55 protein-coding genes, 1 other RNA gene and 2 pseudogenes (1 of these 58 cut by a window edge) are annotated in these 55,983 nt (G+C 69.4%); 28 read left to right on the top strand and 30 right to left on the bottom strand.

Annotation, left to right across the window (positions count from 1 at the left end):
* Positions 1-50: 50 nt before the first annotated feature.
* Positions 51-734 (bottom strand): envelope integrity protein Cei, encoded by a 684-nt coding sequence (gene cei / locus LCL61_RS01745; protein WP_340685209.1) that lies wholly within the window; start codon positions 732-734, stop codon positions 51-53.
* Positions 735-1,188: 454 nt separating this feature from the next.
* On the opposite strand from cei, the gene LCL61_RS01750 reads away from it, so the two are divergent.
* On the top strand, positions 1,189-1,497 hold the full coding sequence (locus LCL61_RS01750) for a DUF4193 domain-containing protein (protein ID WP_005164528.1): 309 nt from the start codon (positions 1,189-1,191) through the stop codon (positions 1,495-1,497).
* A 94-nt stretch (positions 1,498-1,591) separates the two neighbouring features.
* On the opposite strand, the gene LCL61_RS01755 is transcribed toward LCL61_RS01750, so the two are convergent.
* The gene (locus LCL61_RS01755) at positions 1,592-2,086 is read right to left on the bottom strand and encodes a DUF3093 domain-containing protein (RefSeq protein WP_340685210.1); all 495 of its coding nucleotides are present in this window, start codon (positions 2,084-2,086) and stop codon (positions 1,592-1,594) included.
* A 24-nt stretch (positions 2,087-2,110) separates the two neighbouring features.
* Between LCL61_RS01755 and dut the strand changes: the two genes are divergently transcribed.
* Together dut and LCL61_RS01765 are read left to right on the top strand one after the other, a co-directional pair.
* Entirely contained in the window at positions 2,111-2,593 is a 483-nt protein-coding gene (gene dut / locus LCL61_RS01760) for a dUTP diphosphatase (protein WP_340685211.1), read from the top strand.
* Positions 2,593-3,255, top strand: coding sequence for a DUF3710 domain-containing protein (locus LCL61_RS01765; protein WP_340685212.1), 663 nt, complete (start codon positions 2,593-2,595; stop codon positions 3,253-3,255). Before dut ends, LCL61_RS01765 begins: the two co-directional genes overlap by 1 nt.
* Positions 3,256-3,459: 204 nt before the next feature.
* Here LCL61_RS01765 and LCL61_RS01770 read toward each other — a convergent pair whose 3' ends face one another.
* Positions 3,460-4,173, bottom strand: a complete 714-nt coding sequence (locus LCL61_RS01770) for an alpha/beta hydrolase (protein ID WP_340685213.1) — start codon at positions 4,171-4,173, stop codon at positions 3,460-3,462.
* Positions 4,174-4,276: 103 nt separating this feature from the next.
* On the opposite strand from LCL61_RS01770, the gene LCL61_RS01775 reads away from it, so the two are divergent.
* Both LCL61_RS01775 and LCL61_RS01780 read left to right on the top strand, forming a co-directional pair.
* The gene (locus LCL61_RS01775; protein WP_034316985.1) at positions 4,277-4,657 is read left to right on the top strand and encodes an OB-fold nucleic acid binding domain-containing protein; all 381 of its coding nucleotides are present in this window, start codon (positions 4,277-4,279) and stop codon (positions 4,655-4,657) included.
* Positions 4,658-4,666: 9 nt separating this feature from the next.
* On the top strand, positions 4,667-5,395 hold the full coding sequence (locus LCL61_RS01780; RefSeq protein ID WP_340685214.1) for a DUF3159 domain-containing protein: 729 nt from the start codon (positions 4,667-4,669) through the stop codon (positions 5,393-5,395).
* Positions 5,396-5,406: 11 nt separating this feature from the next.
* On the opposite strand, the gene LCL61_RS01785 is transcribed toward LCL61_RS01780, so the two are convergent.
* Positions 5,407-6,063: a potassium channel family protein gene (locus tag LCL61_RS01785; RefSeq protein WP_016332961.1), complete on the bottom strand. Its 657-nt coding sequence runs from the start codon at positions 6,061-6,063 to the stop codon at positions 5,407-5,409.
* On the bottom strand, positions 6,063-6,728 hold the full coding sequence (locus LCL61_RS01790) for a TrkA family potassium uptake protein (protein WP_340685215.1): 666 nt from the start codon (positions 6,726-6,728) through the stop codon (positions 6,063-6,065). The genes LCL61_RS01785 and LCL61_RS01790 overlap by 1 nt, the downstream gene beginning before the upstream one ends.
* Before the next feature lie 152 nt (positions 6,729-6,880).
* Between LCL61_RS01790 and LCL61_RS01795 the strand changes: the two genes are divergently transcribed.
* From LCL61_RS01795 to LCL61_RS01805, 3 genes are all read left to right on the top strand, one after another.
* Positions 6,881-8,908: an APC family permease gene (locus tag LCL61_RS01795; protein ID WP_340685216.1), complete on the top strand. Its 2,028-nt coding sequence runs from the start codon at positions 6,881-6,883 to the stop codon at positions 8,906-8,908.
* Positions 8,905-10,110: a class I SAM-dependent RNA methyltransferase gene (locus LCL61_RS01800; RefSeq protein ID WP_340685217.1), complete on the top strand. Its 1,206-nt coding sequence runs from the start codon at positions 8,905-8,907 to the stop codon at positions 10,108-10,110. The genes LCL61_RS01795 and LCL61_RS01800 overlap by 4 nt, the downstream gene beginning before the upstream one ends.
* 252 nt (positions 10,111-10,362) lie before the next feature.
* Entirely contained in the window at positions 10,363-10,707 is a 345-nt protein-coding gene (locus LCL61_RS01805; RefSeq protein ID WP_340685218.1) for a hypothetical protein, read from the top strand.
* A 122-nt stretch (positions 10,708-10,829) separates the two neighbouring features.
* Here LCL61_RS01805 and LCL61_RS01810 read toward each other — a convergent pair whose 3' ends face one another.
* From LCL61_RS01810 to LCL61_RS01825, 4 genes are all read right to left on the bottom strand, one after another.
* Positions 10,830-11,372 (bottom strand): DUF1062 domain-containing protein, encoded by a 543-nt coding sequence (locus LCL61_RS01810; protein ID WP_340685219.1) that lies wholly within the window; start codon positions 11,370-11,372, stop codon positions 10,830-10,832.
* A 230-nt stretch (positions 11,373-11,602) separates the two neighbouring features.
* Positions 11,603-13,156: a GMC family oxidoreductase gene (locus LCL61_RS01815; protein WP_340685220.1), complete on the bottom strand. Its 1,554-nt coding sequence runs from the start codon at positions 13,154-13,156 to the stop codon at positions 11,603-11,605.
* A complete protein-coding gene (locus LCL61_RS01820; protein WP_340685221.1) occupies positions 13,153-14,664 on the bottom strand; it encodes an APC family permease in 1,512 nt (503 codons plus the stop codon). The genes LCL61_RS01815 and LCL61_RS01820 overlap by 4 nt, the downstream gene beginning before the upstream one ends.
* Before the next feature lie 16 nt (positions 14,665-14,680).
* Entirely contained in the window at positions 14,681-16,168 is a 1,488-nt protein-coding gene (locus tag LCL61_RS01825; RefSeq protein ID WP_340685222.1) for an aldehyde dehydrogenase family protein, read from the bottom strand.
* 216 nt (positions 16,169-16,384) lie between these two features.
* Between LCL61_RS01825 and dxs the strand changes: the two genes are divergently transcribed.
* The gene (gene dxs / locus LCL61_RS01830) at positions 16,385-18,289 is read left to right on the top strand and encodes a 1-deoxy-D-xylulose-5-phosphate synthase (protein WP_340685223.1); all 1,905 of its coding nucleotides are present in this window, start codon (positions 16,385-16,387) and stop codon (positions 18,287-18,289) included.
* 253 nt (positions 18,290-18,542) lie between these two features.
* On the opposite strand, the gene LCL61_RS01835 is transcribed toward dxs, so the two are convergent.
* Both LCL61_RS01835 and LCL61_RS01840 read right to left on the bottom strand, forming a co-directional pair.
* Positions 18,543-18,734: a hypothetical protein gene (locus tag LCL61_RS01835; protein WP_340688466.1), complete on the bottom strand. Its 192-nt coding sequence runs from the start codon at positions 18,732-18,734 to the stop codon at positions 18,543-18,545.
* A gap of 117 nt (positions 18,735-18,851) precedes the next feature.
* Positions 18,852-19,379 (bottom strand): TetR family transcriptional regulator, encoded by a 528-nt coding sequence (locus LCL61_RS01840; protein WP_340685224.1) that lies wholly within the window; start codon positions 19,377-19,379, stop codon positions 18,852-18,854.
* A gap of 90 nt (positions 19,380-19,469) precedes the next feature.
* Here LCL61_RS01840 and LCL61_RS01845 point away from each other — a divergent pair, with 90 nt between their 5' ends.
* Entirely contained in the window at positions 19,470-20,285 is an 816-nt protein-coding gene (locus tag LCL61_RS01845) for an oxidoreductase (protein WP_340685225.1), read from the top strand.
* Positions 20,286-20,379: 94 nt separating this feature from the next.
* Entirely contained in the window at positions 20,380-22,119 is a 1,740-nt protein-coding gene (locus LCL61_RS01850) for a hypothetical protein (protein ID WP_340685226.1), read from the top strand.
* Here the strand turns inward: LCL61_RS01850 and LCL61_RS01855 are convergent.
* Genes LCL61_RS01855 through LCL61_RS01875 form a run of 5 tightly spaced genes read right to left on the bottom strand, consistent with a single transcriptional unit; the run spans position 22,098 to position 29,052 of the window.
* Positions 22,098-23,549: a purine-cytosine permease family protein gene (locus LCL61_RS01855; RefSeq protein WP_340685227.1), complete on the bottom strand. Its 1,452-nt coding sequence runs from the start codon at positions 23,547-23,549 to the stop codon at positions 22,098-22,100. The genes LCL61_RS01850 and LCL61_RS01855 overlap by 22 nt on opposite strands.
* A gap of 21 nt (positions 23,550-23,570) precedes the next feature.
* Positions 23,571-24,977, bottom strand: a complete 1,407-nt coding sequence (locus LCL61_RS01860) for an aminobutyraldehyde dehydrogenase (protein ID WP_340685228.1) — start codon at positions 24,975-24,977, stop codon at positions 23,571-23,573.
* Complete coding sequence (locus LCL61_RS01865; RefSeq protein ID WP_340685229.1) at positions 24,974-26,629, bottom strand: thiamine pyrophosphate-binding protein; 1,656 nt, start codon at positions 26,627-26,629, stop codon at positions 24,974-24,976. The genes LCL61_RS01860 and LCL61_RS01865 overlap by 4 nt, the downstream gene beginning before the upstream one ends.
* Positions 26,626-27,579: an agmatinase gene (gene speB / locus LCL61_RS01870; protein WP_340685230.1), complete on the bottom strand. Its 954-nt coding sequence runs from the start codon at positions 27,577-27,579 to the stop codon at positions 26,626-26,628. The genes LCL61_RS01865 and speB overlap by 4 nt, the downstream gene beginning before the upstream one ends.
* 21 nt (positions 27,580-27,600) lie before the next feature.
* The gene (locus LCL61_RS01875; protein ID WP_340685231.1) at positions 27,601-29,052 is read right to left on the bottom strand and encodes a sodium:solute symporter; all 1,452 of its coding nucleotides are present in this window, start codon (positions 29,050-29,052) and stop codon (positions 27,601-27,603) included.
* Between the two features lie 111 nt (positions 29,053-29,163).
* On the opposite strand from LCL61_RS01875, the gene LCL61_RS01880 reads away from it, so the two are divergent.
* Genes LCL61_RS01880 through LCL61_RS01895 form a run of 4 tightly spaced genes read left to right on the top strand, consistent with a single transcriptional unit; the run spans position 29,164 to position 33,347 of the window.
* Positions 29,164-30,645 carry a PucR family transcriptional regulator gene (locus LCL61_RS01880; protein ID WP_340685232.1) on the top strand — a complete coding sequence of 494 codons (1,482 nt, stop codon included), beginning with the start codon at positions 29,164-29,166 and terminating at the stop codon, positions 30,643-30,645.
* A 49-nt stretch (positions 30,646-30,694) separates the two neighbouring features.
* Positions 30,695-31,372, top strand: a complete 678-nt coding sequence (locus tag LCL61_RS01885) for a response regulator transcription factor (RefSeq protein WP_007033550.1) — start codon at positions 30,695-30,697, stop codon at positions 31,370-31,372.
* The gene (locus LCL61_RS01890; RefSeq protein WP_340685233.1) at positions 31,369-32,496 is read left to right on the top strand and encodes a HAMP domain-containing sensor histidine kinase; all 1,128 of its coding nucleotides are present in this window, start codon (positions 31,369-31,371) and stop codon (positions 32,494-32,496) included. The genes LCL61_RS01885 and LCL61_RS01890 overlap by 4 nt, the downstream gene beginning before the upstream one ends.
* Positions 32,497-32,522: 26 nt before the next feature.
* Positions 32,523-33,347: an aldo/keto reductase gene (locus tag LCL61_RS01895; protein ID WP_340685234.1), complete on the top strand. Its 825-nt coding sequence runs from the start codon at positions 32,523-32,525 to the stop codon at positions 33,345-33,347.
* A 238-nt stretch (positions 33,348-33,585) separates the two neighbouring features.
* Here the strand turns inward: LCL61_RS01895 and LCL61_RS01900 are convergent, their stop codons facing one another.
* On the bottom strand, positions 33,586-35,109 hold the full coding sequence (locus LCL61_RS01900) for a 3-hydroxyacyl-CoA dehydrogenase (protein WP_340688467.1): 1,524 nt from the start codon (positions 35,107-35,109) through the stop codon (positions 33,586-33,588).
* Positions 35,110-35,278: 169 nt separating this feature from the next.
* On the opposite strand from LCL61_RS01900, the gene LCL61_RS01905 reads away from it, so the two are divergent.
* Together LCL61_RS01905 and LCL61_RS01910 are read left to right on the top strand one after the other, a co-directional pair.
* Positions 35,279-35,473: a hypothetical protein gene (locus LCL61_RS01905; protein WP_340685235.1), complete on the top strand. Its 195-nt coding sequence runs from the start codon at positions 35,279-35,281 to the stop codon at positions 35,471-35,473.
* Positions 35,474-35,482: 9 nt separating this feature from the next.
* On the top strand, positions 35,483-36,106 hold the full coding sequence (locus LCL61_RS01910; protein ID WP_034314557.1) for a TetR/AcrR family transcriptional regulator: 624 nt from the start codon (positions 35,483-35,485) through the stop codon (positions 36,104-36,106).
* Here LCL61_RS01910 and LCL61_RS01915 read toward each other — a convergent pair.
* Entirely contained in the window at positions 36,090-36,779 is a 690-nt protein-coding gene (locus LCL61_RS01915; protein WP_340685236.1) for a TetR/AcrR family transcriptional regulator, read from the bottom strand. The two genes, LCL61_RS01910 and LCL61_RS01915, sit on opposite strands and share 17 nt — an antisense overlap.
* Before the next feature lie 117 nt (positions 36,780-36,896).
* On the opposite strand from LCL61_RS01915, the gene LCL61_RS01920 reads away from it, so the two are divergent.
* Positions 36,897-37,346, top strand: coding sequence for a nitroreductase family deazaflavin-dependent oxidoreductase (locus LCL61_RS01920; RefSeq protein ID WP_340685237.1), 450 nt, complete (start codon positions 36,897-36,899; stop codon positions 37,344-37,346).
* Between the two features lie 208 nt (positions 37,347-37,554).
* Here LCL61_RS01920 and LCL61_RS01925 read toward each other — a convergent pair whose 3' ends face one another.
* The 3 genes from LCL61_RS01925 to LCL61_RS01935 form a co-directional block, all read right to left on the bottom strand.
* The gene (locus LCL61_RS01925; protein WP_034314563.1) at positions 37,555-37,761 is read right to left on the bottom strand and encodes a hypothetical protein; all 207 of its coding nucleotides are present in this window, start codon (positions 37,759-37,761) and stop codon (positions 37,555-37,557) included.
* A 67-nt stretch (positions 37,762-37,828) separates the two neighbouring features.
* On the bottom strand, positions 37,829-38,485 hold the full coding sequence (locus LCL61_RS01930) for a response regulator (RefSeq protein WP_126737249.1): 657 nt from the start codon (positions 38,483-38,485) through the stop codon (positions 37,829-37,831).
* Positions 38,482-39,651 (bottom strand): sensor histidine kinase, encoded by a 1,170-nt coding sequence (locus LCL61_RS01935; RefSeq protein WP_340685238.1) that lies wholly within the window; start codon positions 39,649-39,651, stop codon positions 38,482-38,484. The genes LCL61_RS01930 and LCL61_RS01935 overlap by 4 nt, the downstream gene beginning before the upstream one ends.
* Before the next feature lie 52 nt (positions 39,652-39,703).
* On the opposite strand from LCL61_RS01935, the gene LCL61_RS01940 reads away from it, so the two are divergent.
* Positions 39,704-40,765 (top strand): hypothetical protein, encoded by a 1,062-nt coding sequence (locus LCL61_RS01940; protein ID WP_340685239.1) that lies wholly within the window; start codon positions 39,704-39,706, stop codon positions 40,763-40,765.
* Here the strand turns inward: LCL61_RS01940 and LCL61_RS01945 are convergent.
* Positions 40,759-41,304 carry a hypothetical protein gene (locus LCL61_RS01945; RefSeq protein ID WP_340685240.1) on the bottom strand — a complete coding sequence of 182 codons (546 nt, stop codon included), beginning with the start codon at positions 41,302-41,304 and terminating at the stop codon, positions 40,759-40,761. The two genes, LCL61_RS01940 and LCL61_RS01945, sit on opposite strands and share 7 nt — an antisense overlap.
* Before the next feature lie 235 nt (positions 41,305-41,539).
* On the opposite strand from LCL61_RS01945, the gene LCL61_RS01950 reads away from it, so the two are divergent.
* Both LCL61_RS01950 and LCL61_RS01955 read left to right on the top strand, forming a co-directional pair.
* On the top strand, positions 41,540-42,289 hold the full coding sequence (locus LCL61_RS01950) for a response regulator transcription factor (RefSeq protein ID WP_340685241.1): 750 nt from the start codon (positions 41,540-41,542) through the stop codon (positions 42,287-42,289).
* Complete coding sequence (locus LCL61_RS01955; RefSeq protein WP_340685242.1) at positions 42,267-43,748, top strand: sensor histidine kinase; 1,482 nt, start codon at positions 42,267-42,269, stop codon at positions 43,746-43,748. The genes LCL61_RS01950 and LCL61_RS01955 overlap by 23 nt, the downstream gene beginning before the upstream one ends.
* On the opposite strand, the gene LCL61_RS01960 is transcribed toward LCL61_RS01955, so the two are convergent.
* Positions 43,726-44,616 carry a serine/threonine dehydratase gene (locus tag LCL61_RS01960; protein ID WP_340685243.1) on the bottom strand — a complete coding sequence of 297 codons (891 nt, stop codon included), beginning with the start codon at positions 44,614-44,616 and terminating at the stop codon, positions 43,726-43,728. The genes LCL61_RS01955 and LCL61_RS01960 overlap by 23 nt on opposite strands.
* Before the next feature lie 46 nt (positions 44,617-44,662).
* On the opposite strand from LCL61_RS01960, the gene ffs reads away from it, so the two are divergent.
* An RNA gene (ffs, locus tag LCL61_RS01965) (signal recognition particle sRNA small type) lies at positions 44,663-44,757 on the top strand.
* Between the two features lie 8 nt (positions 44,758-44,765).
* On the opposite strand, the gene LCL61_RS01970 is transcribed toward ffs, so the two are convergent.
* Positions 44,766-45,599 (bottom strand): fused MFS/spermidine synthase, encoded by an 834-nt coding sequence (locus LCL61_RS01970; protein ID WP_340685244.1) that lies wholly within the window; start codon positions 45,597-45,599, stop codon positions 44,766-44,768.
* Between the two features lie 30 nt (positions 45,600-45,629).
* On the opposite strand from LCL61_RS01970, the gene LCL61_RS01975 reads away from it, so the two are divergent.
* Positions 45,630-47,648 (top strand): DNA polymerase III subunit gamma and tau, encoded by a 2,019-nt coding sequence (locus tag LCL61_RS01975; protein WP_340685245.1) that lies wholly within the window; start codon positions 45,630-45,632, stop codon positions 47,646-47,648.
* A 58-nt stretch (positions 47,649-47,706) separates the two neighbouring features.
* Here the strand turns inward: LCL61_RS01975 and LCL61_RS01980 are convergent, their stop codons facing one another.
* A complete protein-coding gene (locus LCL61_RS01980) occupies positions 47,707-48,468 on the bottom strand; it encodes an endonuclease/exonuclease/phosphatase family protein (RefSeq protein WP_340685246.1) in 762 nt (253 codons plus the stop codon).
* Entirely contained in the window at positions 48,465-49,445 is a 981-nt protein-coding gene (locus LCL61_RS01985; RefSeq protein ID WP_340685247.1) for a helix-turn-helix transcriptional regulator, read from the bottom strand. The genes LCL61_RS01980 and LCL61_RS01985 overlap by 4 nt, the downstream gene beginning before the upstream one ends.
* Before the next feature lie 250 nt (positions 49,446-49,695).
* Between LCL61_RS01985 and LCL61_RS01990 the strand changes: the two are divergent.
* Positions 49,696-49,851: pseudogene (locus LCL61_RS01990) on the top strand (helix-turn-helix domain-containing protein); the annotation flags it as partial.
* Positions 49,852-50,023: 172 nt separating this feature from the next.
* A complete protein-coding gene (locus LCL61_RS01995; RefSeq protein ID WP_340685248.1) occupies positions 50,024-50,887 on the top strand; it encodes a hypothetical protein in 864 nt (287 codons plus the stop codon).
* Between the two features lie 698 nt (positions 50,888-51,585).
* Here LCL61_RS01995 and LCL61_RS02000 read toward each other — a convergent pair.
* Positions 51,586-52,452 (bottom strand): N-acetylmuramoyl-L-alanine amidase, encoded by an 867-nt coding sequence (locus LCL61_RS02000; protein WP_425341976.1) that lies wholly within the window; start codon positions 52,450-52,452, stop codon positions 51,586-51,588.
* A 68-nt stretch (positions 52,453-52,520) separates the two neighbouring features.
* On the opposite strand from LCL61_RS02000, the gene LCL61_RS02005 reads away from it, so the two are divergent.
* Both LCL61_RS02005 and recR read left to right on the top strand, forming a co-directional pair.
* Positions 52,521-52,877, top strand: coding sequence for a YbaB/EbfC family nucleoid-associated protein (locus LCL61_RS02005; RefSeq protein ID WP_007035126.1), 357 nt, complete (start codon positions 52,521-52,523; stop codon positions 52,875-52,877).
* 1 nt (position 52,878) lies between these two features.
* A complete protein-coding gene (gene recR / locus LCL61_RS02010) occupies positions 52,879-53,475 on the top strand; it encodes a recombination mediator RecR (protein WP_005166260.1) in 597 nt (198 codons plus the stop codon).
* A gap of 192 nt (positions 53,476-53,667) precedes the next feature.
* On the opposite strand, the gene LCL61_RS02015 is transcribed toward recR, so the two are convergent.
* The gene (locus LCL61_RS02015; protein WP_425341977.1) at positions 53,668-54,120 is read right to left on the bottom strand and encodes a winged helix-turn-helix transcriptional regulator; all 453 of its coding nucleotides are present in this window, start codon (positions 54,118-54,120) and stop codon (positions 53,668-53,670) included.
* 152 nt (positions 54,121-54,272) lie between these two features.
* On the opposite strand from LCL61_RS02015, the gene LCL61_RS02020 reads away from it, so the two are divergent.
* Entirely contained in the window at positions 54,273-55,001 is a 729-nt protein-coding gene (locus tag LCL61_RS02020) for an SDR family NAD(P)-dependent oxidoreductase (RefSeq protein WP_340685249.1), read from the top strand.
* A 52-nt stretch (positions 55,002-55,053) separates the two neighbouring features.
* Here LCL61_RS02020 and LCL61_RS42530 read toward each other — a convergent pair.
* Positions 55,054-55,233 (bottom strand): annotated as a pseudogene (locus LCL61_RS42530) (IS256 family transposase); the annotation flags it as partial.
* Between the two features lie 389 nt (positions 55,234-55,622).
* Positions 55,623-55,983, bottom strand: the 3' end of a protein-coding gene (locus tag LCL61_RS02030) for a UDP-N-acetylglucosamine 2-epimerase (RefSeq protein WP_257483280.1). It continues 752 nt past the right edge of the window; the window shows 361 of its 1,113 coding nt (coding positions 753-1,113); its start codon lies off the right edge, out of view; the stop codon is at positions 55,623-55,625.

A 55,983-nucleotide genomic window follows, 5' to 3' on the forward strand; every position in this document is an offset into this window, starting at 1 on the left:
TCATTGCGAATTCGCAATGAAAGCGTCCTTCATAGCACTTGAGCGAGTTGTCAGCAGGGAGCTTCGCGGGCGGCCTTCAGCAGCGCCTGGTCGATCACCGGGGCGCCGCCGCCCGCGGACTGCTCACCGCCGCCGCTGCCCTGCTGCGCCTTCGACCACTTCGTGAGCTGGTCGAGGACCTGTCGGGCCTCCGCCTTCGGGCGGATGTCGCCGAGCAGAGTGCCGGTGGTGAGCGTGACCGAAGCGTCCTTGCGGTTGTCCTTGACCAGTTCGGCGCACGGGACCACCAGGCTCAGCGTGCGGGCCGCGGCGGCGCCGTTCTCGCCGAAGCGGATCTGGCCGCGGCACTTGGCTTCGGTGTTCTTGTAGGCCGGGTCGACGTCCGGTTCGACGATCTGGGAGAAGCCGAGTTCCCTGAGCGTGCTGGTGACGATGCCGCCCTGGCCGCGGACCTGGGATCCATTGAGCACCTGGACGGCGACCTTGTCCGGCGGCACCGGCGCGCGGTCGTCGAGCCCGTTGTGCGCCAGCGGCGTGTAGGTGACACCTTCCTGCGGTACGGGCGGCGGATCGCAGCGAACCCTGGCATCGATGTCGGACTTGCTCGCGACGACGTTCACCCAGACGATCACCGCGCCGAGCGCCATCACCCCGATGACGATGAGCGCGGGCAGCGGCTTGCGCTTGCGATACGGCCTCGCCCCGCGGTCCCCGATGCCGTTCCCCGACGCCACCTGCCAGTCCCTTCCCCAAAGCCCGGATCCCCGGACGGTGCTTCATCTCACCATCGTGTCCGATCAGCCTATGCGTTGCGGCGAAGGCGATCGGCGCGGGCCTCCGGATAGCACCACGCGATGGCCACTCCGGGCAAGCAGCCGGGCCCAAGGGGTGAGGTACCCGACGCGGGGGCAACCCATTCGGACGACAAGCGTCTTGACAGCAAGGTTCCCCCTGTTGGGTGACGTAATCCCGGCAATGTCTGACTCGTTGCAGAGCCGGTATCAGCGTGAGCTACCCTTCGCGGGCTCAGGCGGCAGTAAGAGGCACAAAAGAGAGACCTCGCTCACTGCCCAGCCGGGCACAAACAGGGGCGCTGGAACGTTAACCAGCGGCACGAAGGACTCACGAGCCGCGGGCTCGCGGGTCCGGGCCATCTGACATCGAAAGCATCGCAGGGGTGAGGGACTAATGGCGACCGACTACGACGCTCCGCGCCGCAGCGAAGCCGACGAGCTGGCCGAAGACTCGTTGGAAGAGCTGAAGGCAAGGCGTAACGAAAACCAGTCCGGCGTCGTGGACGTCGACGAGGACGCGACCGCCGAGAACTTCGAGCTGCCGGGCGCGGACCTCTCCGGACTTTCCGGTGAGGACCTGACCGTCAAGGTCGTGCCCAAGCAGGCCGACGAGTTCACCTGCTCCGTCTGCTTCCTGGTGCACCACCGCAGCAGGCTGGCCGAGGAGAGTGGCGGACGGCTCATCTGCCGCGACTGCGCCTGAGCCTACGGGCACAGGGGACGGCGCGACAGGGGTTTCGGGGTTTGAAACAGGAATAAAGGGGGTCGGCCCCGGTGGCCGGCCCCCTTTCCTGTGCTCAGGATTTCTCGGCGGGGTGGCGGAGCAGTGCGGCCACCTTCTCCGGATGCCGGGTGCTGAACAGCCAGTACGGCGTCGGGTCGTCGGGGTCGGTGAGCCAGACCCGCACGACCGGGCCGACCCAGCCCCGGTGCAGCACGAAGGCCGCCGGATCGGCGTCGCGGCCGAGCGCCTTGCGCTTCGCTTCCTTGTCGATGACGTCGACGTCGCCGACGAACTTGAGCGGCAGGTGCGCGTCGCGCAGCCACAGCTCCGGCTCGGCGCCGCCGGTCACCCGGACGCGAGACCGGCCGAGCGAGATCATCAGCGCGATCACCGCGGGGATCAGGACCACGTACGGCAGCCACCCGCGCAGCCCGGGATAGCCCATGTCGATCTCAGCCGCCAGCAGCCCGCCGCCCAGCAGCGGCAACGGCCAGCCCCACCACGGGACGTAGAGCCGCTCTGAATGCTTGACGGCGCCGCCTTCGGCCGTGTTCACGCTTTCACCCACGCCTTCAGGGTAGTCTCGCCGCCCGTGTCCACCGTTCAGGTACTGCTTTCCCGGATCGATCCTTCGGTCCCCCTTCCCGCCTACGCGCGCCCCGGTGACGCGGGCGCCGACCTCGTCACCACCTCGGATCTCGTGCTCGCGCCCGGTGAACGCGGCGTGGTCGGCACGGGTATCGCGATCGCGCTGCCGCCCGGATACGCGGGCTTCGTCCACCCGCGCTCGGGTCTCGCCGCCCGCGTCGGCCTCTCGGTCGTCAACACCCCGGGCACGATCGACTCCGGGTACCGCGGTGAGATCCGCGTCTGCCTGATCAACCATGATCTCTCCGAGAAGGTCGTGCTCACCCGCGGCGACCGGATCGCGCAACTGGTCGTGCAACGGGTCGAACAGGCCGAGTTCGTCGAGGTCGCCGAACTCGAGCCGTCCGAGCGCGGCGAGGGAGGGTATGGCTCCACGGGCGGACACGCCACACTGGGAGCCGGAGCCAGGGAAGGAACGGAGAACTAGTGGGGATTTTCGGACGCAAGCGCGCGAAGCCGAGCGGACGGCACGCCGCGCCCGAGGTCGAGGAGCGTCCCGACAGCGCTGCCGCCGAGGACGCCGACGAGGAGATCGAGGCGCAGCTGTCGGAGACCTCCGACGGTCCCTTCGACCTCGCCGACGCACCCGAGGACGGCATCCCGCGGATCGACCTCGGTTCGGTGAAGGTGCCGGTGCCCGACGGTTCCCAGGTCCAGGTCGAGATGGACCCGGAGAGCGGCGGTGTCCGCGCGGTGCACGTCGTCACCGAGCAGGGCCAGATCACCGTCAGCGGTTACGCGGCGCCTCGGTCCGGCGGCCTGTGGAAGGACGTCAGCACCGAGCTCACCGAGCAGTTGCGTGCCGACGGCGCCAAGGTCTCGGTCGGCATGGGGGAGTGGGGGCTGGAGCTGTCCGCGATCGTCGGTGACGTCGCGCTGCGGTTCGTCGGGGTCGACGGCCCGCGCTGGATGCTCCGCGGCGTCATCGCCGGGCCGCAGTCGCAGGCGTCGCAGGCGCCCGCCGTACTGCGGGAGATCGTGCGGCACACCATCGTCGACCGCGGTGACGCGCCGATGCCGGTCCGCACCCCGCTGACCATCACGCTGCCCGACGCCGTCGCGCAGCACATCGCCGAGCAGAGTGGTTAGATCGCGCGCTGACGTAAACGTGCCGAAGGGGCGCCGTTCGTACCCGACTCACGTTGGGTGCGGAGGGCGCCCCTTCATCACGTTTCCGTGGGCCTTCGGCCCGAAAGAGGGCGCGCGACGGGTGAAGTCTCCGTCGGGCGCGGAGCGCCCTTGGGGAGACCGTGAGGTGCTGTCCGCCCGGGTCGGGAAATCTGGGCGGCGTGGCTAGTGGGTCCGGGCTTTCAACCAGGCCAGCACGGTCGCCCGGCCCAGTGACTCCCGGTCCGCGCCGAGGGCGGTGAGCGTCGACTCGCCGACCTCGGCGCGCGGCAGGGCCTCCGCCCAGGCGCGGGCGACCTCCGCCGGATGGATCGGGTCGTCCACGCAGGCGCCGATCCCCGCGGGCACGTCGAGGCCCTTCAGGTCCTCCAGAGACGGGGCGGGATGGCCCGCCGCCGTCCGCAGGCTCGCCGCCAGTCCGTCGCCGTGCCGCCGCCACGCGCGGCCGAGTTCCGCCGAAAGCCACACCGGGACGCCGTCAGAGGATTTCGCCAGCGCGCCGTCGACCCCGTTTTCGGCCACCAGATCCGCTGACAGCCGCGCGGCGAGCGACGCGGGTGCTCGTCCGGCCGGGCCGTTCCAGGCCGGGAGCGCGGCCAGCAGGCCGGTGCAGTGGGCCGGATTCCGCGCCGCCCACTCCACCGACAGGTGCGCGCCGAACGAGATGCCGCCGACGAGCAGCGGACCGTGCTCGGCGGCCAGCCTGTCCAGCTCCTCGAGATAGCCGTCGGCGAGCCGGTCGCCGGGAGGCGGCGGCGGGGCGATCAACCGGATGCCGAGCGCCCGCAGCGGACCGGCGAACACGGCGCGCACGAACACTTCGTCGGACCCGGTGCCGGGGAGTACTACTGCCGTCGTAGGCGGAATAGCGGAGGTCACGTTGCGATCTTCTCCCAAACCCGTTGTCCTGGTCCGAGCACAGTTACGCTGGATTACGCACGGGCCGTTCAAGTCGGGGGCCCCGGAGCACAGGAGCACCGTTATGTCCGCCAAAGACGGCGGCTACTTCAGCCGGCTGGTCCGCAAGCTGACCAGCGACGTCGAGGATCTCGACGCCGACGATCTGTCCGAAAAATCCGAGGCCGGCGGAGCGCAGCGAGCGTGCGACTGCCGGTCGGGTCAAGAGGTGACGGTGCTCGGGAGACTCCGCAGCGTGGAGCTCTGCCCGACCAACGAGGCCGCGACGCTGCAGGCCGAGCTGTTCGACGGCACGCAGGGTGTGACGCTAATCTGGCTCGGACGCCGCCGGATCCCCGGGATCGAACCCGGGCGAACCATCAAGGTGCGCGGCCGGATGGCCGAACGTGATGGTCAGAAGGTGCTGTACAACCCCTATTACGAACTTCAGAGCCCTGTGAGTTGATCCCGCATCGTGACTGAACCCGTCGGCGGCGAAGAGAAGACCGAAGACAAGAAGCCCCAGCCCAGCCTGTTGGAACAGATGGGCGGGCTGTCCGGACTGTTCTATTCCTCGCTGCCGGTCATCGTGTTCGTGATCGCGAACGCGATCTTCGGGCTCACGGTGGGGATCTGGGCCGCGGTGGGCAGCGCGGTGGCGATCACCGTGCTGCGGATCGTGCGCAAGGAGCCCCTGCAGCCCGCGATCTCCGGGTTCTTCGGGGTGGCGATCGCGGCGTTCATCGCCTACCGGACCGGATCGGCCAAGGGTTTCTTCCTGTTCGGCATCTGGACGAGCCTGGTCTACTGCGGCGTCTTCGTACTGTCGATCGTCGTCCGCTGGCCGCTCGCCGGCGTGGTGTGGAACGCGCTCAACGGCAGCGGCCACGCCTGGCGCAAGGACAAGAAGTCGCTGATCGCGTATTCGATCGCGACCGGCGTCATGGCGCTGATCTTCGGCGCCCGGTTCGTCGTGCAGCGCTGGTTGTACGACGAGGACTACACCGGCTGGCTGGCCTTCGCGAAGATCGCGATGGGCTACCCGCTGTACGCGCTCGGTCTGCTCACGGTCGTCTGGGCGGTGCGGCGGTCGGACAAGCACCTCAAGGCGCTGGCCGAAGAGGCCCCGCGCGAAGAGACCGACGAAGAGGTCGAGGCGCGCCTGCGCGCGAAGTACGCGCAGGCGCCCGCCGTCGACAACTGATATCCCCGCTTTTAGTATCCCAGCGCGGTCCGGATCTCCGGTTCCACGTCCGAGGTCGCCACGAAGAGCAGCTCGTCGCCCGGCTCCAGCGGGTCCTCGGGCTGCGGCACGATCACGCGGTCCCCGCGCAGGATCGTCACCAGCGCCGCGTCACGCGGCAGGTTGATCTCGCTGACCGCCTTGCCCGCCAGCGGGGTCTCCTCCGGCAGGGTGAGTTCGACGAGGTTCGCCTGGCTCTGCCGGAACGTCATCAGCCGCACCAGATCGCCGACGCTCACCGCCTCCTCGACCATCGCCGCGAGCATCCGCGGGGTCGACACGGCGACGTCGACGCCCCAGGCGTCGTTGAACAGCCACTCGTTGGCCGGGTTGTTCACCCGTGCCACCACCCGGCGCACCGCGAACTCGGTCTTCGCCAGCAGAGAGACCACGAGGTTCGCCTTGTCGTCGCCCGTCGCGGCGATCACGACGTCGCACTCCTCGATCCCGGACTCCTCCAGGATCGACACCTCGCACGCGTCGCCCAGCACCCAATCCGCCTGCTCGACGGTGTGCGGCTCGAACTGGTCGGCCTCACGTTCGATGAGCATCACCTGGTGGCGCCCGTCGATCAGCTCCGCGGCGATCGACCGGCCCACCGCGCCGGCCCCGGCAATCGCGACCCGCATCAGTTCTCCTCTTCCGGTTCGCGAGCGGCGACGGTGGTCACGTCGCTGACAGTGCCCGATTTCGCGGCGACGTACACGACGTCGTCGGCCTGGATCACGGCCTTGGTGTCGGGCAGCACGGCGGTGCCGAACCGCATCATGAACGCGACCCGCGCGCCGGTGGTGTCCTGCAGTTCGCGCACGCTGCGCCCGACCCAGCCCTCGTGCAGCGGGAGTTGCAGGAGCGCCACGCTGCCGGACGGGTCCCGCCACACCGAGGCGACGCCGTCGGGGAGCAGGGTGCGCAGGAACCGGTCGGTCGTCCACGGCACGGTCGCCACGGTCGGGATGCCGAGCCGTTCGTAGACCGCCGCGCGCTTGTGGTCGTAGATCCTGGCGACGACCTTGTCGATGCCGAAGTTCTCCCTGGCCACCCGCGCCGAGATGATGTTGGAGTTGTCGCCGCTGGACACCGCCGCGAAGGCCCCCGCGCGTTCGATCCCGGCCTCGATCAGCACCTGCCGGTCGAAGCCGACGCCGACCACCTGCTGACCGTGGAAATCACTGCCGAGCCGCCGGAACGCCTGCTGGGTCTTGTCGATGATGGCGACCTCGTGCCCCAGCCGCTCCAGCGCCGCGGCAAGGGATGCGCCGACCCGGCCGCATCCCATGATCACCACGTGCACGCACTGCCTCCTTAATCAGCGAACGTTTCACCCGTCCGCAGGTACCCAGACACACCAGGGCCGAACCTACCGTGAGCGCCGCCCGTTACTCCACCGTCCTCCCCGCCGCCACCCTCAACGGAGACGCTGCGCGCCGCAGCTAGTCTTTCCCGGTGTCGAAGTTCCCGACCGTAGTGAAGCGGCTCGTCCTCGGACGTCCATTCCGGAGTGACCGCCTCTCGCATACGCTGCTGCCGAAGCGCATCGCGCTGCCGATTTTCGCGTCCGACGCGTTGTCGAGCGTCGCCTACGCGCCTGAGGAGATCTTTCTGACCCTCAGTGTCGCCGGTTTGTCCGCGTACGCGTTCGCGCCGTGGATCGGCGTCGCCGTCGCGCTCGTCATGCTGGTCGTGGTCGCGTCCTACCGGCAGAACGTGCACGCCTATCCCAGCGGCGGCGGTGACTACGAGGTCGCCAATACCAATCTCGGCGGCAAGTTCGGGCTCACCGTCGCCAGCGCGCTGCTGGTCGACTACGTGCTCACCGTGGCGGTGTCGACGTCGTCCGGTGTGGCGAACATCGGTTCCGCCATTCCCTGGGTGGCGCAGCACAAGGTGATCGCCGCGGTCATCATCGTGGTCGTGCTGACCGCGCTGAATCTGCGCGGAGTGCGCGAATCGGGCAAAGCGTTCGCGATCCCGACCTACGGGTTCATCATCGGCATCCTCGGCATGGTGATCTGGGGCCTGATCGAGGCGGCCTCCGGCGCCGACATGCGGGCGGAGAGCGCGGATTTCCAGCTGCACGAAGAAGCCTCTTTGACCGGTTTCGCCTTTTTCTTCCTGTTGCTGCGCACGTTCTCCTCCGGTGCGGCGGCGCTGACCGGGGTCGAGGCGATCAGCAACGGTGTCCCGGCGTTCCAGAAACCGAAATCGAAGAACGCGGCGACCACGCTGCTGATGATGGGGGTGCTCGCGGTGACGATGCTGGTCGGCATCATCACGCTGGCGATCATCACCGACGTCAAATTCGCCGAGCACCCGGAGACGCAGCTCACCGGCACGCCGGCGGGCTACGAGCAGAAGACGATCGTCGCGCAGATCGCGCAGGCGGTGTTCGCCGACTTCACCCCCGCGTTCTACTACATCTCCTTCGCCACCGGCATCATCCTGCTGCTGGCCGCGAACACGGCGTTCAACGGTTTCCCGGTGCTCGGCTCGATCCTCGCGCAGGACCGTTACCTGCCACGTCAGCTGCACACCCGAGGTGACCGGCTGGCCTTCTCCAACGGCATCCTGTTCCTGTCGGCGTTCGCCCTGGTGCTGATCATCGCGTTCGACGCCGAGGTCACGAAGCTCATCCAGCTCTACATCGTGGGCGTGTTCGTCTCCTTCACGATCAGCCAAGCGGGCATGATCCGGCACTGGAACCGGTTGCTGGCGAGGGAAACCGATCCGGTGGTGCGGCGGCGGATGCGGCGTTCGCAGACGGTCAACGCGATCGGCCTCACCATGACCGGCACCGTGCTGATCATCGTGCTGGTCACGAAGTTCCTGCTCGGCGCGTGGATCGCGATCGCGGCGATGGTGGCGATCTACGTCCTGATGACCGCGATCCGGAAGCATTACGACCGGGTCGCGGAGGAATTGCGCGAGATGGACCGCAAGCCGACCGTATTGCCTTCGCGCAACCACGCGATCGTGCTGATTTCGAAACTGCACCTGCCGACTCTGCGCGCGCTCTCCTACGCCAAGGCCGTGCGGCCGGACGTCCTCGAAGCCGTCACGGTGAACGTCGACGACGTCGAGACCCGCAAACTCGTCCAGGAATGGGACGACCACAATTTCAAGGTTCCGCTGAAGGTGATCGAATCGCCGTATCGCGAGATCACGAAGCCGGTGCTCGACTACGTGAAGCGCGTCCGCGGCGACAACCCGCGCAACGTGGTGACCGTGTTCATCCCCGAGTACGTGGTCGGGCATTGGTGGGAGCAGGTCCTGCACAACCAGAGCGCGCTGCGCCTCAAGGGACGGCTGCTGTTCCAGCCCGGCGTCATGGTGACGAGCGTGCCATGGCAGCTCGAATCGTCGGAAAAGGCGATCAAACGCGACCGCAAGGCCCGTCCGGCGGCCGGAGACGTGCGGCGCGGGTTCTCCCCGGTCGTCAAGCAACCCGAAACGAAAAAGGACAAAGCAGAATGAGTGTGGACGCGTCGACCGGCACCTGGCTCGGACGAACGATCGAGCTGGAGGTCGGCGCGGTCGCGCACGGCGGGCACTGCGTCGCGCGGGCGGAGGGGCGAGTCGTCTTCGTGCGGCACGCGCTGCCCGGCGAGCGGGTCCTGGCATCGGTCACCGAGGACAAGGGCGGGTCGTTCTGCCGCGCCGACGCCGTCGAGGTCCTTGAGGCGTCGCCGGAACGCGTCGAGCCGCCGTGCCCGCTCGCGGCGCCGGGGGAGTGCGGCGGCTGCGACTGGCAGCACGCCACGCCCGGCCATCAGCGTGAGCTCAAGGCCGCCGTGGTCATGGAGCAGCTGAAGAGGCTGGCCGGAATCGACCGCGAGGTCGTCGTCGAAGCTCTCGACGGTGGCCCGCTGGACTGGCGCGGCCGCGTCCGGCTCGTCGCGGGCAAGGACGGCAGGGCGGGTTTCCGGGCGCATCACAGTCATCGCGTGATCGCGATCGACGACTGCCCGATCACCGTCCCCGGCGCGCTCGACGACGTCGTGTCGCGGAAGTGGCGCCCCGGCAGCGAAATCGAGGTCACCAAGGACGACGAGGGACAGGTGCACCTTCGCGACCTCTCGACGGTCCACGGGAAGACCCGTTCGCGGCAGCTGGCCGGTGGTATCGCCGTGCAGCACGCCGCGGGCCGCGACTGGCGCCTGGACGCCCACGGCTTCTGGCAGGTCCACCCGGCCGCCGCGGACGCGCTCGCCGCCGTCGTCGCGGAATGGGCGGAGGCGCCGCGTGACGGCGTGGCGTGGGACCTGTACGCCGGTGTCGGCCTCTTCGCGTCGGTGCTCGCCGAGCAGGTCGGCCCGCGCGGGCGCGTCCTGGCCGTCGAGTCCGGCCGCCGTGCCGTCGCCGACGGCGAGGAGAACCTGGCCGACCTCCCGCAGGTCCGCTGGCGCTCCGGCCGGGTCGAGCACCTGCTGGCCGACGCCCCGAAACCGGTCGACGTCGTCGTCCTCGACCCGCCGCGCAAGGGTGCGGGCAAAGCCGTCGTCGATTCCATCGCGGAGGGTTCGCCCGACCGGATCGTCTATGTGGCGTGCGACCCCGCTGCCTTGGCGCGAGACATCGCGCTGTTCGCCGAGCACGGATACGGGCTGGTGGATCTGCGCGCTTTCGACGCTTTCCCGATGACGCATCACGTCGAATGCGTTGCGTTGCTGCAATAATTCGGTATTTGTAATCCGTCGGAATGGATCGGCTTCGTTCTGCTTGTCCTGGTGTCGGCGTGCTCGCTAACTTGAGCCTCGTGTTCACGAGGTAATGCGGATACTTCGGGCACTTCGACTTCGACGCGAACGGATTCCGAATCATGGGTTATCTAACTTCGGTATGTGGTGATTGCGACGGGAAAGGCTGTGCCGGCTGCGACGGTCACGGCACGATCACCATTGTGGAGGACTGACCGAGTGGAACCGTTGATGCTTCCTCCCGGTGTCACCGCTCAGGAAGTCAGCTACCGCAATGGCCGGAAACAAGTCATCTACACGGCGCCTTATCCGTCCGAAGGGCCGGTGCTCGTGCGGGATGGGATGGGCAGGCAGGCATGGATGTTCATGTACGCCCACTTCGTTTTCACCTGGGTGGAAGGAGCGGTCCGCGTCCAGGTCAGTCACGGAACCCTGAGCGGGCCGAAAATGCCTCTGTGGTCCGGAATCGGAATCCCCGCCTATTGGTCGGCGCCGGCGCTGGCCGAGTTCGGCAAGGCGTGGGCGCTGGAGCAGATGACCGGTAGCCGAGGCACCCCGGCCGTTGTTTCCGTTTGAGACCGCGCGACCGGGCTCCGCCGCGAGTTGTCCGCCCAATCACGCGAGTTCGCCATTCAATCACGTGTGTCGTCCGTCCAATCACGCGCAACCGCCAGTTCGGCGCAGGTGCTCGTGAGTGGTCAGCGCTTCAGCGTAAAAGCGAAGTCCCCGGACACTTTGCCGGTCAACCGCACCCCCGAGACCACCTTCCCCGCATCGATCAGCCTCTCGACCTCGCCCCGCGAAAGACCGCACCCTTCGGCGATCAGCCGCACCGGCCGGATCGGGATCCGGGCCGCGAAGCGAACCGAGACGTCGCGAAAGTCCGGCTCACCCGAGGGGCCGGTGTCGAGGCGCCAGGCGCCCTCCCAATCGAAGATGATGCGGTTCCGGCGCCGCACAGCGGGATTCTGGAGCAGTTCCGCCGCCAGGACGAGGTCGTTCTCGTGTAGCCGGTCCAGCAGGTCAGGCCGCACGGAACGCACGTTCACGCGCTCCAGGATCGTGAGCTTCGCGGTGTCCTCGCATCCGGCGCAGAGCACGAGAAGCCAGACATCGAGGAGTTTGTGGCGGGCGTTGACGCGGAATTTGCCGTTCGCCCGGAAGCGTCCGGACGGGCAAGAGCGGCAACGGCGGAGGACGACAGGCAGGCAGGTGGGAACGACCACCCAGTTTTCGAGCATAGGAAGTACACCCGTTCCAGTGAGAAATCCGCAGCAAAAGGAAGCGCGGCGCCAAAGCGCGACGCGCGACGAAATCAGCGCTCGGGAGGTCTCACAGGGTGTACAACGGCAGGCCCTCGGCTCGACGACGTGGTCCGGCAGCACGGTAATGGCCCGGGAGAGGCCGCTCCACCGGTTTTCCGGGCACGACAGAGGCCCCCTCCAACACGGAGGGGGCCTTCAGCGTGAAGCTAGGAGCGCGCGTCCTCCTTCAGCATGTCCGCGCACCGCTCACCGATCGCCATCGTCGTGATGCACGGGTTCACCGCGACCAGGAACGGCATCGCCGAACCGTCGGCGACCCGCAGGCCTTCGACGCCCCGCACTCGCAGTCGCGCGTCCAGCACGGCCATCGGGTCGTCGTCACCGCCCATTTTCGCGGTGCACGAGGGGTGATAGACCGTGTTGTGCGTCTTGCGCAGGTAGTCCGCGATCTCGTCGTCGGTTTTGACGTCCTTGCCAGGCGCCAGTTCCGTGCCCGCCCATTCGTCCAGCGCGGGCTGCTCGGCGATCTTGCGGGCCAGCTTGATGCCGTAGGTCATCACGCGCATGTCGTGCTCGTCGGTGAAGTACCGCGGGTCCACCTTCGGCTTGTCCCGGTAGTCGCGGCTGCGCAGCCGCACCGTCCCGGTCGACCGTGAGCGGGTGACGTTCGGGGTCAGGCAGAAGCCGTTCTCCGTGGTCGGATACCCCTGCCGGAGGGTGTTCATGTCGAACGGCACCGAGCCGTAGTGGAACATCAGGTCCGGCCGGTCGAGACCTTCCTCGGTGGTGGTGAAGATGCCGATCTCCCACCATTGCGTGGACTCGGTCGTCATCGGCTGCAGCGCGTCCCACTGGATGACGCCTTCGGGGTGATCCTGCAGGTTCTCGCCGACGCCGGGGGAGTCCACCAGAACCTCCACCCCGACCTCGCGCAGGTGTTCGGCGGGGCCGATCCCCGACAGCATCAGGAGTTTCGGGGTGTCGATCGCGCCGGAGGACAGGATGACCTCACGCCGTGCGCGCAGCGGAACGCCGTGGATCAAGTCGTCGGCCAGGTATTCCGCGCCGGTGCAGCGTTTGCCGTCGAACAGCAGCCGCCGGACGCGGGCGCCGGTGATGACCTCCAGGTTCGGCCGCCTGCCGATGATCGGGTGTAGATACGACACCGACGCCGACGAGCGAGTGCCGTCCTCACGCGCGTTGATCTGGAACCAGTTCGCCCCGTGTGTCACGGTCTTGCCCGAGTTGAACTCCGTCCTCGGGATGCCCGCCTGCTCACAGGCCTGCAGCAGCGCGACGCCGGTCGGGTCGTTCGGCGGCACCGAGCGGATGGTCACCGGACCGGAGCGGCCGTGGTGGTCGCCGGGGCCGTCGTTGGTCTCAAGACGCTTGTACAGGGGGAAAATGTCCTTCGAAGACCACCCGGGCAGGCCGAGCGACGCCCATTCGTCGAGATCTTCGGCCGGTGCCCAGAAGGCGATGCACGAGTTGTGCGACGAGCAGCCGCCGAGCACCCGCGCGCGGGCGTGGCGCAGGAAGGAGTTGCCGGACTCCTGCGGTTCGACCAGGTAGTCCCAGTCGTAGCCGGATTCCAGCAGTGCCATCCACTTCGTCAGTTCCAGTACTGCCGGATCGTCCACATCGGACGGTCCGGCTTCCAGGAGCGCCACGGTGACATCCGGGTCTTCCGAGAGTCTCGCCGCGACCACCGAACCCGCCGTCCCGCCGCCGACGACGATGTAGTCGAACTCTCCGGTCACTGTGCTGCCTCCTCGGGACGTGCTTCCGCGGCGTGATCGGCCAGGACGCCGCTCTTGTGCCGCAGGACGAACCAGTAATACGCGAAACCGGCGACCGCCACCGCGCCGACGAACAGCACGGCCCCCCATTCGAGGTACCAGTGATACGGCTCGGTCGCGTTGTAGACCGCACGCCGCGGCCACGCCAGGTTCACCACGATCGCGCCGCCCCACAGCACGCCGAGGATGTTGACCGGCAGCCCCAGTTTGCCGAGCGAAAAGTACTTGGTGCCCTCCGCCTTCGGCGGCGGCCACTGCCCGCGCAGCCGCTTGACCAGCATCGGAACGGTGACCAGCAGGTACGCCAGGTAGATCATGATGATGCCGATACTGGTGATCACCGTGAAGATCTGCGGCTGGCCGACGTTGACCACCAGGATCAGCACCGCGATCACGCCGGACACGATCGCGGGGATCACGGGCGTCTTCGTCTTCGGCGACACCCTCGCCAGATGCTTCCCGGCGGGCAGGTTGTTGTCGCGGCCCATCGCGAACATCATCCGGATCGCCGCCGACTGCACGGCCAGATTGCACACCGTGATGGCGATGACGACCGCCAGCAGGAAGACCGTGCCGATCGTGCTCCCGAGGACGTCGAGCACGATGAACTGCAGGCCGCCCGTGGCGATCTCCGGGTTGTTGATGTCGCCCACGGCCATCAGCGCGAGGATGAGGATCAGCCCGCCGATGACGAACGACGCGATCAGCGCGCGCAGGATCGCCTTGGGCGCGTTCTTGCGCGGGTCGTGCGACTCCTCGCCGAGCGAGCTGGCGGTGTCGAAGCCGTACATGACGTAGGTCGACGCGAGCGAGGCGACCAGGAACGCCCCGAAGTAACCCCACGGCTGGTCGGCGCCGGTGTCGTTGGTCTGCATGACCACCTCGGGGCCCCGCGTGATGTTCACCGCGAGCGCGACGATCAGCAGGACCGCGGCGATCAGTTCGATGAACACCCCGGCGCTGTTGATCCGCGCCATCAGCTTGACGCCCCAGGCGTTCACCAGCGTGGTGAACAGGATCAGGACGGTGCCGAGGATGACCGCGTTCACCGCGCTGTCGCCGGAGAAGGAGAAGAACGACGAGATCTGGGGGAGGGTGATCTGGTAGGCCAGCGCGACCGCGGCGATGCTGACGATCGACGCGGTCAGCATCATCCACCCGGCCAGCCACGCGACGTGCGGGCTGCCGAGCCGTTTCGACCAGTTGTAGATCGAGCCGGCGACCGGATAGTGCGCGGCCAGTTCGGCGAACGACAGCGCGACCATCAGCTGGCCGACGAACACCATCGGCCACGACCACCAGTACGCGGGGCCGCCGAAACTGAAACCGAAGTAGAACAGCTGGAAGGTGCCCGTGAGGATCGAGATGTAGCTGATCCCGGCGGCGAAGGTGTGGAAGTTGCCGAGGGTTCTTTCGAGTTCCTGTTTGTAGCCGAAACCGGCCAGGCCGTCATCGGAAGGAGTGCTCATCGGCAGTTTCCCGTCTTCAGTTGGATGCGGCAGGCTCCCCGGAGAACCAGTGTTGTGGAGCGGGCCGGAGGTTCTGGTAAATGTGCTTCGCCTCCGTGTACTCGGCGAGTCCGGTCGGGCCGAGTTCGCGCCCGAAACCGGACTGCTTGTAGCCGCCCCACTCCGCCTGCGGCAGATAGGGGTGGAAGTCGTTGATCCAGATCGTGCCGTGCCGCAGCCGGTTCGCGACCCGCTGCGCGCGGGAGGCGTCCGAGGTGAACACCGCGCCGGCGAGGCCGTAGTGGGTGTCGTTGGCGATGCGGACGGCGTCGTCCTCGTCGGTGAAGGTCTCGACGGTGAGCACCGGGCCGAACGATTCGTCGACGACGGCGCTGCTGCCCTGCTTCACGTTGTCCAGGATGGTCGGCAGGTAGTAATGCCCCTTCGCGAGCTCGCGATCGTCGGGGCGTTTGCCGCCGGTGCGCAGGACGGCGCCCTCTTCCAGTGCCGCGGCGACGTAGCGTTCGATCTTTTCCAGATGGGCGGCCGAGATCAGCGGACCGGTTTCAGCCTTCGGGTCGAAAGGTCCACCCAGTCGGATCAGTTCGGCGCGGCGGACGAGTTCGTCGACGAACCTGTCATGCCATTCCTCTTGGACGATCAGCCGCGCGCCCGCCGAGCAGACCTGCCCGGAGTGCAGGAACACCGCGGTCAGCGCGTAATCGACGGCGGTCTCGAAGTCCGAGTCGGCGAACACGACGTTCGGGTTCTTGCCGCCCAGTTCCAGCGCGACCTTCTTGATGGTGGCGGCCGCGGAAGCGGCGATGATCTTGCCGGTCGCGAGGCCGCCGGTGAACGACACGAGGTCGACGTCCGGATGCTCGGACAGCGGTGCCCCGGCCTGCGCGCCGGCGCCGAGCACCAGGTTCGCGACGCCGCCGGGGAGCCCGGCCTCGGTCAGCAGCTTCATCAGCATGATCGAGGTGTGCGGGGTCAGTTCGCTGGGCTTGAGGACGAACGTGTTGCCCGCCGCGAGCGCGGGGGCGACCTTCCAGATGGTCTGCAGGAGCGGGTAGTTCCACGGCGTGATCAGCCCGCAGACGCCGACGGGCTCGTGCACGATCCGGCTGAACGCGTCCGGGTTGCCGGTGTCGACCACACGGCCGGCGTCGTTCGCGGCGAGCTTGCCGAAGTAGCGCAGGCACGCGGCGATGTCGGCCATGTCGTATTCGCTCTCGACCAGCCGTTTCCCGGTGTCGAGGGACTCGGCGCGGGCGAAGGCCGCGGCGTCCCGGTCGAGCAGGTCGGCGGCCTTCAACAGCAGGTCACCGCGCTGTGGGGCGGGCGTCTGCGGCCACGGGCCGGTGTCGAACGCCTTCCTCGCGGCGGCGATGGCCGCTTCGGTGTCTTCACGGGTGCCTTCGGCGACTTCCGCGACCAGCGACCCGTCCGCGGGGCAGCGGATTTCCCGGCGACCACCGCCGACCGCGTCGACCCACTCGCCACCGATGAAAAAGTCCGCCATCAAGCCCTCCGAACCGGCTCCTGCTCAACCGTCGATCAGCGATTATCGCGGCCACCCGACGTGACCGCTACTTGGCAAAAGAGACCATGTTCACACCTTCGGGTGGCGAGTGGTGATTTTCTGACATGTGACCCGTGACGCGGCGGACGGAAGACTCTCAGGCGCCCTCCGTAGACTGGTCGGAACGGCGGAAGAGGAACCAGGCGAGGTGGGAGAGTGACGTTGCTCGAGTCCGTGCACGGACCGGCCGACTTGAAGCGGATGAACCAGGAACAGCTCGGTGAGCTGGCCGCGGAGATCCGGGACTTCCTCGTCGAAAAGGTGCGGCTCGCCGGTGGTCACCTCGGCCCGAACCTGGGTGTCGTCGAGCTGACCATGGCGCTGCACCGGGTCTTCGACTCGCCGGACGACGCCATCGTGTGGGACGTCGGTCACCAGGCGTACGTGCACAAGATCGTCACCGGTCGTCATGACGGCTTCGACAAGCTGCGCCAGCTCGGCGGCCTCACCGGCTACCCGGCGCGCTGCGAGAGCGAGCACGACCTCGTCGAGAACAGCCACGCGTCGACCGCCTTGTCCTATGTGGACGGTCTGGCGAAGGCGTTCGAACTCGGCGGGGGCGGCAGGCACGCGATCGCCGTGGTCGGCGACGGCGCGCTGACCGGCGGCATGTGCTGGGAGGCGCTCAACAACATCGCCGCGAACCCGCGCCGCCCGGTCGTCATCGTCATCAACGACAACGGCCGCTCCTACTCGCCGACCATCGGCGGCGTCGCGGACCACCTCGCGTCGCTGCGGCTCAAGCCGGGCTACGAGCGCGTCCTGGACCGCGGCAAGGAGCTGCTGCGCCACACTCCCGTCGTCGGCAAGCCGATCTACGCGGCGCTGCACGCGGCGAAGGCGGGACTGAAGGACGCGCTGAGCCCGCAGATGATGTTCTCCGACCTCGGCCTCAAATACCTCGGCCCGGTCGACGGGCACGACCTCGTCGCGCTGGAGAAGGCGTTCCAGAGCGCCCGCGACTTCGGCGGCGCGGTCATCGTCCACGTGGTCACCGAGAAGGGGCACGGTTACGAGCCCGCGGTGACCAACCAGGCCGACCAGATGCACCAGACCGACCCGATCGACCCGGAAACCGGGCTGCCGCCGGTCAAGGGCCCGAGCTGGACCGGGGTCTTCGCCGACGAGCTGGTGAAGATCGGCGCCGACCGTGAAGACGTCGTCGCGATCACCGCGGCCATGCTGCGCTCGACCGGGCTGCACAAGTTCGCCGAGGCGTACCCCGACCGCTGGTACGACGTCGGGATCGCCGAGCAGCACGCGGTGACCTCGGCCGCCGGGCTCGCGATGGGTGGCAAGCACCCCGTCGTCGCCGTCTACTCGACCTTCCTGAACCGCGCGTTCGACCAGGTCCTGATGGACGTCGCGCTGCACCGCCAGCCGGTGACGCTGGTGCTGGACCGGGCGGGCATCACCGGCCCGGACGGCCCCAGCCACCACGGCATGTGGGACCTTTCGCTGCTGGGCATGGTGCCCGGGATGCGGGTCGCCGCTCCGCGTGACGCCGGAACGCTGCGTGAGGAACTGCGCGAGGCCGTCGCCGTCGAGGACGGGCCGACGGCGCTGCGGTTCTCCAAGGGCGGCGTGATCGACTCGGTGCCCGCCGTGGAACGCGTCGGCACCGTGGACGTGCTGCGCAAGCCCGCCGGTGAAGCCGACGTCCTGCTGGTCGCCGTGGGCGCGTTCGCGATGCTCGGGCTCGCCGCCGCGGACCGGCTGGCCGACCAGGGCATCGGCGTGACCGTGGTGGACCCGCGCTGGGTCGTCCCGGCGCCCGCCGAGCTGGTGGCGCTGGCCGAGCAGCACAAGCTCGTCGTGACCGTCGAGGACAGCGGGCGGCACGGTGGCTTCGGCTCCGCGCTGGCCGCGCTGTTCCGCGACGCCGAATGCGATGTGCCGCTGCGCGATCTCGCGGTGCCGCAGGTGTTCCATGACCACGGTTCGCGTGAGGAGGTGCTGGCCCGCGTCGGGCTCACCGCGCAGGATGTGGCGCGGCGGGTGACCGAGTGGTCGGCGAAGCTGGCGAGCCGGACGCCGGCGCCGGAAGACACGCACCGCTGACGTCCGTGGCGCGGGCTGAGTCCGCGACCTCGTGTCAGACAGTGCCTCGCCGCTGCGGGCGTGTGTGGATTTTTGGTCGTCAGATGACCGGAAATCCACACGGTCCGGCGAGACAGTCCCGGTCACGACCGGATCCGGACGGGGTGTGTGGAAATTGGGACACTCAACGTCCCTATTTCCACACACCCTCATCGCGGGCGTCCGGTCAGGCACGGTGCGGCAAGCATGGGTTCGCAAGGCCATCACGCACGAGTCAGGCCCGCCAGACGGTGCCTCGCCGCTCGTACTCCAGCACCACCTCGGCCCGCTGAGCCGCCTTCGCGCCCAAGAAGCGCTCCACGAGCCACAGCGAAACCTCGAGTCCCGCGGTGATCCCGCCGCCGGTGATCAGATCGCCGTCGTCGACGACACGCGCGCCGATCACCTTCGTGCCCTGTGCGGCCAGATCCGCCTTCGCGCCGTGGTGCGTCGTCGCGTGGCGGCCCTTCGGGCAGGGCTCACGACGCGGCGAGGCGCCGCGGAAAACCGGCGCCGCATACCCAGTGGTCGCGCGAAATGCGGCTCAGGTTCCCACGATCCGGCTGACCGCGCGGACGACGAGGTCGCGGGTCGCGGTGGGGGAGGAGAATCCGAGGATCGACAGGTGCACGACGAGGCTCAGCAGTTCCTCGGCGTCGAAGTGGTCCGGCACGGTGCCCGAACGTTGCGCCTCCCGGATCGCGGCGACCTTGTCCGCGTGTGCCCTGACCTCGGCCTCCGGCATCGCGTCGAAGCCGTTCTCCAGGCGAAGCCAGCCCATGAGCCGGAGGAGCTGGGGATGTTCGAGGTAGCGGTCGAACAGCTTTCCCGCGTAGCCGGGGAGGTCTTCGGGCGTGATCGTGAGGGTCCGGATGGCGAGGTCCACCTGCTCCTGCACGACCTTCTCGAAAAGCTCTTCCTTGCTGCAGAAGTAGGCGTAGATCAGCGCCTTGTTCGCGCCCGCGTTCTTCGCGATGCGATCCACCCTGGCGCCCGCGATGCCGTACGTCGCGAACTCGACCGTCGCCGCGTCCAGCAGTTTCCGCTTGGTCGCTTCCTTGTCCCTGACCATGTGACCCAGTCTAACTAACTGGTTGGTTGACAGCCAGTCCCGCCCGTGGCAGCCTGAATTGGCAACCAACCGGTTAGTTAGGAGGGCGACATGAAGGTCGCACTGGTCACGGGCGCTTCCGCGGGCATCGGCGAAGCCACGGCGCTCGCGCTGCACGAAGCGGGCTACACGGTCTACGGCGCCGCGAGGCGCGTCGAGCGGATGGCGGGGCTGGCCGAACGCGGTATCAAGATCCTCGAAATGGACGTCACCGACGACGCGTCGATGGTCGCGGGGATCGAGCGGATCATCGAGGAGTCCGGCCGCATCGATGTCCTGGTCAACAACGCGGGGTACGGCTCGTACGGCGCCTTCGAGGATGTCCCGCTCTCGGAAGGGAAGTATCAGTTCGAGGTCAACGTGTTCGGGCTCGCGAGGCTCGTCCAGCTGACCACACCGCATATGCGCGCCCAAGGCGCCGGCAAGATCGTGAACGTCTCGTCGATCGGAGGCAAGATCTACGAACCGCTCGGCGGCTGGTACCACTCGACCAAATTCGCGGTCGAAGGCCTCAGCGACTCACTGCGGCTGGAGCTCAAACCCTTCGGCATCGACGTCGTGGTGGTCGAACCCGGCGCCATCAAGACCGAATGGGGCGGCATCGCCATCGAGAACCTGATGAAGACCTCGGGTGACACCGCCTACGCGCCGCAGGCCAAGGCCTTGGCGAAGTTCTTCGACCAGGCCGCACGCGGTTCCCACCCCAAGGTGATCGCCGACGTCATCCTGAAGGCCGCCCGAGCCCGGCGCCCGAAGACCCGCTACGCCGCCGGTTTCGGGGCGAAGCCGATCCTGCTCGTGCGCCGGGTACTCCCGGACCGCGCCTTCGACGCGCTGTTCCTCGGGGCGCTGCGCCGCTTCGCCTAGGCCGGGCTCCGGCGCGGCCTGGCCGCCCCATAAGGTAGCCCCCGGTTTGATGTGCCGTCGCCATCGGCCGAGAAGGGGACGACCAGTGTCGACTATGGGGCTACTCAAGGCAGAATCCGGGGAATCCGGTGCGACCCAGGCTTGGTACCGCAGGCCACGGGTGTGGACGTGGATTCTTTTCGGCCTTGCGGCTGTGGTGTACGCCGAGCTGGCCTGGCGCCGCCGGTGGATGAGCGACGACGGCCTCATCGTGCTGCGGACGGTCCGGAACCTCCTCGAGGGCAACGGCCCGGTGTTCAACGCGGGTGAGCGGGTCGAGGCGAACACCAGCACGCTGTGGACGTTCATCGTCGGCGGGCTCGGGGCGCTCGGGATCAAGCTGGAGTGGGCCGCCGTGGGCTCCGGCCTGGTACTGGCCGTCGCGGGTCTGTGGTTCGCCATGGACGGCGCCCGGCGGTTCTACCGACCCACAGGGGCGGGCCTGGTGGTCCCGGCGGGCGCGCTGCTGGTCTGCGTGCTGCCGCCGTTCCGGGATTTCGCCACCTCCGGCCTGGAAACCGGGCTCATCACGTTCTGGCTGGGTCTCACGTGGTGGCTCGTCGTCCGGCTCGCCCTCGGCGGGGACGCGGTGCGTGCCTGGCCCGTCGCGCTGGTGATCGGGCTCGGACCGCTCGTGCGCCCGGATCTCGCCGTCTTCAGCGCGATCGCCTTCGTCGCGACGCTGTTCGTCGCGTGGCGCGGCTGGTGGCGCCTGCTCGGCTTCCTCGCGGTCGCCGGCGCGCTGCCCGTGGCGTACCAGATCTTCCGGATGGGCTACTACGGGCTGATCACGCCGAACACCGCGCTGGCCAAGGAAGCGTCGTTCGCGCATTGGGGCCGTGGCTGGCGGTACCTGGCAGACCTCGTGGGGCCCTATCACCTCTGGATACCGATTCTGCTGCTGGTGGCCGGATTCGTGCTGCTGCTGGTTCGGGTCCGGCGAGACCGGGCGCTCTGGGTGCTCACGGCGTTCCCGCTGCTCTCCGCCATGGTGCTCGCGCTGTACGTCATCCGGCTCGGTGGTGACTTCATGCACGGCCGGATGCTGCTGCCGGCGCTGTTCGCCGCCCTGCTCCCGGTCATGGCCGTGCCGTTCACGCGATGGACCGCCGTCTCGCTGGCCGGGGTCGGCGTCTGGGCGATCGTCACCCTGGGCTGGCTGCGTGTGCCGTACGAGGACGCACCCAAGGCGTACAACAAGGCCACCGGGATCGCGGACGAACGCGGTTACTGGTCCGCGGTCACCCGGCGCGAGCACCCGGTGACCATCGAGGACTACTCGCAGTCGCCCGACCTCGACCTTCCGTCGGCGATCACGGCCGTCCGGAGCCTGCCCGGCCCCTCCGTGCTGGTGTACCGGGCCGGGGCCTGGCATCAGTACGCTTCCGACAAGCCGTACAGCACGGTCTTCTCCGGCAGCATCGGCGCCTTCGGGCTGGTCATGCCGCTCGACGTCCGTGTGCACGACGGATACGGCCTCGTGAACTCGATCGCTTCCCATACCGTGCTCGTCTCGGCCAGCCGCAGCGGGCACGAGAAGGACATCAGTCCGGTGTGGGCGATCGGCGAGGCCGGCACGGCGGAAGTCGACACGGGCGGTGACGCCAATGGATTCGCGCCCGAAGACATTCTCGCGGCACGGAAGGCCGTCCAGTGTCCCGAAGTGCGCGAGATGCTGGACTCGGTCCGGGCACCGCTCACCGCGGGACGTTTCTGGGACAACCTGACCGGCGCGTTCGGCCGTAGCGCCCTGCGGTACCCGGCGGATCCGCGTCAGGCCACCGACTGCGGCTGAGCTTCCCGGACCGGTCCGGGCGCCGGACCATAGACCTCCCGCGGCTCGGGGAAGAGCTTCACCAGCACGGGGTACGCGATCGCCGCCGTGCACAGCGTCACCACCATGCTGATGTCGACGCCGCCCGCGATGTCCTTGAGCGGCCCGGCGATCATCGGGGTGTTGGCGGTCAGCAGGCCCAGCGTCGTCGCCGGGATCCACGCGGCCATCGCGCGCCAGTTCACCCCGCGGGTGAACCAGTAGCGGCCGCCCTTGCGGCCCTGGTTGAACACCTGGAGGTCGTCCGGGTCGTAGAACCCGCGCCGCAGCACGAAACCGATCATCATGATCACCATCCACGGCGAGGTGCACAGCACGATCAGCGTGGCGAAGGCGTTGATGCTGGAGACCATGTCCAGCACGAAATTGCCGACGAAGATGAACACCACACTGAGCGAGCCGATCAGCAGCGTCGCCTGTACCCGGCTCAGCTTCACGAAGATCGAGCTGAAGTCCAGCCCGGTCCCGTAGAGCGACGTCGTGCCGGTGGACAGGCCGCCGATCAGCGCGACCACGATCAGCGGGATCGCGTACCAGAGCGGGGAGATCGCGGTCAGGCCGGTGATGTAGTCGGCCGGATCGGCGACCAGGGTCGCGGTGGCGATGCCGAACCCGAACGGCAGCAGGGTCGCCACCTGCGCCAGGAACGGCGCGGCCAGCAGGGAACGGCGGCTGTGCCGCGCCGGGATGTAGCGCGTCCAGTCGCCGAGGAAGGCGCCGAACGAGATCGGGTTCGCCATCGTGGTGAGCGCGGCGAGGATCCAGGTCGGCCAGAAGTCCCCGAGCGCGTAAGTGCCGGTGCCGGCGAACCCGGGGTCGAAAGTGCTGCCGTAGGCCACGATCCCGAGCAGCATGATCGCCGTGCCCAGCACCACGGCGACCCGGTTCACGAGCAGCATGAACCGGTAGCCGTAGATGCACACCACGAGCGTGGCGATCGCGATGACGCCGTATGCCACGCCGCGGAGCACTTCGCCGCCGTCGAAGCCGAAAAGCCGTTGTGCCGCACCGGCGACGGCGTCGCCGCTCACCCAGACCGAGATGGCGAAGAACGTGATCGCCGTGAGCAGGGAGAGGAAGGATCCGACACAACGGCCGACGACGCCGAAGTGCGCGCCGGAGGAGACGGCGTTGTTGGTCCGGGTGAGCGGGCCGAACAACGACATCGGCGAGAGCACCAGCGCGCCGACGACCACACCCGCGACGGTGGCCGCGACCGCCGCCCAGAAGCTCAGGCCGAAGGCGATCGGGAGGGTCCCGAGGATGATGGTGGCGAAGGTGTTCGCACCGCCGAACGCCATCCGGAACAGGTCGCGCGGACGCGACGTCTGTTCCTCCGGCGGGATCGGCGCGATGCCGTGCTGCTCGACTTCGGTGACCTTGTCACCCATGGGGACCTCCGGCTAAGAGCTTCAGGCGAAGCGGGTCATGACATGCTTGACGCGGGTGTACTCGGCGAAGGAGTAGGACGAGAGGTCCTTCCCGTGGCCCGAGTGCCCGAAGCCGCCATGGGGCATTTCCGAGACCAGCGGCCCGTGGGTGTTGACCCAGACGCAGCCGAAGTCGAGTTCGCCCGAAACGCGGGTCGCGCGTGACAGGTCATTGGTCCAGATCGACGACGCGAGCCCGTACGGGACGCCGTTGGCCAGGCGCACCGCCTCGCTCTCGTCCACAAAGGACTGGACGGTGATCACCGGGCCGAAGATCTCCTCCTGCACGATCTCGTCGTCCTGCTTCAGGCTCGAGATCACGGTGGGGGAGAAGAAGAAACCGCGGTCACCGGCGGGGGTGCCGCCGGTCTCCACGCGGGCGTGCGACGGCAGCCGGTCGACGAGACCGCGCACCCGGCCGAACTGTGCCTCGCTGTTGAGCGGGCCGAAGTCCTCGCCGGGCGTCTGCGCGGCGGCGGCCTTGGTCAGCTCCGCGACGAACTCGTCGTGGATCGCCGCGTCCACCAGCACCCGGCTGCCCGCCGTGCAGTCCTGCCCGGCGTTGTAGAACGCCGCGCCGACGATGCCCTCGGCCGCTTCGGCGAGGTTCACGTCGCCGAAGACCAGCAGCGGCGCGTTGCCACCGAGTTCGAGGTGCGTGCGCTTGAGGTCGGCCGCCGCGACGGTCGCGACGTCGATACCGGCGCGGGTCGAGCCGGTGATCGACACCAGTTCGGTGATCGGGTGTTTCACCAGCGCGCGGCCGGTGTCGCGGTCGCCGCACAGCACGTTGAAGGCGCCTTGCGGCAGGAACTCCGCCGCGACCTTCGCCAGCAGCACGGCCGTCGACGGCGTCGTCTCCGCGGGCTTCAGCACGACGGTGTTGCCCGCGGCCAGCGCCGGGGCGATCTTCCAGACCCCCATCATCAGCGGGTAGTTCCAGGGCGCGATCTGCGCGCAGACGCCGACCGGCTCGCGACGGATCGCGGAGGTGTGCCCTGGCAGGTACTCACCGGACGCGGTGCCTTCGAGCTGCCGCGCCGCACCCGCGAAGAACCGCAGCGCGCTGACGCACTCCGGGATCTCCTCGTCCAGCACGACGGCGCGGATCTTGCCGGTCTCCCGGATTTCGAGCTCGGCGAACTCCTCCGCGCGGGACTCCAGCGCGTCGGCGATCTTCAGCAGTGCGAGCTGGCGCTGAGCGGGGGTGCTCTTGCGCCACACCTCGAACGCCCGTTCCGCGGCGGCCAGCGCGGCGTCCACATCGGACTGCTCGGAGAGGACGCTGGTGCCGAAGACCTCGCCGGTGGCGGGATCCACCAGGTCGAGCGTCCGCGAGCCCGACGCCGCTACCTCGGCGCCGTCGACGAAATTCAGGACCTGAGTCATTTCTTCTCCAGGTGGGTCGGCTCGAACATCTTCAGCAGGGCGGGGAGGACGACCATCGACGGACCGGGGGTGCCGAGGGCTTCGGCAAGGTCCTTCCCGACGCTGTCCAAAGAGGACACCGTGGCCGGGACGCCGAAGGACTGTGCCAGCGCGGCGAAATCGGGCCGCGCGAGCTCGGTGGCCGTGGACCGGCCGAACGCGCCGGTCAGGTACTCGCGCAGGATGCCGTAGCCGCCGTCGTCGATGACGAGCCACGTGACGTCCAGCCCGTGCTGGACCGCCGTGGCGAGTTCCGCGATGCCGTACATCGCGCCACCGTCACCGGAGACCGCGAGTGTCGGGCCGCCGGTCGCCGCCGCGCCGCCGAGCGCACCGGGCAGGCCATAACCGAGCCCGCCCGCGCCCTGCGCGGTGTGGATCGGCGCACCCTCGGGATTCCACGCCGACCAGGCCCAGTAGGCCGCGATCGTCATGTCCCAGTACGTCTGTGTGCCTTCGGGGACCGCGGCACGGATGTCGTCGATCAGCTTGCGCTCGGTTTCGAGTGCCTGGCCGTCGAGGCGTTCGCGCACCTTGGCCAGCAGATCCGCGACCGCCTTCTCGGCGACGCCGTCACTCTGGCGGAAGGGCACCTGCTCCAGAAGTCCTTGCAGGGCAAGCCGGACGTCGGCGTGGATGCCCAGCGCCGGGTAGTTCGACTCCAGCTTCCCGAGATCGGCCTCGACCTGGATCACCCGGCCGCGCGGGGCGAATTCGCGGTAGTTGCTGGACAGCTCGCCGAGCCCGGAACCCAGTACCAGCAACACATCCGCGGCCGAGAGGAACTCCGTGCTGTGCCAGTCTTCGAGCCATGACTGGCCGGACAGCTCGTGGTCCCAGCCGAAGACGCCCTTGCCGCCGAACGTCGAGAGCACCGGCGCGCGCAGGGCCTCCGCGAGCGCCTTCAGTTCCGCCTGCGCGCCCGAGCGCAGCGCGCCACCACCGGCGAGGATCACCGGATTCTTCGCCGCGCCCAGGAGATTCGCGGCTTCGGTGACGAGCTCCGGCAACGGTTCGAGCGGTGCGGGCCGTGCCGTCACCGACGTGATCCGCGGCAGATCCGCCGGCGCCAGCAGGATGTCCTGCGGGATCTCGACCCACACCGGTCCGAACGGCGCCGTCGCCGCCGATTCCCAGGCTTCGCGCAGGGCCGTCGGGATCTGGCTGACGGTGCGCACCACGTGCACCGACTTCACCACATCACGGAAACTGGCCTGCTGATCGGGAAGTTCGTGCAGGTACCCGTGCCGCCCGCCGCCGAGCCCGGCGACCGGGATCTGGCTGGAGATCCCGAGCACCGGGACCGACGCCGCCCGGGATTCCTGCAAGGAAGCCAAAGTCAGCAACGCGCCGGGACCGGTGGACACGATCATCGGCGTCACCGGGACCGGGCCTTCGGGATCCGCCGCGAGCCGGGCGCGGGCGTGCCCGTCGGCCGCGAACGCCAGGTTGTTCTCCACCCGCGAGCTGATGACGCGCAGATCGTCCGTGCGCCGCAGCGCTTCGAACAGCCCGAGCGCGTGCTGGCCCGGCAGGCCGAAGACGGTGTCCGCGCCGAGCGCGTGCAGGGTTTCGACGACTACGTCGCCGCCTATCCGTTCAGTGCTGGTCATGCGCCCTTCCCCAAACTGAGCAGGCTCACCAGGTCGTAGGCGACGTGGGAAGCCGCGATGGCGGTGATCTCGGCATGATCGTAAGGCGGGGCCAGTTCCACCACATCGGCTCCGATGAGGTTGCAGTCCCGCAGCCCGCGCAGGATCTCCAGCAGTTCGCGGCTGGTCATACCGCCCGCTTCGGGGGTCCCGGTGCCCGGCGCGTGTGCCGGGTCGAGCACGTCGATGTCGACCGAGATGTAGAGCGGGCGGCCGCCGATGCGCTGGCGCAGCGCGTCGACGGTCTCGGCGACCCCGCGGCGCATGACGTCGCCGGAGGTGACGATGCCGAATCCGAGGCGGCGGTCCTCCTCCAGATCCCGCTTGCCGTACAGCGGGCCGCGCGTGCCGACGTGGGACAGCGCTTCAGTGTCGAGGAGGCCTTCCTCGGACGCCCGCCGGAACGGGGTGCCGTGGGTGTACGGCTCGCCGAAGTAGGTGTCCCAGGTGTCGAGGTGCGCGTCGAAGTGCAGCAGCGCCACCGGTCCGTGCTTCTTCGCCGCCGCCCGCAGCAGCGGCAGCGCGATCGTGTGGTCGCCGCCGACGGTCACCAGCCGCGTCCCGCCCGCGGTCAGCGCCTCGGCCTCGCTCTGCAGCGTCTCGATCGCCTCGCCGATGTTGAACGGGTTGAGCGCGATGTCGCCGGCGTCGACCACCTGCGTCGCGGCGAACGGGGAAACGTCGAGTTCCGGGTGGTACGGGCGAAGGAGCCGGCTGGCCTCGCGGAGCGCGGCGGGGCCGAAGCGCGCGCCGGGACGGTAGGACACCCCGGCGTCGAACGGCACCCCGACGACGGCGACGTCGGCATGCTCGACCTGATCGATCCGCGGCAGCCTCGCGAAGGTCGCGAAACCGGCGAACCGGGGCACCCTCGAAGAGTCGACGGGTCCGATCGGGGTCTGCTCAGGCACTGTGTCTCCTTCGAATGGTTTTCAGGACTGCGAAGCGGCGAGTTTCGCCTCTTCTTCTTCGGCGGCCGCGCTGCCGTTCAGGCGGCGGGTCCACACGGTGAGGATCTCGTCCGAGGTACGCGGGGTGAGGAAGCTGACCAGCAGGTACACCGCGAGGCTGGACCCGAGGCCCCAGTAGATCGGGCTGTTGGCCTCGACGCCGTCGACGAACATGAACGTGATGACCACGACGGTGCCGACCACCATCGACGCGAGCGCGCCCTGCCGGGTGCCGCGTTTCCAGGCCAGCCCGCCGATGATCGCGACCAGCAGGCCGCCGACGAGGATGTCGTAGGCGATGGTCAGCGCGTTGACGACGTCGTCCACGACCATCGCGATGCCGATCGCGGCGATGCCGAGGACCAGAGTGGTGACCCGGTTCCTGGTGACCTCGTTGACGGCCTTTTTGAGGCCCAGCTTGGAAAGCAGGTCCGAGGTGCTGACCGTCGAGCAGGCGATGAGCGCGCCGCTCGCGGTCGACATCATCGCCGAGAGCGCCGCCGCGAGCACCAGCCCGCGGACCCCGGCGGGCAGCTGGTCCTCGACGATGGTCGCGAACGCGTCCTGCGCGCTGGCGAGGTTCGGGTACAGCGTCTTGGCCGCGGTGCCGATCAGCGCGCCGGCGAGACCGTAGACCAGGCAGTAGACGCCGGAGATGACGCCGCCGCCGGTCGCGATGCCCGGTGTCCTCGCGGTGAACACGCGCTGCCAGATGTCCTGGCCGATCAGCAGCCCGAAGCTGTAGATGAGGAAGTAGGTGAAGATCGTGTCGCCGCCGATGGCGGTCAGTTCGAAGTAGCTCTCGTCCAGCCGCGCGGCCATCCCGTCGAAACCGCCCGCCGAGACGATCGAGACGGGCAGCAGGATCAGCAGGATGCCGATGGTCTTGATGACGAACTGGACGATGTCGGTCAGCGTGATCGACCACATGCCGCCCAGCACCGAGTAGAGCACCACGATCGACCCGCCGATGGCGATCCCCGCCCAGCTCGGGACGTTGAACAGAACCTTGAAGATGGTGGCGAACGCCAGCGTCGAGGTGACGGTCAGCATCAGCGTGTAGCCCCACATGACGACACCGGAGATGGTGCTGGTGGAGCCGCCGTAGCGCAGGTCGAGCATTTCGCCGACGGTGTAGACCCGCAGTTTCACCAGCCGCCGCGCGAACAGCGTGTGGAGGACCAGGATGCCGACGCCGATCGCGATCACGAGCCAGGCGCCGGAGATGCCGTAGGTGTAGCCGAGCTTCACCCCGCCGACCGTCGAAGCGCCGCCGAGGACGACCGCGGACATCGTGCCCGAGTACATGAACCAGCCGAGACGGCGGCCCGCGACGAGATAGTCGGATTTGGTCTTGGCGAGCCTCAGCCCGAACCAGCCGACCCCGATCATGCCCGCTATGTAGAGCGCGATCACCGCGTAGTCACCGGCCACGGTGTCCTCCTTGACTTGGGGCTGTTCGCTTCGTTCGGGTCACCGTAGGTTCGTTCGCGGCTTGAACGACATGGGATGATCCATCCCAACTCCGGCACTTATGAGGATGAAATGACCCGAGCCCACGATCCGTTCGCCTCGGATGTGAATGTCCCGTTACGGGCCGTGGTCGGCAACCCGGAACTGGCGGTCGACCCGGTCGTGGAGACCCTGCGGCCGGGGGCGCTCGACGCCCCGGTGCGCTGGGCGCACGTCAGCGAGCTGCTGGACCCCGCGCCGTACCTCCTCGGGGCGGAACTCCTGCTCACCGCCGGGGTGAACCTGCCGGTGGAACCCGCCGAGATCGACCGCTACGTCCGGCGGCTCGCCGAAAGCGGGATCTCCGCGCTGGGGTTCGGGCTCACTCCGGGCGCCTACGAGACGCTGCCGCCGCCACTGCGGACGGCGTGTGCCCGGCACGGGCTCCCGCTGCTGGTCGTCCAGCCGCGGACACCGTTCCTCGCGATCAGCCGGGCAGTGTCGGTCGCGCTGGCGGAGGCGGGGCAGCGGGAACAGCGGCGGATCGCGGTCGCGCGCGAGGCGCTGACCAGGGCGGCCGGTGACGGACTCGGTGAACTGGCCGGCGCGCTGGCCGGGCGGCTCGGGGCCTGGGTGGCGCTGGTCGGCGTCGGCGACGTCCTGGCCGCGGACCACAGGGCACCGTCGCCGCTGCCCGCGGAAGTCCGGGAGCTCCTCGCCACGCTCCGGACGGGCCGGGGGATCCGCAGCGCGACCACGGAACTGGCCGACGGCACCCACGTCGTCGCGCAGCCGGTGTACCCGCAGGCGACGGCGTCGCATCTGGTCGTGGTCGGCCGCGTCGCGCGGTTCGACGGCGCGGACCGCTCGATCCTGTCGGTCGGGGCGGCGCTGCTCGGGCTGGTGGGCCGCGCGGGTTCGGACGCGGCCGGTCTGGGCGCCACCGCCACGGCGTTGCTGCTGGGCGAGACCGACGTGCTCGGCGGGGACGAACGCCGCCTGGTCGCGGGGATCGCTTACCGCCGCGGGCCGAACGAGGTCGCCGCCCGCTACGACTGGCTGCGCGCCCGGCTCGACACCCCGCTCGTGCGATTGCGCCCGGGGCCACGATTCACCGCGATCGTCCGCGAGGCGCCGGAGATCGGCGACCTCGACCGGCTCCGCGCCGACGGCTGGCTCGCGGTCGTGGGTTCGCCCGTCCCACCCGGACGGCTTCCCGAAGCGGCGGGCGAAATCGAGTTACTGCTGACGCGGGCAGCCGCGCTGGAACGGCCCATCGTGGCGGAAGGTACTGCGGGGCTGGACGCCCTGATCGATCCGGGCGCCGCGGCCGGGTTCGCCGCCCAGGTGCTGGCGCCGTTGCGCGAACTCGACCGGAAGGGTGACCGCGAACTGGTCGGCACCCTGCGGACCTGGCTCGCGCACCACGGCGGCTGGGACCGCACGGCCGCCGAACTCGGCGTGCACCGCAACAGCGTCCGGCACCGGATCGGGCAGATCGAACGGGCGCTGGGGGTGGATCTGGCGGATCCGGAGACCCGGATGCGGCTGTGGTTCGCCCTGCGCTGGGCGTGAGCATTACTCCAATAAGGTCACTCTCAGGAATGTGTGGCAACGTAGGGTCGTGCGAATTCTGGTAGTCGAAGACGAAGAACCCCTCGCCGACGCGATCGCACGCGGCCTGCGGCGCGAGGGCATGGCGGTGGACATCGCGCTCACCGGTGACGACGGGCACGAGAAGGCCGCCGTCACCCGGTACGACGTCGTGCTGCTCGACCGCGACCTGCCCGGGATGTCCGGTGACGACCTGTGCCGCGAGATCGTCGCGTCCGGCGAGCTGACCCGTGTCCTGATGCTCACCGCGAGCAGTTCCGTTTCGGACCGCGTCGACGGGCTTTCCCTCGGTGCCGACGACTATCTCGCCAAGCCGTTCGCCTTCCCCGAACTCGTCGCGCGCGTGCGGGCGCTCGGCCGCCGCGCGACCCCGGCCGCGCCGCCGCTGCTGACTTCGGGCGACGTCGAACTGGACCCGGCGAGGCGGACCGTCCGCCGCGCGAGCGGTCCGGTCGAGCTGACCCGCAAGGAGTTCGGCGTTCTGGAGGTGCTGCTGTCGGCCGCCGGTTCGGTGGTCAGCAGCGAAGAACTGCTCGAACGCGTGTGGGACGAGAACGCCGACCCGTTCACCACCACCGTCCGGGTCACCGTGATGACACTGCGCAAGAAGCTCGGCGAGCCGGGCATCATCGAGACCGTCGTCGGCTCCGGCTACCGGGTGCCGGAGCAGGGGACCGCACGCGGGTGAACCTGTCCGGTGCCCGCAGCCTGCGCGCGCGGGTCACGCTGCTCGCGACCGGGCTGGTGGCACTGGTCAGCCTCCTGTTGCTCTGGCTGACCTGGAACCTGGTCGGCGACGCGGTTTCCGCCGTCCCGCAGCTGCCTCCGGGCACCACGGTGCGCGTCGACGGCGTCGACGTCGACGCTTCCGCGGTCACCGAGCATCTGCGGGTGTACGCCAGGAACCGGGTGCTGCTCTTCGGCGCGGTCGCGTTCTGTTTCGTCGTGCTGGCGGCGGGGATCCTCGCATGGACGTTCACCGCGCGGGTCCTTCAGCCGTTGCGCGAGATCACCGGCACCGCGCGGCGCCTGTCGATCGAATCGATGGGAGAGCGGATCGGCGAGGTCCGCACGAAGGACGAACTCGCCGAACTGGCCGAGACCTTCGACGACATGCTCGACCGGCTGCAGGCCGCGTTCGACGCGCAACGGCATTTCGTCGCGAACGCCAGCCACGAACTGCGGACACCGCTCGCGGTCATCCGCACCGAACTCGACGTCACCCTGGCCGACGAGCACGCGGACGAAGCCGAATTACGCCGGATGGCGGGTGTGGTCCGCGACGCGACCGAGCGGGCCGAGCGGCTGGTCGGTTCGCTGCTGCTGCTCGCGCGCACCGACGGCGCGGGACTGGTGGCCAGGGAACCGGCCGATCTGGCGGTGATCGTCGCGAGCGCGTGGCGAGCGGTGCGCGCCGAAGCCGAAAAGCGCGGCATCCGCACCGAATTCGCGACCCCCGGCGCGCCGACGTTCGGCGATCCCGCGCTGCTGGAACGGATCGCGGGCAACCTGCTGGAGAACGCCGTGCGGCACAACGTCGACGGCGGCTGGCTGGACGTCGTCACGCAGGCGGGTCCACAGTGGTCGGTGCTGCGCGTGCGGTCGTCCGGCGGTTTGCTCGACCCGGCCGCGGTTCCCGAACTGTTCGAACCGTTCCGCCGCGCCGGCGTCGCCAGGACCGCCCGCACCGGTGCCGGGCTGGGGCTTTCGATCGTGCGGGCCGCGGTCCAGGCGCACGGCGGCACGGTGTCCGCGGAACCCGTTGTGGGCGGCGGTCTTTCAGTGACCGTGCACCTGCCCGCTCTGCCTTGACCCCCGGTTGGGGTTACGGTTCAAGCATGGTCCCCAGCATTCGGCTGAACAACGGAACGTCCCTCCCGCAACTCGGGTTCGGGGTGTACAAGATCGGCGACGACGAGGTCGTGGACGCGGTCCGCACCGCCATCGGGGCGGGCTACCGCGCCATCGACACGGCGACCCTGTACGCCAACGAACGCGGAGTCGGCGAGGCCGTCCGCACCAGCGGGCTGCCCCGCGAGGAACTGTTCGTCACCACGAAACTGTGGAACACCGAGCACGGCTACGACTCGGCGTTGCGTGCCTTCGACACGAGCCTGAGCGAACTCGGTCTCGAGTATGTCGATCTGTACCTGATCCACTGGCCGCTGCCCGCGCAGGACAAGTACGTGGAAACGTGGCGGGCGCTGGAAAAGATCGCCTCCGACGGCCGGGCGAAGGCGATCGGCGTCTCGAACTTCCAGATCCCGCATCTGGAGCGGCTGATCGAAGAGACCGGGATCGTCCCGGCGGTGAACCAGATCGAATGCCACCCGTGGCTGCAGCAGCCGTTGCTGCGGGACTTCCACGAGAAGCACGAGATAGTCACCGAGGCCTGGGGTCCGCTGGCGCGCGGCGGGGACCTGCTCGCCGACGAGAAGATCACCACGATCGCGGAGAAGCACGGCAAGACTCCGGCGCAGATCGTGCTCCGCTGGCACGTCGAGATGAACCACCTGGTGATCCCGAAGTCGGTCACTCCGGAACGGATCAAGGAGAACATGGACGTCTTCGACTTCGCGCTCGACGCGCATGACGGCGCCGCGATCGCGACGCTGGAGCGGGGAAAGCGGCTGGGGCCGGACCCGGACAAGCTGGGCGCCTAGGGTTTCGGCGCGTCCTGGACTGTCCATAAAGGACGATTGCTGGGATTGAAGTGCCCGTTTTGGGTATTTCGCGTAGCTTCGCGCGGAGGTCGTGAGTGGCAATGAGGGTTCTAACCCTTATCGCCACTCATGAGGCGTTCGGTGGGTCGGGACCGGCGCCCGTGCCCGCCTGAAGTACATGAAGGCCCCCTTCCCTCGGCTCAGCCGAGGGAAGGGGGCCTTCACGCGTGTAGAGGTCTCAGCTGAGGAGGTCGGCGGGGGTGGTGCCGGTCGAGGCGAGGGACAGGCCGAGCGTGACACGTTCGGTGAGCCAGGCGCTCGGCCGGTAGCGCTGGTCGCCGGTGCTCGCGACGAGTCCGCGCAGGACCCGCAGCACGAGATCCGCGCCCGCCTCGTCGCCCCAGGTCAGCGGTCCGCGCGGGTAGCCGAGGCCGAGCCGGACGGCGGTGTCGATGTCCTCCGGTGTCGCGAGCCGCTGCCCGGCGATGAAGCAGGCGGTGTTGACGATAGACGCCAGCAACCGCTGCGCGATCGGCGCGGGACCGTCGCGGACCACGGTCACCGGCAGGCCGGTCGCGGCGAGCGCGCCCCACGCCGTGCGGCCGGCGGCCGGGTCGAGCGCGGGGTGGACCGAAAGCGTCAGGCGTTTCCCGTAGCCGCCGAGCGGGTCGACGCCGACGACCCGTTCCGCCGGAAGGCCCGCCGCGCGTGCGGCGTCCACAGTGGACGAACCGATCGGGCTGACGATCAGGACCGTGTCCGGGTAGGCGGAGTGCACGACCTGGATGCCCGCGGACGAGAGCAGCGTGCCGAGCCGTTCGTCGTCGACCCACACCGGAGTGGCCGGGGCTTCCGGCGGGGCCGGTTCCGGCTCGACCTGCTGCTGTCCGTCGACATAGGAGTAGAAGCCTTCGCCGTTCTTGCGGCCGAACAGCCCGGCGGCGACGCGCGGACGCGTCAGCCACGACGGCCGCAGCCGCGGTTCGCCGTGGAAACCGCTCCAGATGCTTTCGAGCACGGCGTGCGAGACGTCGAGACCGGTGAGGTCGAGCAGTTCGAACGGGCCGAGTTTCAGGCCGAGCACGTCCCGGGCGACGCGGTCCACCTCGGCCGGGCTCGCGATCCCTTCGGCGAGGATCTGCAGCGCTTCGGTGCCCAGCCCGCGACCGGCGTGGTTGACCAGGAAACCCGGCGCGTCGCGGGCGAGGACGGGTTCGTGTCCCCAGCCGCGGACGAGTTCGGTCACGGCGGGGGGCAGCCAGGCGGCGGTCCGCGCGCCGGGCACGACCTCGACCAGTCGCATCAGCGGGACCGGGTTGAAGAAGTGGAGGCCGAGCAACCGGCCGGGATCGGTCAGCGCGGCCCCGATCTCGGTCACCGAAAGCGAGCTGGTGTTGGTGGCGAACACGGTGTCCGGCCCGCACACGCGTTCCAGCTCGGCGAACAGCGTGCGTTTGATCTCCAGGTCCTCGCGCACCGCCTCGATGACGAGGTCGACGCCCTCGGCGGGGGCCAGCGGGCCCTCGGCCGCGATCAGCCTGCCCCTCGCCGACTCGGCGGCTTCCTCGGTGATCTTGCCCTTCGACGCGAGCTTGCCGAGCATCGCGCCGACGTGCTCGATGGCCTCGCCGACCGCGTCGGGCCGGGCGTCGGCGAGCTCGACCTCGAGCCCCGCCGTCACGGCGAGCTGGACGATGCCCCGGCCCATCACCCCGGTTCCGATGACCCGGATCCTGCCGACCTGCTCCGCCCACTTCTCCACCGCGAGCCGCCTTTCCCTCGAAGTCGTTCCCGTCGTGACGCTAGCCGCCACGCCGATACCTCGCCCGGAAGGGTGATCTGTGCCCTGCTCGGCGTAAGGCCACCGACCCGGCACGGTCCCCTCCGCGAAAACCGAGTGTTCCGCGCCCCACCCCGAAGGGAAAGCTCCCATGGCCACCGTCCCCGCCGCCACAGCCGTCCGGACCACGCCGTTGCTCCTCGTCGCCGTTCTCTTCGGCGCCGTCGCCGCGTTCCTGGCGAGCCAGGCGTTGTGGTCGCTCGCCGCACTGGCCGTCGTGGTCGCCGCCGCCGTCCTCGCGGGCGGGGTGTGGCTGACCGGCCGGAAGGCGAACACCGAACTCTAAGATCGCCATGTGACGGCGAAACGCTTGACGCGGGAAGAAAGCCGCGAGCAGACCAGACAGCGCCTGCTGGCGGCGGCCGCCGAGCTGTTCTCCGAACGTGGGGTCAACGGCACGTCCGTCGAGCAGATCGCCGAACGGGCCGGATTCACCCGCGGCGCCTTCTACGGCAACTTCGACGGCAAGCACGAGCTGGTCGTCGAGCTGTTGCGCCGCCGGACCCAGCGCGAGGCCGAGGAGGTCGCGGCGCTGCGGGAGGGCGTCGGCTCCTTCGCCGAGATGATGGACCGGCTGCGCGCGTGGAACGTCGAGCGCGCCGAGCACCTCGCCGGTTGGCTGACCCTGCGCACCGAGCTGGCGCTTTACGCGTTGCGGAATCCCGACGCGCGCCCGCTGGTCGGCGAAGGCGAGAAGTCGACAAGGGCGCTGCTGGAGACCTCGGTCCGGACCGAACTCGCGGCGCGGGGCGTGGAACCGCCCGCAGACCCGGCCTTTCTCGCGCTGATCCTGCACGCGCTCGAGGACGGCCTCCTGTTGCAGCGCTTCCTCAGCCCCGAGGGGACCGGGGACGAGGACGTGGTGGACGCCGTCCAGCTGCTGATGCGGTCGTGGACCGCGCTCAGCCGGTCATCTTGATCCCGGTGAACTCGGCCATCTGACGGATCCCGTGCGCGAAGAAGTCGTCCGCCGGGTCCACCGAGCCGACGTACTGGCCGAACAGCTCGAAGTTGATCATCCCGAACAGCTGGGTCCAGGCCATGATCAGCCGGGAGGCCGTCTCCGGGGCCAGGTTGATCTTGAGGATCCCGGTGAGGGCGTCGAGCTGGTGCAGGAGCGCGACGGGCATCTCGCCGACCTCGGTCTCGACGCGGAGGTTCGCGTCACGCAGGACGGCGACCAGTGCGAATGCCACTCGGCCGGCGGGAGCGACGGTGTCCTGCGGGGCTTGGTAGCCGGGGATCGGCGAGCCGTAGATCAGCGCGTACTCGTGCGGGTGCGCCTTCGCCCAGGCGCGGACCGCGTGCCAGATCGACTCCCATCGCTCCAGTGAGGTCTTCTTCGGGTCGTCGGCTGCCTCCGCGGCTTCGCCGACGGCGTTGTAGGCGTCGACGATCAGGGCGGTCAGCAGCTCCTCGCGGCTGGAGAAGTACCGGTAGAGCGCCGACGAGACCATGCCCAGCTCCCGCGCCACCGCGCGGAGCGAGAGACCGAGCGCGCCCACTTCGGCGAGCTGGCGGCGGGCTTCGTCCTTGATCTCGCGGGTGAGCTCGGCGCGGGCGCGTTCCCGCGCGGTCTGAGTGGCGGCCATGCTCTCACCATAGAGCATCGCACCTAAAAGAGAGCACTGCTCTTGACAGGATGCACTGCTCTGATGTTCACTGCTCTTAACAGAGAGCACTGCTCTCGCCGACTTCGAGGAGACGAGATGGCCACCGCCAGCACGCCCCGCTACCTCAAGCCCGCCAAGGCGACCAGCGCGTTCAACGAATTCGTGCTGAAGCTGACGAGGCTGGGCGTCAGCGTCCTGGGCAGCCGGGTGCTTTCGGTCCGCGGCCGCAAGAGCGGCGAACTGCGCTCGGTGCCGGTCAACCTGCTGAAGCTTGATGGGGAGCGCTACCTGGTCGCGCCGCGCGGTGTCACGCAGTGGGTGCGGAACCTGCGCGTCGCCGGGGAAGGACAGCTCACCGTCGGGCGCCGCACCGAGACGTTCACCTACACCGAACTCGCCGACGCCGAGAAGCCCGAAATCCTGCGCGCGTACCTCAAGCGCTGGAAGTTCGAGGTCGGTGTGTTCTTCGACGGTGTCGACGCGAAGGCGTCCGACGAGAAGCTGCTGGAGATCGCGCCCGGCTACCCGGTCTTCAAGCTCGCCTGATGCCACGAGTCACGCCTTCGATCACGCGCCGAGTGCCCACCCGCCTATGCGTGTCCAGACGGACGACTCGCGTGATCGGCCCTTGTCGCGTGTCGTCCCCCCGAGCACGTGTGTCGTCCCTCCAGTCACGTGTGTCGTCCGTCTGGACACGAGTGTCGTCTGTTCCGGCACTCGAAAACGGCGAAAGCCCGAAAGCGGAGAGCGCGGGCTAGTCGTCAGTGGGTGCCCGGCGCGTGCGGCGGGCGGTGGCGGCCACCAGCACCACCCCGACCAGGAACGCGACCAGCCCGATCAGGAACCACAGTTTCTGCCCGGTCATGAAGCTGCCGGTCAGCACGCCGGCGCCCTGGAGCACCCAGACGCCGCCGACCAGCAGGAAGACCAGCCCGACCGTCAGCGTGACCCAGCGTTTCATGCACAGCTCCCCGCCTCGACCTGTCCTGCGGCGATTCTGGCACCGGGAGCCCTGTCCGGCGAACCGATCACCGTCCGCCGACGAGACCGTTCCGGTAGGCGTAGACGACGGCGTGCACCCTGTCCCGCAGTCCGAGCTTCGCCAGGATCCGGGAGACGTGGGTCTTCACCGTCTCTTCGCCCACGTGCAGATGCGCGGCGATCTCCGCGTTGCTGGAGGCGTCGGCGACGAGCAGGAGGACTTCGCGTTCGCGTGAGGTGAGCCGTTCGAGTTCCGCTGGTTCGGCGGCCGCGGGTTCGATGCTGGTGGCGAAGGTCGACACCAGCCGCCGGGTCACCGTCGGGTCGATCAGCGCGTCGCCGCGCGCGGCCACCCGCATGGCGGACACGAGCTCTTCGGGGGCGAGGCTCTTCAGCAGGAACCCGCTCGCGCCCGCCCGAAGCGCGCGGTAGACGTACTCGTCCGAGTCGTACGTCGTCAGCACGAGGACGCGGGTGTCGTTCCCCGGCGCGGACATGATGGCCTCGGTCGCGGCCAGACCGTCCAATTTGGGCATCCGGACGTCGAGCACGGCGACGTCCGGGCGCAGGGACGCCGCCTGCGCGACGGCATCGCGTCCGTCCGCCGCCTCGCCGACGCATTCGAAGTCCGCCTGGGTGTCCAGTACCGCGCGCATCCCGGACCGGAACATCGCGTGGTCGTCGGCGAGTAGTACCCGGATCACTGTGCCTCCAAAGGAAAACCGACGCGGACCCGCCAGTTCCGGCCGTCGTCGAGCGGTCCGCATTCCGCGTGCCCGCCGAACAGCGCGACCCGTTGCCGGATGCCGGCGAGGCCGCGTTTCGTCGACTCGGCCGCGGTGTTCGCGCGGCCGATCTCGTTCGTGATCGTGAGGACCACCTCCGTCTGCCGATAGGCAAGATCGATCTCGACGATCCCGCCGGAGCCGTGCCGGAGCGCGTTCGTCAGCGCCTCCTGCGCGATGCGGTACAACGCGATGTCCACCGATCCGGGAAGTTCGCGCGGTCCGCCGTGGCTCGTCAGCCGCGCGGGCAGCCCGGCGGTGCGGAGGTTGTCGAGCAGCTCGTCGAGGTTGTCCAGCCCCGGTTGCCGCTGCGCGTCGCCGTTCTCCTTGCCGTGCAACAGGTCCAGCAGACGCCGCAGATCGGCCATCGCGGCCCGGCTCGACGATTCGACCGCCGAGAGCGATCGCCGGACGGCCGGTTCCCCTTCCGGCAGCCCGAGCCGCGCGGCGCCCGCGTGCACGCCGATCGCGCTGACGTGGTGGGAGATCACGTCGTGCAGGTCGCGGGCGATCGTCGTGCGTTCTTCGGCGACGGCCCGGCGGACCGCTTCGGCTTCGTGCTGCTGCCGTTGTTCCTCCGCTCGCTGGAGGTCGGCGATGTACGCGCGCCGCGCGGTCGTGTATCTGCCGACCATCCACGGGAGCAGCCCGCTCACGCCGACGTCGATGAGCAGCAGCCGCCAGTCCCGGTCGGCCCGGTCGACCGGGATGATGTTGCAGGCGAAGAGCCCGGCGAGCATCGCCGCCAGTGCCGCCAGCGCGGGTTTGGCCGAAAGCCAGGCACCCGCGCGGTAACCGGCGATCAGCACGCCCGCGTTGGTGGCCTGCAGGTAATGGTCGTACGGGTACAGCAGGAGCGGCGCGGCGGTGAGCAGCGCGCCGTGCGCGGCCGAAACCCAGCCGGAATACCGCGAAGGCCCGGCGAGCGCGACGTTCGCCAGGATTCCGCCCAGCAGCACCACCCACGCCGTCCAGCCGAGCGAGAGCGGCGGGCCCGCGATGAGGAACAGCCCGGCGTCGGCGACCAGGCAGACGGCCGCGACCGCCCAGGCCTGTCTCGCCAGCGAACCACTGATGTCCCGCACGCGCCCAACTCTGCCCTATTTCGCTGGACAGGGGTTCCTAAGATCGAAAGCCATGGGGACCGCGAAGACGCCCGTGCTCTGGACGACCGGAGCGCCAGGCGCCGGGAAATCCACCACGGCCTGGGGTTTGTACCGCCGGATCGTGGAGGCGGGCGGCAACGTCGCGTACGTCGACATCGACCAGCTCGGGTTGATCGGGCCGCCGCCCGGCGGCGGGGACGCCGCGCACGCGATCAAGGCGGCCAATCTGCTGCGGGTGCTGGAAATCCTGCGTGCGCGGGGCGCCGCGCAGCTCGTCGTGTCCGGGGTGGTGGACCCGGCGAGGCCGTACATCGAGAGCCCCGGCTTCGACCTCACGCTCGTCCGCCTGACGTGTGATCGCGACGAACTCCGGAGCCGGTTCCTCGGCCGTGGCTCACCCGCGGCGGCCTTGCCCGCCCTCTTCGAGGTGGCGGACGCCTACGACAGCGCCGGTTTCGGCGAAGAGATGGACACGACAGGCCAGCATCCCGACGAGACCGTGGAGACGCTGTTTCACCGCTGTGCCGTGGACGCCGGAAGTGTCCGACCGCCGGAGCCCCGGCAGCCGCTGCCCGGACCGGTGACCGTGGTGACCGGTCCGACGGCGGTCGGCAAGTCGACGGCCGCGTTCGCCGCGCTGCGTGACCTGTGGGAGCGCGACCTGCCCGTCGCGTACGTCGATCTCGCGCAACTCGGGTTCGCGCACCCCGGCCCGGATCCGGCGCTGGAAGCCGCACTCCTGTCGGCCGTCTGGCGTGGCTATCGCGACGCGGGCGCGAAGCACCTGATCGTCGTGGCCCGCGAATTCCGCCCGGAGCACCGGCGGGTCTTCGACGCGGTCACCGTCGTCCACCTCGACGCGGACGAACCGTCGCTCACCGAGAGAGTCCGGCGCCGGGCCGAGGGCGAGTCCGCGTTGCTGGCGGGCGACGAACTGCGCGGCGCGCCACCCGGCGTACGGGACCGGGTGGCCGCTCGCGCGATCGCCGAGGCGGCCCGGACGCGCCGTTCCGGCGATCACGTCGTCCTCGACACCTCCGGACAGGAACCCGCCGAAACGGCCGCCGCGTTGCTCGCCGTCTTGGCTCAGTAGCGCCGCTGGCCGTCCTGGCCCTGTCCGGGCGGCCCTCCGCGCTGGTTCTGCCCGGGTTTGGCGATAGTCGTCGCCGTCGCGGTGCTCCCGGTGACCTTGGCGTTCACCGTCACCGTCTCGCCGGTCTTGGGTTCACCGGTCTTCTTCGTGGACGCGTCGATCGTGTAGACCTGCTGGTAGCCGTCCTTGCTGGTCAGGCTGACGGACGTCGCGCTGATCTCGGTGATCTCCCCGGTCTGCGTCCGCTCGGTGCGGTAGCCGCCGTTGCCGTCGGACACGACGAAGTCGCCGTGCAGCGTGTCGCGCGGCATGCCCCCGTCGGGGCCGATGAGCACCCGGCCGCCGCCGGGGCCGCCCATCATCCCGCCCTGCTCGGCGCCGTTGGCGGCGGTCCCGGCCCAGATCGCGGCCCCGCCACCGGCGGCGATCACCACCGCCGCCCCAGCCGCGATCGCGGTCTTGCGGCCCGACCAGGTCTTCTTGGGCTCGCCTTCCGGGGCGGGCGCGCCCCATTCGGCGGGTTGGGTCGGTTCGGTCATCAGGTCGCCTCCGTGTACTCGGTTGCGGCCATGCTCGGCGCCGTCGCTGTGCGGGAGCTGTGCCACCGGTGGGCACGCGCTGTGATTCCTCCCCGGCAGGGTGATCGTTCACAGGAAACGCACAGGCGGCACACAGAGAAGCCTCATCGGCGCCGCCNCCGGCAGGGTGATCGTTCACAGGAAACGCACAGGCGGCACACAGAGAAGCCTCATCGGCGCCGCCCACGATGGCACCATGACCAGTGTGAACGTCCCTTCGTCCGGTTCCGCGAAGGCCGGCCTGCGCCGTGCCGACGGCAGCCCCGTGCGGGTGCTGGTCGTCGACGACGAGGCGACCTTGTCCGAACTCGTGTCGATGGCGCTGCGCATGGAGGGCTGGGACATCCGCACCGCCGCCGACGGCACCGGGGCCGTCCGCGTCGCGCGGGAATTCCGGCCGGACGCGGTGGTGCTGGACGTCATGCTGCCGGATATGAGCGGCCTGGAGGTCCTGCGCCGCCTGCGGTCCGAGGTGCCGAACCTGCCGGTGCTGTTCCTGACCGCGAAGGACGCGGTGGAGGACCGGATCGCCGGGCTCACCGCGGGCGGCGACGACTACGTCACCAAACCGTTCAGCCTGGAGGAGGTCGCGTTGCGGCTGCGCGCGCTGCAGCGGCGCGCGGGCGGTGTCGCCGGGCCGAGCGGATCGATGCTGGTCGTCGGTGACCTGACCTTGGACGAGGACAGCCGCGAAGTGCACCGCGGCGGCGACCTGGTGCCGCTGACCGCGACCGAGTTCGAACTGCTGCGTTATCTCATGCGCAATCCCAAACGCGTGCTGTCCAAGGCGCAGATCCTCGACCGAGTGTGGAGCTACGACTTCGGCGGCCAGGCCAATATCGTCGAGCTGTACATCTCCTACCTCCGCAAGAAGATCGACGCCGACAGGGAACCGATGATCCACACGATGCGCGGCGCCGGGTATGTCCTCAAACCCGCGGGGTAGGCGGCCTTGGTCCCTGCGGCGGCGGCTGATCGCGCAGGTCGCGGGGCTGCTCGCGCTCGTCTGCCTGGTGGTGGGCGTGGTGACCGAACTGGCGCTGCGGGACTTCCTGATCGACCAGCTCGACGCGCGGATCGCCGAGACCGGCGAACGCGCCAGCCGTCCGCCGCCGCCGGGGCGCCCGGGCGGGGAACGGGTGCCGGAAGGCCTGCGCGCGTACGGCCAGAGCACCGGTTCGTTGTTCGTGAACATCCTCCCGGACGGGCGGGTGGTCGCGGCGGTGCTGCGGTCCAGCTACGACGCGAAGGTCGCCGACCCGTTCCCCCACGACCCGATCGGCCCGGCCCAGCTCTCGGCCCTGTTGCGGTCGACGCCGACCGACAAGCCCACCGACGTGGACCTCGGATCACTGGGGGAGTACCGCGTGGTGGCCAAGCCGTCGTCCAACGGCGGTGTCGCGATCACCGGACTGCCCACAAAGGACGTCACGGACACCTTGTGGAACCTGGGTTTCATCTTCGGCGGGGTCGCCGTCGGCGGCGTCCTGCTGGCGGGCGCGCTCGGCGCGGTGACCGTGCGGCGCACCATGAAACCCCTCGATCGACTGGCCGCCACCGCGACCAGGGTCGCCGAGCTCCCGCTCGACCGCGGCGAGGTCGCCCTGTCCGAGCGAGTGTCCGAAGTGGACACCGATCCGCGCACCGAGGTCGGGAAGGTCGGCTTCGCGCTCAACCGCATGCTCGGCCACATCTCGAACGCGCTTTCCGCCCGCCAGGCCAGTGAAAGCCGGGTGCGCCGGTTCGTCGCGGACGCCAGCCACGAACTCCGGACGCCGCTCGCGGCCATTCGCGGCTACGCGGAACTCAGCCGGCGCTCCGGTTCCGAGGTGCCACCGGACATCGCGTTCGCGATGGGCCGGGTCGAGTCGGAGTCGACCAGGATGACCGGCCTGGTCGAGGATCTGCTGCTGCTGGCCAGGCTCGACTCCGGTCGTCCGGTGGTGCACCAGCCGGTCGATCTCTCCAGGCTGGTCGCGGACGCCGTCGCCGACGCGCACGTCGCCGGGCCGGAGCACAAATGGCTGCTGGAGGTCCCGCCGGAGCCGATCACCGTCCTCGGCGACGCGGATCAGCTGCACCAGGTGGTGATCAACCTCCTCGGCAACGCGCGCACGCACACCCCGGCGGGGACCGAGGTCGCCACCGCTTTGTCCATAGTGGACTCGACGGTGACACTGTCCATTGCCGACGGCGGACCGGGGATCCCGCCGGAGATCCTCCCGGAGGTCTTCGAACGTTTCGCCCGCGGCGACGACTCACGATCGCGGGCCGCCGGCAGCACCGGACTGGGCCTGGCCATCGTCGCGGCCGTCGTCGCCGCGCACGGCGGGCAGGTCGGGGTCGCGAGCCGCCCAGGACGGACGGAATTCCGGGTCGTGCTCAGGGCGTCCAGTCACTGTTAGCACCGCACAGGACGACGCAGGGCAGCTCGCCCTCGGTCCGCCACGCCAGCCACGCGGCGAACGGGACCGCGGCCGCCGGTTCGACGGCGAGGCGGAACTCGTCCCAGAGCCGGTCCCGCGCGGCGAGCAGTTCCGCGTCGCTGACCAGCACGGACGTCACGCGATCGCGGAGCACGGCGAACGGGACGTTCCCGATCCTGGTCGCGCCCAGCGCGGACGCGGCCACCGAGTCGATCTCCACGTCCACCGGCTCGCCCGCCTCCAACGCCGCGCTGAGCGCACGGCATCGCTCCGGCTCGACGGCGTACGTCGGCACCCCGGCCAGCGACGTCCCCGCGACCAGCCCGCCACCGCCGACCGCGACCAGGAACGCGTCGACGTCCGGCGCGTCCTGGACCACTTCGGCCGCCACAGTGCCCTGACCGGCGACGACGGCGAGATCGTCATACGCGTGCAGATACCGCGTACCCGGCTCGGAGGCGGCTTCGAGCGCCTTCGCAGCCGCCTCCGCGTACGTCGCTCCGTGGCGGATGAGCTTGGCGCCCGTCGCCTCGATCCGAGCCGTCTTCGCCTGCGGAGCCGACTCCGGCACGTACACCGTCGCAGGCAGATCCAGCAGCGAAGCCGCCGTCGCCACGCCCAGCCCGTGGTTGCCGCCGGACGCCGTCAGCACCCGTTCCGGCAACGGGCCGCTCACCAGCGCGTTCACCGCGCCCCGCAGTTTGAACGATCCGCTCCGCTGCAGATGCTCCAGCTTGAGGACCAGCGGCCGCCCGTCGACCTCGGTGCGCAGCAGCGGCGTGTGTCGCACGAACGGGTGGACGGCCTCGGCGGCCTTTCGGACATCTGCCCAGGTCGGAGTGCTCATACCCCCCACTGTCCTCCATGTATGGACGGGAGTGACTACACTGGTCCCCGGATCCCGCGCGGCGTCCATCTTGTGAACCTCCCCAGGGCCGGAAGGCAGCAAGGATAAGCAAGCTCTGACGGGTGCGCGGGATCCCCTTTTTTGTGGGGCTAGAAGATCCCGAACACGTCCTTGGGCGGCACAGGCGACGGCAGGGCTTCCGCGTCGGCGATGGGGCGCGCCTTGCCTTGGAGCTGCCGGAGGTCTTCTCCCGCGACGCAGCGAGCCGGGTAGGCGGACGACGCGGCTCGCCGGGTCAGGTCCTCGACCGGCAGTTCGGCGCGCGAAGCGGCGACCACGATGTTCCCGAAGCGGCGGCCCCGGAGGACGCCTGGCTCGGCCAAGATCGCCAGGTGGGGGAAGGAACTCGCCAGTGTCGCCAGGAACCGGCGGAGGAACGGCAGGTTCGGCCCGTCGGAGACGTTGGCGACGTAGGTCCCGGCCGGGCGGAGGACCCGCGCGATCTCGCTCGTGAACTCGACGGTCGCGAGCCCACCGGCCAGGACGCCGCGTTCGAAAGCGTCCACGATGACCAGGTCGGCCGAAGCGTCGTACCTGCCGGAGACGCCTTCGCGGCCGTCGCCGACACGGACCTTCAGCCCCTTCAGGCCCAGTTGCTCCCGGACGAGCGCGACGAGTTCACCGTCGGCGTCGAAGACCAGTTGCCGTGACCGCGGCCGCGCCGCGGCGATGTAGCGGGGCAGCGTGCAGGCCGCCCCGCCGACGTGCAGCGCGTCGAGCGGGCCTTCGCCGAGACAGTCGACGATGTCGGCGATCCGGCGGATGTAGTCGAACTCGAGATCCGTGGGATCGTCGAGATCGACGTGCGACTGGGCCACACCGTCGACCGAGATCAGCCAGGCGTTGGGGCGGTCGGCGTCCTGGAGCAGTTCGGCGGTGCCGAAGCGGACCGGATACCTGCCGGGGGTCGGTGCCGGTCTCACCTGTCGGGCCCTCCCGGTAGTCTCGCGGCCGTGGCTCTAGCTCTATACCGAAAGTACCGTCCGGCTACCTTCGCCGAGGTCGTCGGGCAGGAGCATGTGACCGATCCGCTGCGCACGGCGCTGGCCGCCGGCCGCATCAACCACGCCTACCTCTTCTCCGGCCCGCGCGGCTGCGGCAAGACGTCCAGTGCCCGCATCATGGCGCGGTCGTTGAACTGCGCGAAGGGCCCGACGCCGGACCCGTGCGGCGAGTGCAACTCGTGCCGCAACCTCGCGCCCGAAGGCCCCGGCAGCGTCGACGTCACCGAACTCGACGCCGCCAGCCACGGTGGTGTCGACGACGCCCGCGAGCTGCGGGACAGGGCCTTCTACGCCCCGGCCGACTCGCGCTACCGCGTCTTCATCATCGACGAGGCGCACATGGTCACCACGCAGGGCTTCAACGCCCTGCTGAAGATCGTGGAAGAGCCGCCGGAGCACCTGATCTTCATCTTCGCGACCACCGAACCGGACAAGGTGCTCCCCACCATCCGGTCGCGGACGCACCACTACCCCTTCCGGCTCATCCCGCCCAGTTCCATGCGTGAACTGCTGGAACGCAACGTCGCCGCCGAGGGCGCGAAGGTCGAGCCCGCGGTGTATCCGCTGGTCATCCGCGCGGGCGGGGGTTCGGCGCGGGACACGCAGTCGGTGCTGGACCAGCTGCTGGCGGGGGCCGGGCCGGACGGCGTCGACTACTCGCGCGCGGTGTCGCTGCTGGGCGTCACCGACGTCGCGCTCATCGACGGCATGGTCGACGCGCTGGCCGCGGACGACGCGGCCGCGGTGTTCGGCACCGTCGAGCGGCTCGCCGAGGCCGGGCACGACCCGCGCCGGTTCGCCACCGACCTGCTCGACCGCCTGCGTGACCTGGTGATGTTGCGTTCGGTGCCCGACGCGGGTGAGCGCGGACTCGTCGCCGCGCCGGACGACGAACTCAAGAAGATGAAGGAGCAGGCGGGCGCACTGGAGCCCGCCACGCTCTCGCGCTACGCCGACATCGTCCACAATGGACTTTTGGAGATGCGGGGCGCGACCTCGCCGAGGCTGGTGCTGGAGTTGCTCACGGCCCGGATGCTGCTGCCGTCGGTCGCCGAGGGCACCGACGCGTTGCTCGCCCGGCTCGAACGGCTCGAACGCCGTGCCGCATCGGCTCCGGCAGCCGTCGCCGCCGTTCCGGCGCCGGCCGCTCAAGCCGCTCCGGTGGCCCAGTCCGCTCCGGTCGCTCCGGCGGGTGAGCCCGTGCGCGAGTTCCAGCGGCCGTCGCAACGGGCCGCCGCACCCGCGCAGCCGCAGGCCGCGCCGGCTCCCCAAGCCGCCCAGCAGCCCGCTCCACGGCCCGCCGCGCGGCCCGAGCCGGTCATCGAGCGGCCCACCCCGCCCCCGGCCGCCGCGCCCGCTCCCGCCGCGGCTTCCGATGGCGCGACGGACGTGGACGGGATCCGCGGCCGCTGGCCGCAGGTGCTCGCCGCGATCCGCAAGGTGCCGGGCGGCCGCAGCACCGAAGCGATGCTCACGCAGGCCAGCGTGGTAAGTGTCGAGGGCAACGCCGTCACGCTCACACACAGCGCCGAGCCGCTGGCCCGACGGCTTTCCGAGCCGCACAACGCGGAGCGCGTCGCGACCGCGTTCAAGGAGGTCTTCGGCGGCGACTGGCAGGTGCGCTGCGTCCACGGCGCCGCACAGGCCCGGCAGGCCGCAGCGCCCAAGGCCGCGCCGCAGCCACCGGCGCCCGAGCGGTCCTTCACCCGCCGGTCCGTCGAAGCGCCCGCCGCCCCTCCTGCGCCACCCGCGCCCAAGCCGGAGCCCCAGCGGCCGAAGGTGACGACCTCCGAGCCGGACATTCCGCTCCCGCCCGAGCCGGTCGAGGAGGACGAGGACCTCTACAACGAGGACGCGAGCCCCGCCCCGCCGCCTCCGCCGCTCCCGCCCGAGCAGGATCCGGAAGAGATCGCCCGGAAGCTGCTCGCCGACCATCTCAACGCCCGCCCGCTCGACGAGCGCAAGTAGTCCTCTGCATGTGGTCCTTGCACGCGCAAGGACCACATCCAGAGGACGAAACGCGGGGTCAGCGGGTCAGGGTGACCCGCCACGCCGGGTGGTCGGTGCCGGGGATCGACGTCTTCCCGGAGCTTCCGAAGCCGAAGGCGCCACCGGCGATGATGTGCTGCACGCCGCCGTCGCCCTTCCGGAACGAGCCCGCGGGGACGCACGCCTGCGCGCTAGGGTCGCCCGGGTAGCGCAGGTTCAGGTCACCGCCGAACACGGTGCCGGTGCCGTACTTCGCCAGCAGGCCCTTCAGGTCCTGGCACTGCTGTTCGACCGTGGGTCGCTTTGTTGACAAATGCGTCGTGCACGCGGTGACCGTGCCGAACTTCGCGCACAGGTAGGCGCGCTGTTCCGCGCCGCCGTCCTGAGGCCCGTAGTAGCCGCCTTCGCGCGCCTTCACCGCGCCGAGGTCTTGCCTGGCCAGCACCGCGATGCCGTACTCGCCACGCCCCGACGTGCACGGATACGGTGACGTCCGGCCGTTCTCCTTCTTGCCGACGGGCTGCCACACGACCGTGTACGCCCGGCCGGACCGCGCCTTGACGTCGGCGGCCAGCCTCGTCGTTTCCGACGAGCAGGCCTCGTTCAAGGTCACGACGGCAGGGTTCACCGCGACGATCGTGCTCGCCGCCTTCGCCATCGGGTTCGTCCCACCCTGGTTGAAGCAGTTCGCGACCCCGCTCCGGCACAGGTTCATCTGCAGCACCGGGAAGTCCGTCGCCGCGGCGACGGGGGCGGCCGTGCCCACGACCAGGGCGACGGCGGCGAGTACCGATTTCATGGAGCGGTCCCTTCGTGGAGTTCCCTGGCGAGCAGTGCCGTGCCGAGCCGGGTGAGGTGGTGCAGGATGGCGCTGCCCTGCCGGGCACTGGTGACGAGCCCGGCCTCGCGCAGCACGGCGGCCTGTTTGCTGGCCGTGCCGATCGACGTGCCGAGGCATGAGGCCAGCTTGCTGGTCGTGCGCGGGACACGCAGCGCGCCGAGGCTTTCGGCACGGGTCCGGCCGAGGAGCGCCACCAGTTCGGGGGACACGCCCGCCGGGTGGGCGCCGGTCACCCTGGCCGGGTACAGCAGCACCGGCGGCAGCGCCGGATCGATGAACGTGACCGGCGTGTTGGCGCAGAACCGGCTCGGGATCAAGGTCAGCCCCCGGCCGTCGAGATGGACGGTCCGTTCCCGTGGGTACGCGATCTCCAGCACCTCGCCGTCCCAGCCGCGGACGCCGGGGATGCCGCGCATCATCGCCCCCGCCCCCTCGGTGGCCAGCGTGCGGACCCGCCGTGCCCGGTCGGCGGCGACGGTCTCGCGCATGCTGTGCCAGAACGGCTCGATCACCAAGCCGTACGCGTCCCGCAGCGCGCCGACGACCCCGCTGACCTCCTCACGATCACCGTCGGCGAGCCGTTTCACCCAGGGCGGTGCGGCACCGGTGAACACGGTCCGGAGATCGGCGCGCAACCGCCCGCGAGGCGTGCACGCCACCGCCTCGAGCCCGCTTTCGAAGGAACCCGCCGAGGTGGGCGGGGTCAGGAAGTCGGGAAAGTTGCCCTTCGGTGGAACCAGCGTGAACAAGGTCTTCAGCGATCGTGCCGCTTCTTCGTTCTGGCGCAGGTTCAGCCGGACCTGCTGCCGCCAGGCCGACGGGCGATCCTCCCTCAGCTGATGCGAACCGAGGACCAGTTCCCACAGCGGGTCGGGTGCTTCGGCTATCCGGATCCCCTGGAGATCCTTCCGATCGAAGATCATGCGCAGAGTCATGCCCAGTCCCCCTCAAGACGGCATTTTCTTCTCCGCCGGTAACTCAAACGTGCCGGACATGCCGAGACAAGCCATTCGGCCCAATCCGGGAGGGTGGGACGGAAACCCGGCGCCGACCTGCGGAGACACCGGCGCGTGGGACGACCATCGGGAGGTCTCACGCCGGGGATGTTTTCGCTGGGACGAAAAGGTGTGTCCCGTCGCTGGGTCCATCGGTGACGCTTAGTAGGCGCCACGCGGGGAGGGATCCATGGCAGGGGGAGGACACGGCCGGGCCTTGGCGGAACTGCTCGAAGAGCTGAAACGGCGTAGCGGCCACAGCTACGAACGGATCGGCGTCAAGGCACATCTGAGCCGTTCGACCGTTCACCGCTACTGCAGCGGTGCCAGTGTCCCGGCCGCTTTCGGGCCGCTGGAACGGATCGCGACGGCCTGCGATGCGGGGCGCGACGAACTGTCGGCGCTCTTCCGGTTGTGGGAACGTGCGGACGCGGCAAGGGGATGTCGCGTCCGCGCCTCCCGCGCCCGATCCGGTGCCGGAGCCCAGAGCGCGGCACCGGATCGGATGGTGGCCGCTGGTGGCCTCGCTCGCCATGGTCACCCTGGTCGGGGCGAGCGCCGTGCCCGCGGCGGAACCGGTCGCGCGGACGGTCCACCCCCCGATGTGGACGGACCTCCCTGCCCCGGTGGGCGAAGAGTTCTTCGGGGTGACCGCGAACAGCGAGACGGGGCTGATGCCGTCGTTCGGCGCCGGGGCCGTCCGGCTCTGGGATTCGGGAACCCGCTGGCAGAACCTGGAACCGCGGCGTGGCAGGCCGGAATGGTCCACTTTGGACAGAATGGTCGACGGCGCGGGCCGGGCAGGGCTCCCGGTGCTGTTCGTCTTCGGCGGCACACCCGGCTGGGCGGCGCCTGGCGGACCGCCGTCGGCCTACCCGGACGGCTCCCGCGCGGCGGCGCCCGACGACCTCGCGGACTGGGACACGTTCGTCGGGAAGGTGGTCGAGCGGTACCGCGGCCGGATCGAGTCCTACGAACTGTGGGACATGGCCAACCACCCCAAGTACTTCACCGGTCCGGTCGAACGGCTGGTGGAGATGGTCCGGCGGGCGAGCCGGATCATCAAGGCGGGTGGTCCCGGCGCCGTGGTGGTCTGCCCGTCGATGGGGCAGCTCGGTGACCCCGCGGCCCGGCGGACCCTGGAACGGTTCGGCGAACTCCGCGGCTACGAAAGCTGCGACGCCGCGGCCGTCAAGCTGCATCCGGGCAGGATGGCGGATCCGCCCGAGACCATGCTCGCCATCGCGGACGAGGTCGAGCGGAGTTCCACCGCGCCAACGGGCACGCGAACCTGTGGAGCACCGGCACCGATTTCGACGTCCCGCTGCAACCGCCGGTCGAGCCCGCGCTCGCCGCGGACTACGCCGCCCGCTTCTACCTGACCGGGCTCTATGCGCGGTTCAAGCGGATGTACTTCTACAACTGGGGAAGCGACCGCGTGCCGATCGTGCTGCAGCCGGTGGGCGGGCCGGGTCGCCGGAGAACCTGTGGCGATGCCGGTTCGAGCGGGACGGCGAGGAGTTCCGGATCGCGTGGGCGCCCGCAGGCACCGCGCGCCTTCCCGCCCCTGGCACGGTGGAACTCCTGGACGGGACGCGGCCGGAGACCGGGCCGGGCTCCGTCGAGGTCACCGGCAGCCCGGCGCTGTTCAAGCCCTAGGTCCAGGTGGTCGTGAGTGGCGATTCGGGTTCTATTGAGGGGAAGGTCAGATGTGGCGTGCTGCGTGCTGGAGGCCCGGCCTGCCGGGCTGATCGCGACCCCACTGTCTACAAGGGACACAAAGACCCCCCGCGTGCCCGATTTGGGCGCTTTGTGCGGGGGGTGTGAGTGGCAATGATCGTTCTAACCGTCTTTGCCGCTCGCGACCTCGGCAAGAAGCGGGCATCATGACATCAATCGGGCGCACAATCGGCGTGAAGCGTCCCAGGTGGACACTTCACGCCGGAGTCGGCCGGCAAGTCAGTCCGGAACCCTGTTGTCCAGGGCGGTGATCTCATCACGAAGTCGGCGAAGACGGCCCGCGTGACAGGGAGTCGATCACGCCACGTTTGCCCTTCCCCTCAATAACCCGAATCGCCACTCACGCCCCGGCGAGGTAGTCCTCGATGGCCTTCGCGATGACGGCGGCGTACTGCTGACGTCCTTCTTCGCTCGCCATCGCCGCGGCTTCGGCGGCGTTGCGCATGTTCCCGCATTCGACGAGCGCGGCGGGCCGCGTCGAGAGGTTGAGCCCCCCGAGGTCGGCGCGCGGGGCGAGCCCGTTCGACCCGAGGTACGTCGACGTCGGGAAGCCGCCCGCGCGGAGTCCGTCCCGCAACGCCGTCGCGAGTTTCATCGAGGGCTCGCCCTGCTGGGCGTTCAGCGGCGGTGCCGAGTAGGCGACGTGGAAACCGTGCGCCCCGGCGGAATTCGAGCCGTCCGCGTGGATCGATACGACCGCGTCCGCCTGCGCGTCGTTCCCGATCGCGGCGCGTTCGTCGACGCACGGCCCGACCCCGGTGTCGTTCTGCCGGGTAAGGACGACGCGGATTCCCTTGGCCGTCAACGCCTGCGAGATCCGCTGCGAGACGTCCCAGGTGAACGCGTGCTCGGAATAGCCGGAGTTCGTCGACGTTCCGGTGGTGTTGCACGGTTTCGTCTTGCCGCGCCCCGCCGGGACCTGCCTGTTGATCTCGCCCGGCTTGCCGGAGTTCCCGCCGTTGTGACCGGGATCGAGCACGACGACCTTGCCCGTTTTCGGCTGCTGCGTGCTCGGAGGCGGCGGCGCGCTCGAAGACGGCGGCGTGCTCGTCGTGGGACTCGGCTGCGGAAGGGTGGTGAAGACCGTCGTGGTGCCGGGCGGGGCCGGACTCGACGGCGATGACGCGGGGGTGTCCACCCCGCACGCCGTGAACAGCGTCAATCCGATCGCCACCACAAGGCCCAGCCGTCGTCGCACGGCGCCCACGGTGCCACACACGTGACGGCTAGGCTGGTAGGCGGCACGGGATTTTCCAGGAGAGGACCGATCGGATCATGGTGCAACCCGGTGGCGGCTTCGACCTGTCGCAGATCATGCAACAGGCCCAGCAGATGCAGCAGAAGCTGGTCGAGGCCCAGGAAGAGCTGGCCAACACGGAGGTGACCGGTACTTCCGGCGGCGGCCTGGTCACCGCGACCGTGTCCGGCGACAGCCAGCTCAAGTCGCTGTCCATCGACCCCAAGGTGGTCGACCCCGACGATGTCGAGACCCTGTCCGACCTGGTCGTCGCGGCCGTGCGGGACGCTTCGGCCAACGCGCAGAAGCTGACCGAGCAGAAGCTCGGCCCGCTCGCCGGCGGCCTCGGTGGCGGGATGCCCGACCTCGGCGGCTTCCCCGGGCTCGGCGGCTAGCTTGTACGAGGGTGTCGTCCAGGATCTGATCGACGAACTCGGGCGGTTGCCCGGCGTCGGTCCCAAGAGCGCGCAGCGGATCGCCTTCCACCTGCTGGCCGCCGATCCCGCGGATATCGCGCGCCTGCAGGAAGTGCTCGGCAAGGTCAAGGAAGGCGTGCAGTTCTGCGAGGTCTGCGGCAACGTCTCGGAGCAGGAGACCTGCCGGATCTGCCGCGACACCCGCCGCGATCTCACGGTCATCTGCGTGGTCGAGGAGCCGAAGGACGTGCTCGCCGTCGAACGGACGCGCGAGTTCAAGGGCCGCTACCACGTGCTCGGCGGCGCGCTGGACCCGTTGTCCGGCATCGGGCCGGAGCAGCTGCGCATGCGGGAGCTGCTCGCGCGGATCGGTGGCGCGGAGATCAGCGAGATCATCATCGCGACCGACCCGAACACCGAAGGCGAGGCCACCGCGACGTACCTCGTGCGGATGCTGCGCGACTTCCCCGGCCTGACCGTGACGCGGCTGGCGTCCGGTCTGCCGATGGGCGGTGACCTGGAGTTCGCGGACGAGCTGACGCTGGGGCGCGCCCTCTCCGGCCGGCGGGCTCTCTAGTCCCTAGCGCGTGAAGCCCCCTTCCCTCGGGTCAGCGCGGTGGCAGGACATGAACCGGACAGGCTGGNACCTGCGCAAAGTCGTCCTCGCCCGAGCGCTCGACCTCGACTTCGAGGAGGCCGTCCCTCGGGTCAGCCGAGGGAAGGGGGCTTCACGCGCTTAGCGGGTTCGCTGACCTGTACTGAGGAATTGTCAAGTCCCTCGGATCGCTTGGTGGGTCACGTCGTAGCGGTGTCGGTTGTCGTTGATCTCGTGTCGGTGAGTGGTGGCCCATTCGCCGAGGGCGGTGACGGAGTCCAGCAGCGTCGTGCCGAGTGGGGTGAGCGCGTAGTCGACGCGTGGGGGAACGTCGGGGTGCACGGTGCGGGTGAGGAGGCCGTCGCGTTCGAGTTGCCGCAGGGTCAGGGTGAGCATGCGCTGTGAGATGCCGGTGACCGCGCGGTGCAGCTCGCTGAAGCGCAGGGTCTGATCGCGAAGTTGCCCGATGACCAGGATGCTCCACTTGTCGCCGATCAGGGCGAGGATCCCCAGCACCTGCCGGCATACCTCGTCGTCCGGCTCGTCACCGTTGGCATCTGTGAGTGGATGGGGCCTGACGTCGCGGTGCCGCGCGGCTGGCGAGGTGTTCCTCCTGTAGGTCGTCAAGGGGTTACCTCCGTGTGTGTCACCGACATGAATGTGCCGTCTTGCCACCGACGGTTCAGTGACAAATCATGGTGCTACGAACAAAGAGTAACCGCCTGACGATGGGTCGGGAACGTTCGGCTTGAGCCGCGGTGGCCGGAAGGGATGTTGTGGTGGCGAAGACGCTCGTGGTTGTCGGTGCTGGCCCGGGGCTGGGGATGGGGGTCGCCCGGACGTTCGGTAGCCGCGGCTTCCGCGTCGGGTTGATTGCCCGTACCAAGGACCGACTGGACAGCCTGGTCAGCGAGTTGGCTGAGGGGGGTGTCACCGCTGCGGCGTTTCCCGCGGACATCCATGATCGTGGTGCGCTGGCCGCCGCGCTCGCTGCGGCCGGGGACACGCTGGGACCGGTCGATGTGCTGACCTACAGTCCCAGCCCGACCGGGTCGATCACCCACGCCGCGCAGACCACGGTCGCCTCGGCCACGGCGCAGTTCGAGTTGCATGTGCTGGGCGCGGTGACGGCCGTGGGGCAGGTGCTGCCGGACATGCGCGCCCGTGGTGAGGGCACGATACTTTTGACCACCGGCGTATCCTCCACCGTCCCCGCGCCATTCCTGGCCAACGTCGGTCTGGCCATGGCCGCCTTGCGAAACTGGGCGCACGCCCTGCACACCGAACTGCGCCCCCAGGGTATCCACGCGGCGACGGTGACGATCGCCTCCGGCGTCATTCCCGGCGGCGGTGAGGCCGACCCTGACGCCATCGGCGCCCGCTACTACCGCATGCACCTGCAGCGAGACCGGGCCGAGGAGGTCATCGGCGACCTCGACGTGTTCCGCGACCTCGTCGCCCAGCGGGTGGGTCAGGACGGTGGATCGGCCTCGTCGAGGGCAGACTAGGCAGCGTCCTCACGGGTCGTTCGACGAGTTTGCCGTTGTCGAAGCGTGCTTACTGAGCAGCCTCGATCAGCTTGAACGCCATGGCCGGCCCAGCCGCGCGCGAGCCCGGCCCCATGGTGACCTTGGTGCGGTGCCACACGGTGGCAAAGGTCGACTCGATCGGGTTCGAGGTGCGCAGGTGGATCCAGTGCTCGGCAGGGTAGCCATAGAACGCCAGTAGCTCCTCAACGTCATGCACCACCATGCGGTGCCGTTTTCGTCACGCCCACCGCCGAACCGGGCGATATAGGACTCAACCTCGGCCTGCGGCGCCTCGGCCGGTATCCGCCGAGCGCCCTCACGCACCAGCTCATCGATCACCGACGACGCGGACGAGCCGCCCGTCGTACCTTCCCAGCCGATGTTGGCGGGTCGGCCAAGCATTGCTCCCCGTACTCGGCTGGCGGCTCACGAGCACTCGGATTCAGATGTCATGAAAGGGTCGTTCAGGACGAAAAACGTCTTGAACGACCCTTTCATGACATCCATGAGAGCAGGCCCCGATGCTATGAAAGGCCCCTTCACCGCAAAATTTGCAATGAAGGGGCCTTTCATGTCAGTCCGCGAAGGCGGCGCGATGCGTCAGCAGTAGCCCAGACGAGCCAGCGTGTCGACGATGATCTCCGACGGGTGGAACTTGTCGACCCAGGACTCGCCGCGGCGGTTCTGGTAGGTGTCGAGGAAGTTCTGCAGCTTGTCCCCGCGCATCTCGGTCAGCACGACGGTCTCGCCGAGATGCTGCGGCGTCTCGGTGCGCTCGCGGTGCACGGCGCACGGCAGGCCGAGGTAGTAGCACTCGGCCGACAGGCCACCCGAGTCGGTGACGACGTACTCGGCGCGCGCGACCAGCGGCAGGAACTTCAGGTATCGCATCTTCGGCTGGATGATGAAGTTCTTCTCGTCGAAGAGGTTCGCCAGGCCGAGCGAACGGATCTTCTCGCGC

It is taken from the genome of Amycolatopsis coloradensis (assembly GCF_037997115.1).
GTDB classification, from domain to species: domain Bacteria; phylum Actinomycetota; class Actinomycetes; order Mycobacteriales; family Pseudonocardiaceae; genus Amycolatopsis; species Amycolatopsis coloradensis_A.

Coding starts and splice junctions, on each gene's coding strand:
- LCL61_RS01750 (WP_005164528.1), top strand. CDS start 1,189: ATGGCGACCGACTACGACGCTCCGCGCCGCAGCGAAGCCGACGAGCTG.
- LCL61_RS01775 (WP_034316985.1), top strand. CDS start 4,277: ATGTCCGCCAAAGACGGCGGCTACTTCAGCCGGCTGGTCCGCAAGCTG.
- LCL61_RS01785 (WP_016332961.1), bottom strand. CDS start 6,063: ATGCGGGTCGCGATTGCCGGGGCCGGCGCGGTGGGCCGGTCGATCGCC.
- LCL61_RS01800 (WP_340685217.1), top strand. CDS start 8,905: ATGAGTGTGGACGCGTCGACCGGCACCTGGCTCGGACGAACGATCGAG.
- LCL61_RS01805 (WP_340685218.1), top strand. CDS start 10,363: ATGCTTCCTCCCGGTGTCACCGCTCAGGAAGTCAGCTACCGCAATGGC.
- LCL61_RS01810 (WP_340685219.1), bottom strand. CDS start 11,372: ATGCTCGAAAACTGGGTGGTCGTTCCCACCTGCCTGCCTGTCGTCCTC.
- LCL61_RS01820 (WP_340685221.1), bottom strand. CDS start 14,664: ATGAGCACTCCTTCCGATGACGGCCTGGCCGGTTTCGGCTACAAACAG.
- LCL61_RS01825 (WP_340685222.1), bottom strand. CDS start 16,168: ATGGCGGACTTTTTCATCGGTGGCGAGTGGGTCGACGCGGTCGGCGGT.
- LCL61_RS01840 (WP_340685224.1), bottom strand. CDS start 19,379: ATGGTCAGGGACAAGGAAGCGACCAAGCGGAAACTGCTGGACGCGGCG.
- LCL61_RS01845 (WP_340685225.1), top strand. CDS start 19,470: ATGAAGGTCGCACTGGTCACGGGCGCTTCCGCGGGCATCGGCGAAGCC.
- LCL61_RS01850 (WP_340685226.1), top strand. CDS start 20,380: ATGGGGCTACTCAAGGCAGAATCCGGGGAATCCGGTGCGACCCAGGCT.
- LCL61_RS01855 (WP_340685227.1), bottom strand. CDS start 23,549: ATGGGTGACAAGGTCACCGAAGTCGAGCAGCACGGCATCGCGCCGATC.
- LCL61_RS01860 (WP_340685228.1), bottom strand. CDS start 24,977: ATGACTCAGGTCCTGAATTTCGTCGACGGCGCCGAGGTAGCGGCGTCG.
- LCL61_RS01865 (WP_340685229.1), bottom strand. CDS start 26,629: ATGACCAGCACTGAACGGATAGGCGGCGACGTAGTCGTCGAAACCCTG.
- LCL61_RS01880 (WP_340685232.1), top strand. CDS start 29,164: ATGACCCGAGCCCACGATCCGTTCGCCTCGGATGTGAATGTCCCGTTA.
- LCL61_RS01895 (WP_340685234.1), top strand. CDS start 32,523: ATGGTCCCCAGCATTCGGCTGAACAACGGAACGTCCCTCCCGCAACTC.
- LCL61_RS01905 (WP_340685235.1), top strand. CDS start 35,279: ATGGCCACCGTCCCCGCCGCCACAGCCGTCCGGACCACGCCGTTGCTC.
- LCL61_RS01915 (WP_340685236.1), bottom strand. CDS start 36,779: ATGGCCGCCACTCAGACCGCGCGGGAACGCGCCCGCGCCGAGCTCACC.
- LCL61_RS01920 (WP_340685237.1), top strand. CDS start 36,897: ATGGCCACCGCCAGCACGCCCCGCTACCTCAAGCCCGCCAAGGCGACC.
- LCL61_RS01925 (WP_034314563.1), bottom strand. CDS start 37,761: ATGAAACGCTGGGTCACGCTGACGGTCGGGCTGGTCTTCCTGCTGGTC.
- LCL61_RS01940 (WP_340685239.1), top strand. CDS start 39,704: ATGGGGACCGCGAAGACGCCCGTGCTCTGGACGACCGGAGCGCCAGGC.
- LCL61_RS01945 (WP_340685240.1), bottom strand. CDS start 41,304: ATGACCGAACCGACCCAACCCGCCGAATGGGGCGCGCCCGCCCCGGAA.
- LCL61_RS01950 (WP_340685241.1), top strand. CDS start 41,540: ATGACCAGTGTGAACGTCCCTTCGTCCGGTTCCGCGAAGGCCGGCCTG.
- LCL61_RS01955 (WP_340685242.1), top strand. CDS start 42,267: ATGTCCTCAAACCCGCGGGGTAGGCGGCCTTGGTCCCTGCGGCGGCGG.
- LCL61_RS01960 (WP_340685243.1), bottom strand. CDS start 44,616: ATGAGCACTCCGACCTGGGCAGATGTCCGAAAGGCCGCCGAGGCCGTC.
- LCL61_RS01980 (WP_340685246.1), bottom strand. CDS start 48,468: ATGAAATCGGTACTCGCCGCCGTCGCCCTGGTCGTGGGCACGGCCGCC.
- LCL61_RS01985 (WP_340685247.1), bottom strand. CDS start 49,445: ATGACTCTGCGCATGATCTTCGATCGGAAGGATCTCCAGGGGATCCGG.
- LCL61_RS02005 (WP_007035126.1), top strand. CDS start 52,521: ATGGTGCAACCCGGTGGCGGCTTCGACCTGTCGCAGATCATGCAACAG.